37 protein-coding genes, 2 tRNA genes and 1 pseudogene (2 of these 40 cut by a window edge) are annotated in these 57,671 nt (G+C 22.5%); 28 read left to right on the forward strand and 12 right to left on the reverse strand.

Features of this window, described 5'->3' with window-relative positions; all coding sequences use genetic code 11:
* Positions 1–140, reverse strand: the start of a protein-coding gene (gene nfuA / locus ABNS14_RS00895; protein ID WP_348666495.1) for a Fe-S biogenesis protein NfuA. 442 nt of this gene lie to the left of the window's left edge; 140 of the gene's 582 nt are visible here — the first part of the coding sequence; it begins with the start codon at positions 138–140; its stop codon lies beyond the left edge, outside the window.
* A gap of 557 nt (positions 141–697) precedes the next feature.
* Here nfuA and bioH point away from each other — a divergent pair.
* The 6 genes from bioH (at position 698) to ABNS14_RS00925 (ending at position 9,520) form a co-directional block, all read left to right on the forward strand.
* Positions 698–1,483 carry a pimeloyl-ACP methyl ester esterase BioH gene (gene bioH / locus ABNS14_RS00900; protein ID WP_348666496.1) on the forward strand — a complete coding sequence of 262 codons (786 nt, stop codon included), beginning with the start codon at positions 698–700 and terminating at the stop codon, positions 1,481–1,483.
* 3,433 nt (positions 1,484–4,916) lie between these two features.
* The gene (locus ABNS14_RS00905) at positions 4,917–5,741 is read left to right on the forward strand and encodes a transporter substrate-binding domain-containing protein (RefSeq protein WP_348666497.1); all 825 of its coding nucleotides are present in this window, start codon (positions 4,917–4,919) and stop codon (positions 5,739–5,741) included.
* Between the two features lie 67 nt (positions 5,742–5,808).
* Positions 5,809–6,555: an amino acid ABC transporter permease gene (locus tag ABNS14_RS00910; protein ID WP_348666498.1), complete on the forward strand. Its 747-nt coding sequence runs from the start codon at positions 5,809–5,811 to the stop codon at positions 6,553–6,555.
* Positions 6,545–7,261: an amino acid ABC transporter permease gene (locus tag ABNS14_RS00915; RefSeq protein WP_348666499.1), complete on the forward strand. Its 717-nt coding sequence runs from the start codon at positions 6,545–6,547 to the stop codon at positions 7,259–7,261. Before ABNS14_RS00910 ends, ABNS14_RS00915 begins: the two co-directional genes overlap by 11 nt.
* A 566-nt stretch (positions 7,262–7,827) precedes the next feature.
* The gene (gene yfbR / locus ABNS14_RS00920) at positions 7,828–8,409 is read left to right on the forward strand and encodes a 5'-deoxynucleotidase (RefSeq protein ID WP_348666500.1); all 582 of its coding nucleotides are present in this window, start codon (positions 7,828–7,830) and stop codon (positions 8,407–8,409) included.
* 565 nt (positions 8,410–8,974) lie between these two features.
* Positions 8,975–9,520 carry a YfaZ family outer membrane protein gene (locus tag ABNS14_RS00925; RefSeq protein ID WP_348666501.1) on the forward strand — a complete coding sequence of 182 codons (546 nt, stop codon included), beginning with the start codon at positions 8,975–8,977 and terminating at the stop codon, positions 9,518–9,520.
* Between the two features lie 556 nt (positions 9,521–10,076).
* On the opposite strand, the gene yfaE is transcribed toward ABNS14_RS00925, so the two are convergent.
* The 4 genes from yfaE to ubiG all read right to left on the reverse strand — a co-directional run bounded on the left by yfaE (position 10,077) and on the right by ubiG (position 14,688).
* Positions 10,077–10,349 carry a class I ribonucleotide reductase maintenance protein YfaE gene (gene yfaE, locus ABNS14_RS00930; RefSeq protein WP_348666502.1) on the reverse strand — a complete coding sequence of 91 codons (273 nt, stop codon included), beginning with the start codon at positions 10,347–10,349 and terminating at the stop codon, positions 10,077–10,079.
* A gap of 5 nt (positions 10,350–10,354) precedes the next feature.
* A complete protein-coding gene (nrdB, locus tag ABNS14_RS00935; protein ID WP_348666652.1) occupies positions 10,355–11,434 on the reverse strand; it encodes a class Ia ribonucleoside-diphosphate reductase subunit beta in 1,080 nt (359 codons plus the stop codon).
* A gap of 69 nt (positions 11,435–11,503) precedes the next feature.
* A complete protein-coding gene (gene nrdA / locus ABNS14_RS00940; protein WP_348666503.1) occupies positions 11,504–13,795 on the reverse strand; it encodes a class 1a ribonucleoside-diphosphate reductase subunit alpha in 2,292 nt (763 codons plus the stop codon).
* A 167-nt stretch (positions 13,796–13,962) separates the two neighbouring features.
* Positions 13,963–14,688, reverse strand: a complete 726-nt coding sequence (ubiG, locus tag ABNS14_RS00945; protein ID WP_348666504.1) for a bifunctional 2-polyprenyl-6-hydroxyphenol methylase/3-demethylubiquinol 3-O-methyltransferase UbiG — start codon at positions 14,686–14,688, stop codon at positions 13,963–13,965.
* 158 nt (positions 14,689–14,846) lie between these two features.
* Here ubiG and gyrA point away from each other — a divergent pair, with 158 nt between their 5' ends.
* From gyrA to ABNS14_RS00965, 4 genes and pseudogenes are all read left to right on the forward strand, one after another.
* Positions 14,847–17,375 carry a DNA topoisomerase (ATP-hydrolyzing) subunit A gene (gene gyrA, locus ABNS14_RS00950; RefSeq protein WP_348666505.1) on the forward strand — a complete coding sequence of 843 codons (2,529 nt, stop codon included), beginning with the start codon at positions 14,847–14,849 and terminating at the stop codon, positions 17,373–17,375.
* 931 nt (positions 17,376–18,306) lie between these two features.
* Positions 18,307–18,382: transfer RNA gene (locus tag ABNS14_RS00955), tRNA-Thr, on the forward strand.
* Between the two features lie 3,525 nt (positions 18,383–21,907).
* A pseudogene (gene aspS, locus ABNS14_RS00960) lies at positions 21,908–23,685 on the forward strand (aspartate--tRNA ligase).
* Positions 23,686–24,383: 698 nt separating this feature from the next.
* Entirely contained in the window at positions 24,384–24,608 is a 225-nt protein-coding gene (locus tag ABNS14_RS00965; RefSeq protein ID WP_348666506.1) for a YebC/PmpR family DNA-binding transcriptional regulator, read from the forward strand.
* A 443-nt stretch (positions 24,609–25,051) separates the two neighbouring features.
* Here ABNS14_RS00965 and znuB read toward each other — a convergent pair whose 3' ends face one another.
* Both znuB and znuC read right to left on the reverse strand, forming a co-directional pair.
* Positions 25,052–25,837: a zinc ABC transporter permease subunit ZnuB gene (gene znuB / locus ABNS14_RS00970; protein ID WP_348666507.1), complete on the reverse strand. Its 786-nt coding sequence runs from the start codon at positions 25,835–25,837 to the stop codon at positions 25,052–25,054.
* On the reverse strand, positions 25,837–26,592 hold the full coding sequence (gene znuC / locus ABNS14_RS00975; RefSeq protein WP_348666508.1) for a zinc ABC transporter ATP-binding protein ZnuC: 756 nt from the start codon (positions 26,590–26,592) through the stop codon (positions 25,837–25,839). The genes znuB and znuC overlap by 1 nt, the downstream gene beginning before the upstream one ends.
* 74 nt (positions 26,593–26,666) lie before the next feature.
* Here znuC and znuA point away from each other — a divergent pair, with 74 nt between their 5' ends.
* The 4 genes from znuA (at position 26,667) to zwf (ending at position 32,674) form a co-directional block, all read left to right on the forward strand.
* On the forward strand, positions 26,667–27,629 hold the full coding sequence (gene znuA / locus ABNS14_RS00980; RefSeq protein WP_348666509.1) for a zinc ABC transporter substrate-binding protein ZnuA: 963 nt from the start codon (positions 26,667–26,669) through the stop codon (positions 27,627–27,629).
* Positions 27,630–27,652: 23 nt separating this feature from the next.
* Entirely contained in the window at positions 27,653–29,005 is a 1,353-nt protein-coding gene (gene mepM / locus ABNS14_RS00985; protein WP_348666510.1) for a murein DD-endopeptidase MepM, read from the forward strand.
* A gap of 154 nt (positions 29,006–29,159) precedes the next feature.
* A complete protein-coding gene (gene lpxM / locus ABNS14_RS00990; protein ID WP_348666511.1) occupies positions 29,160–30,134 on the forward strand; it encodes a lauroyl-Kdo(2)-lipid IV(A) myristoyltransferase in 975 nt (324 codons plus the stop codon).
* A gap of 1,055 nt (positions 30,135–31,189) precedes the next feature.
* Positions 31,190–32,674: a glucose-6-phosphate dehydrogenase gene (gene zwf, locus ABNS14_RS00995; protein WP_348666512.1), complete on the forward strand. Its 1,485-nt coding sequence runs from the start codon at positions 31,190–31,192 to the stop codon at positions 32,672–32,674.
* Between the two features lie 891 nt (positions 32,675–33,565).
* On the opposite strand, the gene ABNS14_RS01000 is transcribed toward zwf, so the two are convergent.
* Positions 33,566–33,640 (reverse strand) — tRNA-Arg (locus ABNS14_RS01000).
* 270 nt (positions 33,641–33,910) lie between these two features.
* Between ABNS14_RS01000 and ABNS14_RS01005 the strand changes: the two genes are divergently transcribed.
* From ABNS14_RS01005 to ABNS14_RS01030, 6 genes are all read left to right on the forward strand, one after another.
* Positions 33,911–34,687: an MlaA family lipoprotein gene (locus tag ABNS14_RS01005; RefSeq protein ID WP_348666513.1), complete on the forward strand. Its 777-nt coding sequence runs from the start codon at positions 33,911–33,913 to the stop codon at positions 34,685–34,687.
* 692 nt (positions 34,688–35,379) lie between these two features.
* The gene (msbA, locus tag ABNS14_RS01010) at positions 35,380–37,131 is read left to right on the forward strand and encodes a lipid A ABC transporter ATP-binding protein/permease MsbA (protein WP_348666514.1); all 1,752 of its coding nucleotides are present in this window, start codon (positions 35,380–35,382) and stop codon (positions 37,129–37,131) included.
* The gene (gene lpxK / locus ABNS14_RS01015) at positions 37,128–38,123 is read left to right on the forward strand and encodes a tetraacyldisaccharide 4'-kinase (RefSeq protein WP_348666515.1); all 996 of its coding nucleotides are present in this window, start codon (positions 37,128–37,130) and stop codon (positions 38,121–38,123) included. Before msbA ends, lpxK begins: the two co-directional genes overlap by 4 nt.
* 176 nt (positions 38,124–38,299) lie before the next feature.
* Positions 38,300–38,476: a Trm112 family protein gene (locus tag ABNS14_RS01020; RefSeq protein ID WP_348666516.1), complete on the forward strand. Its 177-nt coding sequence runs from the start codon at positions 38,300–38,302 to the stop codon at positions 38,474–38,476.
* Between the two features lie 4 nt (positions 38,477–38,480).
* Positions 38,481–39,230, forward strand: coding sequence for a 3-deoxy-manno-octulosonate cytidylyltransferase (gene kdsB / locus ABNS14_RS01025; RefSeq protein ID WP_348666517.1), 750 nt, complete (start codon positions 38,481–38,483; stop codon positions 39,228–39,230).
* Between the two features lie 714 nt (positions 39,231–39,944).
* Positions 39,945–40,787 (forward strand): mechanosensitive ion channel domain-containing protein, encoded by an 843-nt coding sequence (locus ABNS14_RS01030; protein WP_348666518.1) that lies wholly within the window; start codon positions 39,945–39,947, stop codon positions 40,785–40,787.
* A gap of 456 nt (positions 40,788–41,243) precedes the next feature.
* Here the strand turns inward: ABNS14_RS01030 and ABNS14_RS01035 are convergent, their stop codons facing one another.
* Entirely contained in the window at positions 41,244–42,152 is a 909-nt protein-coding gene (locus tag ABNS14_RS01035; protein WP_348666653.1) for a LysR family transcriptional regulator ArgP, read from the reverse strand.
* A gap of 134 nt (positions 42,153–42,286) precedes the next feature.
* Here ABNS14_RS01035 and rpiA point away from each other — a divergent pair, with 134 nt between their 5' ends.
* Positions 42,287–42,961, forward strand: a complete 675-nt coding sequence (rpiA, locus tag ABNS14_RS01040; protein ID WP_348666519.1) for a ribose-5-phosphate isomerase RpiA — start codon at positions 42,287–42,289, stop codon at positions 42,959–42,961.
* A 142-nt stretch (positions 42,962–43,103) separates the two neighbouring features.
* Here rpiA and ABNS14_RS01045 read toward each other — a convergent pair whose 3' ends face one another.
* The gene (locus ABNS14_RS01045) at positions 43,104–43,688 is read right to left on the reverse strand and encodes a 5-formyltetrahydrofolate cyclo-ligase (RefSeq protein WP_348666520.1); all 585 of its coding nucleotides are present in this window, start codon (positions 43,686–43,688) and stop codon (positions 43,104–43,106) included.
* Positions 43,689–44,076: 388 nt separating this feature from the next.
* Between ABNS14_RS01045 and ubiH the strand changes: the two genes are divergently transcribed.
* Positions 44,077–45,261, forward strand: coding sequence for a 2-octaprenyl-6-methoxyphenyl hydroxylase (ubiH, locus tag ABNS14_RS01050; protein ID WP_348666521.1), 1,185 nt, complete (start codon positions 44,077–44,079; stop codon positions 45,259–45,261).
* 1,222 nt (positions 45,262–46,483) lie between these two features.
* Here the strand turns inward: ubiH and ygfZ are convergent.
* Positions 46,484–47,440 carry a tRNA-modifying protein YgfZ gene (gene ygfZ, locus ABNS14_RS01055; RefSeq protein ID WP_348666522.1) on the reverse strand — a complete coding sequence of 319 codons (957 nt, stop codon included), beginning with the start codon at positions 47,438–47,440 and terminating at the stop codon, positions 46,484–46,486.
* A gap of 521 nt (positions 47,441–47,961) precedes the next feature.
* Between ygfZ and murI the strand changes: the two genes are divergently transcribed.
* Complete coding sequence (gene murI / locus ABNS14_RS01060) at positions 47,962–48,786, forward strand: glutamate racemase (protein ID WP_348666523.1); 825 nt, start codon at positions 47,962–47,964, stop codon at positions 48,784–48,786.
* A 557-nt stretch (positions 48,787–49,343) separates the two neighbouring features.
* Here the strand turns inward: murI and pssA are convergent.
* On the reverse strand, positions 49,344–50,699 hold the full coding sequence (pssA, locus tag ABNS14_RS01065) for a CDP-diacylglycerol--serine O-phosphatidyltransferase (protein WP_348666654.1): 1,356 nt from the start codon (positions 50,697–50,699) through the stop codon (positions 49,344–49,346).
* A 2,204-nt stretch (positions 50,700–52,903) separates the two neighbouring features.
* On the opposite strand from pssA, the gene rsmH reads away from it, so the two are divergent.
* The 5 genes in view from rsmH to murF are tightly spaced (at most 20 nt apart) and all read left to right on the forward strand, a layout consistent with a single transcriptional unit that may run on beyond the window.
* Positions 52,904–53,860, forward strand: a complete 957-nt coding sequence (gene rsmH, locus ABNS14_RS01070; protein WP_348666524.1) for a 16S rRNA (cytosine(1402)-N(4))-methyltransferase RsmH — start codon at positions 52,904–52,906, stop codon at positions 53,858–53,860.
* A gap of 5 nt (positions 53,861–53,865) precedes the next feature.
* Positions 53,866–54,183, forward strand: coding sequence for a cell division protein FtsL (ftsL, locus tag ABNS14_RS01075; protein ID WP_348666525.1), 318 nt, complete (start codon positions 53,866–53,868; stop codon positions 54,181–54,183).
* 20 nt (positions 54,184–54,203) lie between these two features.
* Positions 54,204–55,979, forward strand: coding sequence for a peptidoglycan glycosyltransferase FtsI (ftsI, locus tag ABNS14_RS01080; RefSeq protein WP_348666526.1), 1,776 nt, complete (start codon positions 54,204–54,206; stop codon positions 55,977–55,979).
* Complete coding sequence (gene murE, locus ABNS14_RS01085) at positions 55,966–57,450, forward strand: UDP-N-acetylmuramoyl-L-alanyl-D-glutamate--2,6-diaminopimelate ligase (protein WP_348666527.1); 1,485 nt, start codon at positions 55,966–55,968, stop codon at positions 57,448–57,450. Before ftsI ends, murE begins: the two co-directional genes overlap by 14 nt.
* 4 nt (positions 57,451–57,454) lie before the next feature.
* On the forward strand, positions 57,455–57,671 hold the beginning of the coding sequence (murF, locus tag ABNS14_RS01090; RefSeq protein WP_348666528.1) for a UDP-N-acetylmuramoyl-tripeptide--D-alanyl-D-alanine ligase. It continues 1,166 nt past the right edge of the window; 217 of the gene's 1,383 nt are visible here — the first part of the coding sequence; it begins with the start codon at positions 57,455–57,457; the stop codon falls past the right edge of the window.

Genomic DNA, 57,671 nt, shown 5'->3' on the forward strand with positions numbered 1-57,671 from the left:
TTTTTGGGATAATAAGAAACACCACATTCAGCAGTTGGAGTTCCAGGATTAATAACAAATATTCGAATTTGTGTACCAGGTTCTTTTTTTTCTAATAGTTGTCTGAAGTGTATTTGTGCTGCTTTTGTAATATTAATCATAATTTATATTTAATATTTAGTATTTTTTTATTATATCAATTATACGTTATTTTATTTTATTTTTACAAGTTTTTAATATTATTTAATATTTATCTGATGCAAAACATGACAAAAATATAGATTTGTTTTTTAATAAAACAATATTACAAAATGTAATTTTTGATGATTTTTTATGTATTATTCTTACATATTATAATTAGTATTGCTTATAGATAGATTTTATCAAAATATAACTATATAAATATTAAAAATATTGAACAATTTAAAATTAATAAATTGCTATATGAAATAAAAACTATTGAAAGTATTATGAATATTTATAATATTGATTTAAAATTATTTAGAAGTAATACATATTATATATATCATAATTATTATAAATAATTTCATATTTTTAAAAAGTGTAATAGATTATTTTTTGTTTTGAATACTGCATGAAGACAAAACAAGAATGATTTTTTTTAAAAAAATTAAAATGGTGTATATAAATTTTGAATATCCATAATTAGTGATTATAAAAAAGTAATTTATAATATTATATTTTAGAGAAAATAAAAATGAGTAATTTTTTTTGGGAAAAGGTTGGGACAGGAAAACAAAATGTTGTTTTATTGCACGGGTGGGGATTAAATTCAGAAGTTTGGAGAACTATTGTTAAAGTAGAATCTAGTGCTAATTTTTGTTTTCATTTTGTTGATTTGCCAGGATATGGTCGTAATTATATGTTTCCACCTCTTTCATTAGAAGAAATGACAGAAATTATTTGGGAACATGCACCGAAACAGTCTATTTGGTTAGGTTGGTCATTAGGTGGATTAATTGCTAGTGTGATTGCATTAAAGTATTCAACTGAAATAACTGGTTTAATAACAGTAGCTTCTTCTCCTTGTTTTATTCAAAAAGATAATTGGCCTGGTATTAAATCGATCATTCTTCAAAATTTCGAACAACAATTAAGACTTGATTTTAATAATACTATTGAAAGGTTTCTTGAATTACAAATATTAGATAGCAAAAAAGTAGATGAAGACATAAAATTATTGAAGTTATTGATCTTAAAACAACCATTACCTTCCTCAGCTGTTTTAAAAAAAGGTTTAAGAATTTTACAAAACACTGATTTAAGAGAATCTTTATTGACTTTTAAAAAACCTTTTTTACGTATTTATGGTGATTTAGATACTTTAGTACCTAGAAAAATATCATCAATTATAGATACATGGTTACCAAAATCTTTTTCTATTATAATGAAACATGCTGCGCATGCACCTTTTATTTCTCATCCATATAAATTTGTTAGATTATTAATAGATTTTTCTGATTCATTAAAATTATCAATATAACTGATGTATATAAAAATTTTATTTTTATAAAACTATTTTTGGTTTTTTATGTGTTTAAGATGGTCACTTTTTTAAAAGTATATCACTCAATGAATTTTTTAATAAAAAACACTAATAATATTGAATGTTTATGTAAACAAAAGTTAGATATTTTTAAAAAGAGAATTTAAATATTCTGTTTTTCTTATATTTTATTTAAAAAATTGCATCAATCATATTTTATTATTTTTTATATTTTTATTGTATAATTTTTAAATGTAAAATAAATAAAAATTATTTTTTATGTTTTTTTGCTAAAATTATTAACTGTAATTTTATAGACATTTAAGTTATTTTATTTATATCAAAAGTTTATTTGACTATTGTTATTTAATATAATAGTCGATTTAGTACAATGTCTAATATTTTTATTGGATTAAATTAAATATGATAATAGTATAAATTGTTGATGTTATATCTTTTTTAGATTATTTCTTTTAATAAAAAATATTATTAATAATAATGAGATTTTTAGTTTTATTTTTTGTAGATTTTTTAAAAAATTAATAATGAAATTGTTTTTGCTATGAAAAATTAATTATTTTGTATTTAGGAAATACTCTTTATTATATTTTCATAAAAAATATTTAAATAAAATTTAATAAACATACTTTATGTTATTTTGATATATTTTTCATTAAAAGATTGAGAAATAAATTTTTAATATTTCTAATTATAAAATTAAAAATTAAAATTATGTATTATATTAAAATGATACTTAAATAATAAGTACATACATAAGGTTTTGATTATTATAAAATATTTAAAATTTATTTTATGAAAAAATATTTATAAAAATTACTGTAAAATCTTAATTTTTAAAAAGATATTGCAGTTAAAAATATTTAAATATATTATAATATTTTAATTTTATTTAGATCATGATAACCGATTATATATTTTATTTTAATATTATTTAAATAAAAAATAGATTTTTAAGTAACTGTAATATATAAATACTTTTGATAAAATAGATTGTAATTCAAATTTTATAAATTATTTATTTTTTATTGTATTTGACTTCTGATGTCATTAAGTAAAGATGCTTTATATACTTATCGTATTTTTTAAGATATTTAAATAATTTTATTCTAATCTTTCTGATAAAAGAAAAAATAAAAAAGTAGGTTAAATTATTAGATTAAAAATTAATTTTGACGATTATATAATTTTAAAATTATATCCATGTAATGTGTTGATTATTAGATCGTCTTATAGCATAAGACATCAAACAAATTGCTAACAATATATCTGCTGTATAAGATAAAGAAGTTAATTATTTGTTTTACTAAATTCAAATTAAATTTAAATACATAAAAAATATTTCTAAATAATAAAATTTTTCTTATTTAAGAATTGATCAATTGACGAATTTAAAATTTTTGTTTTTTATCCACATGAATCTTTATTTTGATATAACATCAAGAATTTTATTCAAGGATTTTAGTATAAGTATACTATATATGCTATAATAATCTTTTTTTAGATGTTTATTTTTTGTTTACATCAGATTATTGAAACCCGGTTCATCTATCTGATATAGAAACAGTTAGGAGATTATTCTCTGTTTTGTAGCAGATGGAAGTTTGTAGCATATGGAAGTTCAGTATAAAAAATGTAGCATTAAAAAACATTTTATGAAATTTTTTATTTTTGATTAATTAATATACTATTCATTATGTTGTTTTATTTAATTTAATAAAAGATACTATTTTTATAAAAATTAAATATTATGAATAAAAATTTTATAGCATATGTCATTATTGAAATAATACAAAAAAGTTTCTTTAAGAAGACAAATATTATTTCATTAACATAGTTTTAAAAACTATATTAATGATGTTTTTGATTTTTGATTAATATTGCTTATATCTTATTTTTTGTATAATATTTTTGATGAAGGTATAAAGCAACAGATCAATAATTTTTATTTTAATATGATATTTTTATATGATTGTATATTTTTAAAGATAAAAAATATGTTTATATTAATTAATATTTAATCTTAATTGATACAATAATATTGATGTATTGTATTTTTGATTATTTATATAAATTATTTTATAAATGAAAAATATAGTATATACTATATTACATTTCTGTATAGAGGAGAATTTAATATATAAAAATATTGCTGAATGATATAATATTTATACTATATAAAATTTAAAAATAACATTTATGTTATTTTTGTATATATTTATGAGGTAATCATTAATATTTCTTAAATATATATTACCTATATATAAATTTTAAAAATTATTTTCTTTTCTGTAGTTATTTTTTATAATAATAATATATAATCTATGATTATTATTTTTTTATGATTTTTAAAATTATAAAAATTAATAATGTATTTTAAATTTTAAAATTATAAATTAATTATTATTTTAACAATGTTTAATTTTTTAAAAATGTTTACTTTTTATTGAAAAGTATCCCAGAAAAATTGTTATTTTTTTTGGCATAAGATATTTTTTATTTTAGTAAAGATATTAATCTTTTCTTTTTTTGTGTAAGAATAATGATCAAAATTTAAAATTTTATTAATTTTTTTTGAAAACATGAATTTATATTCAAAGTAATTTCAAAGCAATAATGTTAAATTATATTGAATAATAATTTTGCTATATTTTTCTTATAAAAATAATTTATTATTAAAGTAATAAAGATAATATACAATATTAACATGTTACTATTGCATAGTATTGTACGTATTTAAAAAAATATTATTATTTTTTGTAATAGTTTTTAAAAAAAAAGATTTAATTGAATATAATAATATATTTTTGATAAATTTTTTAACAAATGGATTTAAAATAAAGTATTCTTAAAAAGAAGTATTATTTATTGAATAAATTGATGAAATGAGAAATTTTTATATTTTCTTAAATATTTCTAAAATATGAAAATCTAAATTTTGTCTTAAAAATAATGATCTAAATATTGATAATTATTTAATGACTATGCTTTAGTTTGTTTATTTAATTTTAGTTGTTTAAAAAATAATTTGATATTTGTGTATGTTTTAGATTTTTTAAATTACTTTTTTGATAAAAAGTAATTTAAAATTATAAAATATTATTTATATAAGAGTGAGTTAAGAAAATATTTTCTAATAATAATTTTGAGATTTTTTTTATTTTTAATATGTTATTTTTTATTTTTTTTATAAAAAATAATATTTGAGAGATGTATAATAAAAAAGTTAATTAAATATCATTACTAAAATGATTATTTATAATATTGCAATATTTTTTTAATGATCAATATATTTATTACATTCTTTTTAAGAAATATAGAGTTTTGCATTATTGTGTATATAAATTAATATTTTAATGTATTTATATACAAATATTGTTTATGTTTTAACAATTAGAAGGTAATACTTAAAATGAGAAGTTATCTTATTATAATTGTGTTATCTGCAATATTAACTTTTTTTAGTAGTTTTTTAAAAGCAGATCGATTAGAAAGTATTAAAAAATTAGGTATCATTCGTATTGCTGTTTTTGATAGTAATCCTCCATTTGGTTTTATTGATCCTAAAACTAAAAAGATTGTTGGTTATGATGTTGATATTGCAGAAGCTATTGCTAAAGATTTTGGTGTAAAATTATTCTTACGTTCTACCAATCCAGCTAATAGAATAGCGTTATTAACATCTGGTAAAGTAGATTTGATTAGTGCTAATTTCACTATTACAAATGAACGTGCTAAACAAGTTGATTTTTCAATTCCTGATTTTAGAAGTCAACAAAAATTTATTGCACGTAAAGGTATATTAAAAGAAATTAATGATATTATTCCATTACGTATAGGTGCAGATAAAGGCACAGTACAAGAAATTACACTTCGTAAACTTTATCCAGAAACTAAAGTAATATCTTATGATGATACTCCTTTTGCTTTTGCTGCTTTGCGTAATGGCAATGTTCAGGCTATTACTCAAGATGATGCTAAATTAATTGGTTTATTAGGTACTTTACCAGAAATAATAAGAGCAGATTATGAAATATCATCTTTTAGCATTAAATGTGAATATCAAGCATTGGTAGCAGCTAAAGGTGAAAAAAAAATAATTCAAGCTGTAAATAATACTTTATTGAAGTTAGAAAATAGTGGTCAGGCAGATATAATTTATAATCGGTGGTTTGGTTTAAATACTAAAACACCGCTACCTCGTGGTAATTTTAAATTTACAGTATTGCATGAATAAATATTTTTTTTAATAATTCAAGTAAATTCATTTAATAATGAACAGGTAATAATGAACAGGTTGTAAAATGTTTGATTTTTTTTCTGCTAGTTTTTTAGGAATTGATTATATAAATTTAATTTTTCGGGGTTTGCTTGTTACTTTTTGGATATCATTTTTTACAATCATTATTTCAACTGTATTGGGTTTTTTCTTGGCTTTGATTAGAGAAAGTAAGCTATTTTTTTTTCGTTATGTAATAAATATTTATATTTCATTATTTCGTAATACACCTTTGTTAATACAGATTTTTTTCTGGTATTTTGCTGCTATAAATATGTTGCCTAAATTTATGATAGAATGGTTAAATACACCGCACCAAATTTCTATTATTGGAGTACAATTGGTGTGGCCATCATTTGAATTTTTAGCAGGGATGATTGGATTAATTCTTTATTCTACTCCTTTTATTGCTGAAGAATTAAAATCTGGTATTTATGCTGTTAAAATTGAACAGACATTTGCAGCATTAGCATTAGGTTTTTCTAATTTTCAAGTAATGCGTTATGTTATTTTTCCTCAAGCATTTAAAATTGCTATACCGCTTTTTTTTAATCAGTATATGAATATTATAAAAAATTCTTCATTAACGATGGCAATAGGTGTAGCTGAACTTTCGTATGTATCTCGTCAAATTGAGAATGAAAGTTTGCAAACATTTGCAGTTTTTGGAATTACAACAATTCTTTATCTCATTATCATTTTTATGGTAGAACTTTGTTCACAATTGTGTCAAAAGCATTTCTTAATAAAGAAATATTCATATGAATTTTGAAGTTATTGCAGATAATTGGCGTTATATTTTATTTGGAACATATCCTGATGGACCTTTAGAAGGTGCAGCATTAACTCTTTTGATAAGTTTATTGGCAGGAAGTATATCTATTATTTTAGGAATTTTTATTGGGATTTTGTTAACAATATTAAGAAGTGTATGGGTAAATTTATTAGCAGTTTTTTTATGTTTTTTAAAGTCTATACCTGTTATTCTTTTGATATTTTGGAGTTATTTTTTATTACCTACTTTATTAGGAACTGATATTCCTGAGTTGATAACTGTAATTGTTGTTTTAAGTTTGATTAGTGCAGCTTATTTAGCATATGTAGTAAAAGCAGGTATTGCAGCTATTAGTCAAGGGCAATGGCAAGCAGGTATGTCATTAGGATTTACAATGTTTGAAGTATTATGGAACATTATATTACCACAAGTATTACTTATGATGGTTCCATCATTTATTAATCAGTTGATTGCTTTAATTAAAGATACTTCTTTAGCATACATTGTTGGTTTAGCAGAGTTATCATTTTTAGCAGCTCAAGTAAATAATAGAGAAATGATTTATTCAATGGAAATTTTTTTGTTTGTTGCTTTTATTTATTTTGTAATGTGTTTTTCGCTTGAAATAATAGCAAATTACATTTTACGTAATTTTAAAAAAAATAGATTTTTCTTGGATGTATTATCTGTTCAATTAAATTAATAGTTATTTTATTTTTAAATCCGATTTTTTAATTTTTTAAAAATTTTTAATGAAATTAATAATTATCAAATTTAATCTTTTAGTATTATAGTATTTAGTAAATATATTTGTAATAAATTATTAATATGAATTGAATTATCAAAAGAATTATATATTTAAAAAATAAAGAATAAAAAAATAATATTTCTATTATTTGAGTAGATAGTTATTAAGATTGTTAAAAAAAACTAAAAAAATTATTATGAACAATACTTTCTTATTTCTTTAATCTTATTTCTTTAATATAAATTGATACAATATTTTTTTAATTTTTAATAATATGTGATAATTGATGATAATATAAATATAACGTACATTAAATTATTTTTTATGTTATTTAAAATAACTGAAATTAAATTTTTATATAATTTTTAGGTTTAATAATTAATAATGTTTTTTAATAAAAATCATATTTTTAAAATAAAATATATAAATAAATCTTATGTAAATATTTTGTATTTTAAATAAATATTAGTTACATGCATAAGTTCAATGTTCTTTTTATAATTTAGATACAAGGAAAATATATGAGTTATTTTTTTGCTTATCTTTCTCGCATGAAATTGATTAATCGATGGTCATTAATGCGTAATGTACGTACAGAAAATGTTTCAGAACATAGTTTACAAGTTGCTTTTGTTGCTCATGCACTAGCTTGTATTAAAAATCGTAAATTTAATGGAAATATAAATGCTGAACGTATTGCAGTGTTAGCTATGTATCATGATGCTAGTGAAGTTATTACTGGAGATTTACCAACTCCAATTAAATATCATAATACTAAAATTGCTAATGAATATAACAAAATTGAAAAATATGCAAAAAAAAAGCTTATTAAAATGTTACCAAAAGAATTACAAAAAGACTTTCTTGTTATTTTAGATGATGAATATTTTTCTGAAAAAGAATATACTATTGTTAAATATGCAGATGTGCTTTGTGCGTATTTAAAATGTTTAGAAGAATTATCTGCTGGAAATAGTGAATTCAATTTAGCTAAAAAACGACTTGAAAAAATTTTAACTGAATCTTACACTGATGAAATACAGTATTTTATGAAAAATTTTGTATCAGGATTTCAATTGTCTTTAGATGAAATCACTTCTTAACTTATTGTAGTAGTAGAATAAAATATTTTTTTGAAGTTTTTTATCTATTTATCATAAATATGAAAGATGTTAGATATATATATTTTAATATATTGATTTCTTTGTGACATAGTTTTTTCTGTTAATTGTGAAAAAATTATAAACAATGTATTATTATCAATAAATAATATAATTTTTTTGTATGATTATGTAATATTTAAATGCATTATATTTTAGTAGCATTTGTTTTTTGGATTTTAATAAAAAATATTTTTTATTAAAAATATTAAATTTTATTTTTATAGTTTATCTTTAAGGATTTTCTAATTAAAGATGCAAAGAATGCTCATTGAAATAATAATAAAAATGTAAAGTACGTTTTAAATATATATACTTAAATTTATCATAATTTTATTTTTTATTATAAATATTTTTGTTTTTATCAACATATCCCTCAAATTTATTAAATCTTTGAATAAAAATTATATGTTGTATTCAACATAATGCAAAAAAATAAAATGTATTATAAAATATTTTTTTATAAATTTTTGATTTGAAATCAATTATCTAAATAACAAGGCATCTAGTGATAAAAAAAATATTATTAATAATAGTTGGCTATTTTTTCTTTATAGATTTTTTACATGCAATTGTTGTTGGTGCTCAAATAGGAAAAGATTTTACTGAATTTTCTGCTGGTATTGGTAATAAAGGAGTTTATTTAGAAATAAATGGTAATTTAATGCGTAATGATAATGATAAGCAATTGATTAGTTTAGGGGGAACTTTTGGTGTTCCATTTGGACCGGTGAGTGCTTATTTTTCTGGAAAAACTTATTGTTTCTTATCACCAGAAGAACATCCTCTTACTTTTATTTTTACTACTGGTATGGGTGTTAATTTGTATTTTATGCCATTTTTTAGCATATATGGTGAAATTTATAGTTCACCTTATTCTTTTATTTCTGATCATTATTTGTATAAAGAAGCAAATATTGGTATAAAATATGAATTAATAAAATCATTCTTCATTAGTGCTGGTTATCGTTTTATTACAATTAAAGATAATAGTAATGATATTAAACATATTATTGTAGATAATTTTTATGTTGGTGCTGTATTTAATTTTTAATTATAAAAGAAAGTTTAATAAATTTCAGTATTTGTATTAAATTTTTTTATTTTTTATGGTAAATAATTAAAATAGTAGTTTTAGTTATAATTTCAATAATATATAAATATCAGAAATTTTAATGATTTTTTATCAGTTAGAGTTATAACTTTTTATTTATTTTTTATCGTAAATAAGATAATTTTTAAAATTCTTGATAAGAATAATAAAATTAATTATTTAGATATCATCAGTCAAATAATATTTTTATTAATAATTTTTAAATGGTGGTATATTTCGCTTTTTTGATAATGTTATTCATGTTTTTTTGTTTTATAGTTTTATGAAATAAATAATAAAATATTGATATATCAATGAAATAGTAAAAATATATAATCAAGAGAAGTATAATAAAAATATTTTCCGTATTTTATATATAAACAAATTTTGTAATATCAAATTCATAATTATGATCATTTATTTTTTATTGATATTGTTTTTGAAAATTTTATATAGGTATTTTTTAGAGATATAACATAAAAATAATTTATTTTATAATTATGAATTGAATATTTTTTTATATGATAATAAAAATATCAGTTATTGGTTGACAACTACAAGGTAGTATTTCATTATTTTTAATAAATGCAATAGGTTGATTATGGTATTTTATTTTTCCTTGTTTAAGATAAATTCGACAGATACCACAAAATCCTTTTCTACATTGAAAATCAATCTGAATGTTGTTTTTTTCAAGTGTATCAAGAATGCTAGTATGATGTTTATCGTGAAATATAATTTTTGTTTGTTTTTGTTCTTTTTTATGAAACAAAATTTTATTTTTTTTCATAATCTTTATAATTCAAAATTTTGTAATTCATTAATATCTATTTGAGAATCAATTTGTCCCACTAAATAAGAGGTTATTTCTACTTCTTGTGGTGCTACTTGTACATTATCTGAGATCAACCAGGTGTTGATCCATGGAATAGGATTAGAACGTTTCTGAAATGGTAATTTTAGTCCAACTACTTGCATTCTAATATTGGTGATATATTCAATGTATTGACATAAGATATCTTTATTAAGGCCAATCATAGACCCACCAGAAAATAAATAGTCTGCCCATGCTTTTTCTTGTTGTGCTGTTTGGAAAAATAATTCATAACATTCGTTTTCACATTCTTTTGCAATATCAAACATTTCAGGGTCATCTTGACCAGAACGCATAAGATTTAAAATATGTTGAGTACCAGTAAGATGTAATGCTTCATCACGGGCAATTAATTTTATAATTTTTGCATTACCTTCCATTAATTCACGTTCAGCAAAAGCAAATGAACATGCGAAGCTTACATAAAAACGAATAGCTTCTAATGCATTTGCACTCATTAAACATAAATAAAGTTGTTTTTTTAAATCATGCAAAGAAATAAAAATTTTTTTACCATTAATAGTATGATGATTTTCACCTAACATATGATAATAACTGGTCATTTTAATTAAATTATCATAATAGGCAGAAATATCTTTTGCCCGTTTTAAAATTTCATTATTAGATATTATATCATCAAAAATGTTTGATGGATCATTGACAATATTACGAATAATATGGGTATATGAGCGAGAATGAATAGTTTCTGAAAATGACCATGTTTCTATCCATGTCTCTAATTCTGGAATAGAAATAAGTGGCAATAATGCAACATTAGGACTTCTTCCTTGAATAGAATCTAATAATGTTTGGTATTTTAAATTACTAATAAAAATATGTTTCTCATGTTCAGGAAGTGATTGATAATCAATTCGATCACGAGAAACATCTATTTCTTCTGGACGCCAAAAGAAGGATAATTGTTTTTCAATTAATTGTTCAAAAATTGGATATTTTTGTTGGTCATATCGTATAATATTAACAGGTTGACCAAAAAACATGGGTTCTTTTAATTGATTATTTTTTTTTTGTGAAAATGTTGTATATTTATATTTCACGTTATTCCCCTTTTATATTTTACAAGAGCCACTATTACAATCGTTTTCAGGAAATTCAATTGTCTTTTTAAGACCTCCCTGAAAGTCTGCTGAACCATCACGTGTGTTATGATAATAAAGTGTTTTGATACCATATTTATAAGCCATTAATAAATCTTTTATTAATTGGTGCATGGGAACTTTCTTATTAGGAAAACGAGTCGGATCGTAATTAGTATTTGCAGAAATAGATTGGTCAATGAATTTTTGCATAATACCTACAAGTTGTAAATAACCAACATTATTAGGGATTTGCCATAATAATTCATAATGATTTTTCAAATTGTCATATTCTGGAACTACTTGACGTAAGATTCCATCTTTAGATGCTTTAATACTAATATAACCTCTTGGTGGTTCAATTCCATTAGTGGAATTTGATATTTGTGAAGAAGTTTCTGATGGCATTAATGCAGAAAGTGTAGAATTACGTAAGCCATATTTCTTAATATTAATTCTTAAAGTTTCCCAATCATAGTGTAGTGGTTCTGATGTTAATTCATCTAATGTTTTTTTATAAGTATCAATAGGTAAGATACCTTTTGCATAATTTGTATCATGAAATAACGGACAATGTCCTTGTTCTTTTGCGAGTTCATTAGATGCTTTCAACAAATAATATTGTATAGCTTCAAAAGTTTTATGAGTTAAATTATTGGCGCTACCATCAGAATAACGTACTTTATTCTTTGCTAAATAATAAGCGTAATTAATGACACCTATACCTAAAGTACGACGGTTCATGGAAGCTTTTTTAGCGGCAAGAATAGGATAATTTTGATAATCTAGTACTGCATCTAATGCACGTACTATTAATACTGATAATTTTTCAATTTCATTTAATGATGTAATCATACCTAAATTAAAAGCGGACAGAGTACAGAGTGCAATTTCACCTTTTGTATCTTTAATATCATTTAATGGGTGGGTTGGTAAAAGAATTTCCATACAAAGATTAGATTGACGAATAGGTGCAACTTTAGGATTAAATGCACTATGTGTATTACAGTGATCGACATTTTGGATATAGATTCGGCCTGTTGATGCGCGTTCTTGCAACATACAGGAAAATAAATTAATAGCTTTGATATGTTTTTTTCGTATTTTTGAATTTGCTTCATATTTTAAGTATAAACGTTCAAATTCACTTTGATCATTAAAAAATGCTTGATATAAACCAGGGACATCAGATGGGCTAAATAATGTAATTTCTTTATCTTTTATAAGTCTTTCGTACATTAATTTGTTTATTTGTACAGCATAATCAAGATAACGTACACGATTATTTTCAATCCCACGATTATTTTTCAGTACAAGTAAGCTTTCAATTTCTAAATGCCAAATTGGATAAAATAATGTAGCAGCCCCACCGCGTACTCCACCTTGAGAGCATGATTTGACGGCACTTTGAAAATGTTTATAGAAAGGTATACAACCTGTATGAAAGGCTTCTCCATTACGAATAGGACTTCCTAATGCGCGAATATTTCCTGCATTAATGCCGATTCCTGCACGTTGAGATACGTATTTAATAATAGAGCTTGTTGTTGCATTAATAGAATCAAGTGTATCATCGCATTCAATTAATATACAAGAACTAAATTGTCTGGTAGGAGTACGTACTCCTGCCATAATAGGAGTTGGTAATGAAATTTTGAAAGTTGAAATAGCATCATAAAAAAGATGAATATAATTTAACCGTATTTTTTTTGGATATCGCGCAAAAAGACAAGCAGCAATAAGAATATACATGAATTGTGGACTTTCATAAATTTGTCCACTAACTCGATTTTGTAATAAATATTTTTTTTCTAATTGTTTAACTGCTGCATAGGAAAAATTCATATCACGCCAATGATCTAGAAAATTGTCAAGTTTGTTAAATTCTTTTTCTGAATAATCTACTAACAAATGTTTATCATATTTTCCTATTTTTACCATTTTTTTTACATGTTGATATAATTTTGGGGGTTCAAATTTTCCATAAGCTTTTTTACGTAAATGAAAAATTGCTAATCTAGCTGCAAGGTATTGGTAATCAGGTGTATTAGAAGAAATAAGATCTGCTGCTGCTTTAATTATTGTTTCATGAATATCAGCAGTTTTTATTCCACTATAAAATTGAATTTGTGAATGTAATTCTACTTGTGAAACAGATACATCTTGTAAATTTTCAGCAGCCCAAGTGATAACTTTGTGAATTTTATCTAGATTAATGAGTTCTTTATGACCATTACGTTTTGTTACTAAAAGACTTTCTCGCATATAGTAGATATACCTATAAAGTTAGGATTTATGGATTTATAAAAATAATATTTTTAAATTCATAGAATAAATTCATAGAAAGTACAATATATAGTATTTTTTATTTTTTAAATTACAATATAATGTAATATTGTTTTTTTAGCAAGTTATAAAAAATATAATATTTTTTACATATTTCTGCGTGATACATGCAATATATAATTTATATCAACGTTTTCTCCTAAATAAAATTTATTACTAAAAAGATTATAATGCAATCCTATGATGTGTTTTTCTTCTAAAGAGGTTTGATCAATCCAACTAAGTAATTCAGAAGGTTGAATAAATTTTTTTATTGTATGTGTTCCTTTAGGAACAATATTTAAAATATATTCAGCAGCAATAATAGCAAATAACCAGGATTTGTTGTTGCGATTAATAGTAGAAAAAAATACATGTCCACCAGGTTTTACTAATTTTTCACAAGCTTGAATTATTGATTTAGGATAAGGGACATGTTCTAATATTTCCATGCAAGTGATTATATCATAATTGTTTGGTTTTTTTTTGGCGTGTTTTTCAGCTGTCTCTTTTATGTATTGAATTTTAATTTTGTTTTTTAATGCATGTAGTTTAGCACTTTTAATCATTTGAGGTGTTATATCAATTCCTGTGACGATCCCTCCTTCTTTATACATACTTTCTGATAAAATACCTCCACCGCAGCCTATATCGAGTATTTTTTTTCCAAAAATACCATTTGCATTTTTTAGTATATAGTTTAAACGCAATGGATTAATTTTGTGCAAAAATGATTTTTTTTGATTCCACCATTGGGATGCTATGGAATTAAATTTTTTAATTTCATTGTAATCAATGTTTTTTTTTATGTCTGAATATTTTTTATTTTTCATAATATATATATTTTGTTTTGATAAATTAATTATTTGTTTTTTGTAATTTTTAAAAGTTTCTATTAATAGATTATTATATATTTTTGATTTTATGAATTCATGATTTTATAGTATAATTTTATTTCTAAATAAATAAGAAAATAAAGGATATTGGATCCATGAGTGAGATAGTGAGAGAAATTATACCAATTAATCTTGAAAAAGAGCTTAAAGATTCTTATTTAGATTATGCAATGTCTGTAATTATTGGTCGCGCTCTTCCAGATGTAAGAGATGGATTAAAACCAGTACATCGTCGTGTATTATATGCAATGCATGTTTTAGGTAATAATTGGAATAAACCTTATAAAAAATCAGCTCGTATAGTTGGTGATGTTATTGGTAAATATCATCCTCATGGAGACAGTGCTGTTTATGATGCTATAGTTCGTCTTGCACAACCATTTTCTATGCGTTATATGCTAGTTGATGGACAAGGAAATTTTGGATCTGTTGACGGAGATTCTCCTGCTGCAATGCGTTATACTGAAGTGCGTATGGCAAAAATTGTGCATGAATTGTTAGAAGATTTAGATAAAGAAACAGTAAATTTTGTACCTAATTATGATGGTACAGAAGAAATTCCGGATGTAATGCCTACTCGTATTCCTAATTTATTAATTAATGGTTCTTCAGGTATTGCAGTTGGAATGGCCACTAATATTCCCCCGCATAATCTTAGTGAAGTGATTGATGGTTGTTTAGCATATATTAATGATGAAAACATTAGTATTGAAAAGTTATTAAAATATATACCTGGTCCTGATTTTCCTACTGCTGGAATTATCAATGGGTATTGCGGTATTATAGATGCATATAAAACAGGTCGCGGGACGATTTGTATACGTGGTCGTGCTAATATTGAGATTAATTCAAATGGACGTAGTACTATTATTGTTAAGGAGATTCCCTATCAAGTCAATAAATCTCGTTTGATTGAAAAAATTGCTGAATTAATTAAAAATAAACGTATTGATGGAATTAGCGCATTGCGTGATGAATCTGATAAAGATGGTATGCGTATTGTTATTGAAATAAAACATGATGCGGTAGCAGAAATTATATTAAATAATTTATATTCTCTTACACAACTTCAAGTTTCATTTGGAATTAATATGGTTGCCCTATGTGATTCCCAACCTAAGCTTTTGAATTTAAAAGAAATTATTGGATTTTTTATTCGGCATCGTAGAGAAGTAGTTACTAGACGGACAATATTTGAATTACGTAAAGCACGTGAACGTGCTCATATATTAGAAGCGTTATCAGTAGCTTTAGTTAATATTAATTCAATGATTCCGCTTATTCAAGAAGCATTGAATTCCCATAATGCAAAATTAGTATTGATGAACACTCCATGGCAGTTAGGTGATCTTGCTTCTATGTTAGCAAACATAAATACTGAGATTGAAAAACCAACATTGGTGGATACTAAATATGGTATAAAATATAGTCAATATTATTTAACTGAATTACAAGCACAAGCTATTCTTGATTTGCGTTTACAAAAACTAACCAGTTTAGAATATAAAAAAATATTAAATGAGTATAATAATTTACTGAAACAGATTGAATTACTTTTGGATATACTGAAATCTCCACAGAGATTAATAGAAATTATAAAACAAGAATTATTAGCCGTTAAGTCACAATATCCTGATATAAGACGTACAGAAATTAATAAAAATAGCATTAATCTAAATATTGAAGATTTAATTAATCGGGAAGATGTTATGGTTACATTAACATATCAAGGATATATAAAATATCAACCATTATCTTCTTATGAGGCTCAAAGACGGGGGGGTAGGGGTAAATCAGCAGCTAGAATTAAAGAAGAAGATTTTATTCAATCTTTATTGATTGCTAATACTCATAATACGATTTTATGCTTTTCTAGTCGTGGTCGTCTTTATTGGATAAAATTATATCAGTTGCCAGAAGCACATCGTGGAGCTCGAGGTAGACCTATTATTAATTTATTACCATTAGAGAAAAATGAACGTATTACAGCAATTTTACCAGTGTATGCATTTGATGAAAATCATTATGTATTAATGGTTACAGCAAGTGGGATAGTAAAAAAAACTTCATTAAAAAATTTTAGTCATCCAAGAAATTCAGGAATTATTGCAATTAATTTAAATGAAGGAGATGAACTTATTGGTGTAAATCTAACAACAGGTGAAAATGAAGTTATGCTTTTTTCTGCTTCTGGTAAAGTTGTTCGATTTAAAGAAAATGCTGTTCGTCCTATGGGGCGCACAGCAGCTGGTGTTTTAGGTATTAAATTACAATCTGGAGATAGAGTCGTTTCATTAATTATTCCTCGTGGTAAGGGTGATATTTTGACTATTACAAAAAATGGTTATGGTAAACGTACTGAACAAATTGCATATCCGATAAAATCACGTGCTACTCAAGGTGTTATTTCTATTAAAGTAAGCAAACGTAATGGTTATGTCGTTGGAGCAATTGAAGTTGACAAAAAAGATCAAGTTATGATTATTACTGATACTGGGCGTTTAGTTCGAATCCGTGTTCTAGAAGTAAGTATTGTTGGAAGAAATACACATGGTGTTACTTTAATACATACTAGTAAAAATGAAAAGGTAGTTGGTATACAACGTGTTCTTGAATCTATATAAATTACAATAACAAGTGATTATTAGAAATATCAATATATGATAAAATCAAGATTGATTAATATATATTTTGTAAAAATTTTTTTATAAGTATTGTATTTCATAAGAAAGATCATTTTATTATTTTAGAGTATCTATATTTTTTTGATTTTATACAAATTTTTTGTTTTTTATCGAATAGTTATTTGAATTAAATGTCTTTTATAAAAATATAAATTGATATTTAATAATAAAATTTTATTCATCGTATAATTTTTTAATAAATAAAATTGGGTGATGTTTTTATTTTTATATACTTATACAGTATATATTATCTTTTTTTGTATTAATTTTCAATTAAAATTGAATTAATCTATTTTTAAGAGGAAATATTGTTCTTTTTGTGATAGTTTGCATATGATTTTTTTCGTTTGCTTTGTCATATAAAAAATATATTGAGATTTTTATATGTTATGAAAAGTTATTCAAAATATTATAAATTTGATAATATATAAAATATTTTTTTAAATATTTTTTATTATTATATCTATGATAAATTGTATGTTTATTTTTTTTTAAAAAAAATGTACGTATTCTTATTTTTTTAAAAAAACTTAATTTTATTTAAAATTCAATATCATATAAAAATAATAATAAAAATATTAATGATATATTTTAACTCTTTTATATAATACAGATATATTTTTACACATATTAAATCATAATTAAAAATAAGTATAAACATATATTTTTATATAATATTTTGATTATTTAATAATTTAAAGGTTAATTTTTCATTTTATATATGTATAGATATTTTTTAAAAAATATTTAGATTTTAAAATAATTTGATGTTATATTATTAACGATTTTATATAACGTATATTTTTTATGTATTTTTTATAATGAATTGGTAAAAATAATTATCATATTTGATTTTAATTTTATAAGTTTTGCCGGCTTAGCTCAGTTGGTAGAGCAACTGACTTGTAATCAGTAGGTGACCAGTTCGACTCCGGTAGCCGGCACCAAATTGTTTTTTGTAGTTTCATTTCTAAATATTGATATTTTAAAAAAGAAATATATTTTTTAAGATTAATTATTATTTTTAACTATTTTTATTTTTTGAAAAAATTAATATACTTATGTATGTTAATTTAATTTTTATTAATCAATAAATTGTTAATAAATATATTATAATATTTTGTTTTTTTGAATATATATATGTGTATTAATTGTAAAATATATTTTTTATATAAATATTAAAATTTTTCTATAATGTAATAAATGTTTAATAGCATAAAAGTATTTTTTATTAAAATTTTATTTTTATAGATTCACTTTATAGATTAATATAAAATGTTATTCATTGATTATTATTATGAATATACACTAAATATAAATATATTTTGATTTACATAAAGTATATAAAATAAAATTAAAGGTTTTCATATTTTTCATATGATTAAATATAATTTTTATTTTGTTTATATTTTAAAAATATCTTTGTGTATAGTACGTATTTTTATTAATATTAATAAGTTTTCAGAAAAATATGAAGAATATCCATTTCCATTTTTTTTCTTCAAATAATTAAATCATTCATTGATAAATTTTTTATTTTTTAGTTTTATTAAAATTAATGAATAAGATAAATATAATATAAAAAGAAACATATAATTTTATAAAATAAATAGAGTTATGAACTTATTTTATTATTTTTTTAAAAGAGTAGAGTAAACAATCTATAGAATCAAAGTATACTAAAAAAAATATAGTTCTAACTATAAAAAAAATTGTATGAATGATATGAAATAATTATTTAAAATAAAAGTTATTGAATTAAAAGTACCATATTAATACCTTCTAAAATAAATAGCAATACTAAAAATTATATAGGTAAAATCTAAATTAAATATTTCAGTAAAAACCAATCAAATTCTTATAATAAATTGTAAAGTTAAAATTAAATTTAATATTTTTCATGAACTGAAAATATGAAGGTAATGAGTATTAAGTATTATAAATAAAAATAAAAAAATAATTTTTAAACTAAAATAATATTTGGGATTTTATGGTAAAATACCATTCGATTCAATGTAAAAAACAGAGCTGTATTTAAAACAGAAAATAATATAGCAAATGAAACTTTGTTATTATTAAACTTTGTTATTAATTATATTTGTTATTAATGATATAATAAAATACTCGTTTATTTTTATACTTTTATACAATGAAATAAATTATTGTATCATATTACATATATTAAGATCTTATTTTTTATTTTTAGATAAAATTTCTTTAATAAAAAATAATCTATAAAGTTTTAATATTACCTTTTAAAAAAATAACAATAAAAATTGCATGCCAGAAAGATTAAAACATAATCATAAAATTTAAAATTAGTTTTAATAATAACGTTATTACAAATAAAAAGATATATTATATGAAAACTTATCTTTATTAAAAATATCTCTTATTTACTAAAAATATCTCTTATTTACTAAAAATATCTCTTATTTACTAAAAATATCTCTTATTAGAGCATTAATTATAACACTTTTTTGTTATTGATAATCCATGTAAAAAATAAATAATAAATTGATTAATATTATTGATTAAAAAAAAATAGTTGATGTGTTTTAAAAAAGATATTATACCAATTAATATCATTATTTTTCTACCTATCGTATTTTCTATTGAATAATAAAAAGGTAACTTATTGAAAATCAAGAAATGTAACTCTTTAAATTCCTTCTTACTTAACCTATATTAATATTAAAAATTTTTATAATGAATAATAAACTAGGTCAATAAATATCAATACCTAATAGCATCAAAAAAAAACTAAAATAAAAATTAATTTAAAATAATCATAAGGATAGTTTTGCATTTTTGATCTACAAAAAATACATTTTTTCTGTGTAACTTTTAATAAAAAATTACCAATTTTTTAGAATAAATTTTATCAGTTAATTATATGTTTATAAAATACTTTTAGGTTTTTAATTATTAATGCTTTGCATTAATAAAAAGACTAATTTTTCGATGTAGATTTAAGAAAAATATTTCTGTAAAATTTTAATTAAAAAATTTATTTGATTTTTTTGATTATTATGATTATTAGAGGGTGTAATTTTTTTAAAAATATTTTATGCAAGATTTTTTGATAATTTATTTTTTTAAATAAGCAAAATTAAATTATATAAAAATATTATACTGAGATATATAAAAATATTTTTCATAAGTTTCGACATTGAAAAGATATTAATTTATATGAATTAAAATTTTTAAGTAAAATAATGAGTTTGATTATATTTTTTTTGTGAAATTTTTATTTTTATTGAATGTATTATTGAATCTATTTTAATTGTGTATTAATTACTTATAATAATGTATTTATTATAAGTAGTTAATATTTGAAATATATATATTTTAAATACTTGTATAAATTCTTTATAAAAGAAAATTTTTGTAAAAAAATATATAATTTATGAATATTTTTAATTTTTTTTAAATTTCTAACATTTATTTTTATTACTAAAATTTAGTAAATTTTAACTTATAAACATAAGTTTTGAGTTTTCATATTTTGTATATTATTATATTTTTGTTTTAAAAATATAATAAATATTAAATTTTAAATAAAATATTTCATAATATATTTTATATAATCATATATGTTTGAATATTAAATTAAATTTTTGGTATTGATGTTTTTTGTTTTATGAAATTTTTGATATTTTTCTGTTATTTTATTATTTTTTTGATATATCAATTAATAAATTTAATAAATTAAAACCCTAAATTTTGTTTAAAAATAGAATAGGTTACAAAATTTTTTAAAAAATTAGAATTTTCTCTTACTTATTTTAAAAATAACATATAGTACTTTTTTGTTATGATAATTTTTATAAATTTTTTGTTTAGATTTTGATCTTTAATATTATAAATATTCTAAATATTTAATATTGATATTTAAATTTTATGATAATAATTTTTATAAAAAAAGATTAATATTTATATAAATAATACTTATTTCACCATTTTTTTTGTTAAAAAAAATAAAAAATATGAATTTATTTTTATAAGATTTTTTTAAAGAATCATTATACAAAATTTTTATTTGATATAATATTATATTAAATATTATATATGTTATTACTTATACGAGTAATAAGTACTATTTATATCTAAATCAAAATTTTCTTTATAAGAAAATCTATTATATGATGATTTACAATCTTTTTTATTAGTTAAAATATTAAAGATTCAATTAAATTATTTTTTATAATTTCATAAAATGTTATATTTTTTAGCAAAAATTCTAAAAAAATATTTTGTTTTTGATAAATTTTGTTAAATATTTTGATAATATTTTTTTGTTAGATAAAATATAAATATTTTATAAATAATTTATTACTTTGAATAAAATGTATTTGTTTTTATCGAAAGTAATTTGTATATAAAAATTGATATGTTTTAATAAATAAATATTTATTATTTATTAAATTTTGATGATAAAATAATAATTGTAAAGAAAAGGTATATATTATATGCGTACAGATTATTGTGGTGAATTAACTATTTCTCAAATTGGAAAAAAAGTAATTCTTTGTGGGTGGGTAAATTGTCAACGTAATTTAGGAAAATTAATTTTTGTTGATATGAGAGATCGTGAAGGTTTAGTGCAAATTGTTTTTTTGAAAAAAAAAATTTAAAACTTTTTATTCAAGCATCAAAATTACGTAACGAATTTTGTATTCAAATAACAGGTGTAGTTCATAAGCGTTTTCAAAGTAATAAAGAAATATCAACTGGTGATATTGAAATTATTGCTGAAAAATTGACGATTATTAATCCTTCGAAACCTTTACCAATAGATAACAAACAAGAGAATTCAGAAGAAAGTAGATTAGTATATCGTTATATCGATTTGCGTCGTCCAGAAATAGCAAAACGATTAATAGAAAGAGCAAAAATTACTAGTTTTGTGCGTCGTTTTATGGACAAGGAAGGTTTTTTAGATATTGAAACTCCTATGCTTACAAAAACAACTCCAGAAGGAGCACGGGATTATCTTGTGCCCAGTCGTATTAAAAAAGGTGAATTTTATTCATTACCACAGTCTCCTCAACTCTTTAAGCAATTACTTATGATTTCTGGTTTTGATCGCTATTATCAAATAGTTAAGTGTTTTCGTGATGAAGATTTACGTGCAGATCGTCAACCTGAATTCACTCAAATTGATATAGAAACTTCTTTCATGAGTGCAGAACAAATTCGTGAAATCATGGAACGTTTAATTCGTAATTTGTGGAAAGAAAATAAAGGTATTGAATTAGATAATTTTCCAGTAATAACTTTTTCTGATGCTATACGACGTTATGGTACAGATAAACCAGATTTACGCAATCCGCTAGAATTAATTGATATTGCTGATTTAATTAATTTGCTAGAATGTAATCAACTATTTAATGAAGTTATTAATAGTGAAGTGGTAAATGAACGTTATGGACGTATTGTTGCATTATGTATACCTATGGGTACAAAATTAACATTTTTACAATTAGAAGAATATAATCAATTTGTTTCTATTTATGGACTTAAAAAATTAATTTGGATAAAAGTAAATGCATGTGTTAATAATATAATAAAAATTGAAAGTTCAATAAGTAATGTTTTTTCTCAAGAAGTAATTCATAATTTATTAATACGAACAAAGGCTAAAGTTGGTGATATTTTATTATTAGGTTCAGGTAAACAAAGTATTGTAAATCGTGCTATGGGTGCTTTGAGGTTAAAGGTAGGATATGATTTTTTGAAAATTATAAAAAATGATATTTGGAAACCTCTATGGGTCATTGATTTTCCTATGTTTAAAGAAGATTCAAATGGTAAACTTCATTCGATGCATCATCCTTTTACTGCACCAAAAAATTGTACTCCGGAACAATTAAAAGTGAATCCTTTAGATATTATTGCTAATGCTTATGATATGGTTATTAATGGTTATGAAGTTAGTGGTGGTTCTGTGCGTATTCATAATAATAAAATGCAACAAACTGTTTTTGAAATTCTTGATATTGGAAAAGAAGATCAAGAAAAGAAATTTGGTTTTTTTCTTGATGCTTTAAATTATGGTACTCCACCTCATGCAGGTTTAGCATTTGGTTTAGATAGGTTAGTTATGTTATTAACAGAAACAGAGAATATTCGTGATGTTATTGCATTTCCAAAAACAACGGCAGCAGCTTGTTTAATGACTGGTGCACCAAGTGCAGTTAGTTCTTGTTTATTAGATGAATTATCAATTAATTTTATTAATAAATAATATTTTTCAATAAACAATCAATTTGGCATTAATAATGTTTTTGATTTATGGTATTATTGTAATTAATTTTCTTATAAATAATAACTATCTTTTTTTTAATAAAGTTTCTTATATGTAATAGTACAAAAATAATATGATTACACATAATATATTGATTTATTTTTTTAAAAAAATAATTCTCTTACAAAAATAACAAATAATTGATAATTATTTGAAGATTAATAAAAAAATATTTTACAAATAAATAGTGTTAAAAATTATAAAAAATTTATTTTTATTCTATAATATTGAAGAACAGATTATTTTATTTTAATAAATATTTGATTAACATTGATGCTACATTATATAAATAATTATAAACAATATTTGTATTTTTTTCTAAAATTATTTTATAGAGATTATAAAGAAAAGGTCGCAGTAAATGGGTTAATATAAAATACAAAAAAATTGCAAAAATACAAAGTGTAATAAATCTTTTACTAAAATTATTTGTGAAGTAATAATAGCAACTCAGTTAGGTGCTGCGTCTGATGTTTCATGAAATTTGTGATTGTTTTATTGTTGATAAAGCATTATTTAATAATATGATATGAAATACTATTAATTGTGTCATAGAAAGTAGTGTAGTAAATATTAACATTAATAATATAAATTATATTATTTATTAAGGTCATGTGTGGTTCAAATAATACTGTTTTATGATAGATTGTTTAACTGATAATCGTAATAGAACTATATCTAATATACGTATTTTTTTTACTAAATATTTTAGTATTTTGCTTATTAAAAGAGATATAAGTTATTTATTTATCAAACGTGGTATTCTTAGTTATGCATTTTTTATTGATAAAAATAGTTTTATGGAAGTAATATTAAATATTAGCGTAGAAGATATTAAATATTATGATGGTATAATATACTAAATCAGATTTTTTTTAGAGTAAAAAATTAAATTTAGCTGGTTTCAAACTTGTAATAGATGAAGTGATTATGATTTAATTAAAAAATAAATATTAAAAACATATAAATTATTGTGTTTGATGAATATATTAAAAAGTTTTAATGATGTGAAAGTAATAAATCATAATTTCGATTTTAAAGATTATTTTTTTTGGTATATCGTTAGAGTTTTTATATTTTTAAAATTCACTCATATACTTTTTTGCATATTTTTTTATTTTTGATGTTAATTATAAATAATTATGATACATTGATTTAATATTTTTTATTATAAATACATTTTATGATAATATATAAAATTTTAGAGAAAAGATATAAATATTTGTTTTTTATAAAAATTTTGTTTAGAAAAATAAATTAGAAATTTTATTGGAAATTTATCTGTATTTATAAAATGACATCCAAATTAATGTTTTGTTTTAAACAATAAACTTAAAATAAATAAAGTGCTTGCACAAATGACAACTGATGGTCCTGTTGGTGTATCATAATATGCAGATATTAAAAGTCCACCAGTTACAGAAAACATAGCAATAACTATAGAAATAATGGCCATTTGTTCCGGTGTCTTTGCAAATTGTCTTCCAGTAGCTGCAGGAATAATAAATAATGAAGTAATGATTAAAGCACCAACAAATTTTATTGCAATTCCTATTGTAATTGCCATGACGAGCATTAACAATGTTTTTAGGTTTTGTATTTTTATGCCATCTATAAAAGCTAAATCTTGATTAATAGTTATTGAAATTAAATTACGCCATTTCCATATAAGAATGATACAAACAATACTAATACCTGCAGCAATTAAAAAAATATCTTCATTGGTTACTGACAATAGATCACCAAATAAGTAAGTTATCAAATCCATACGTATATTCTCTATTAAGCTAATAATAACTAATCCTATCGAAAGAGTACTGTGTGCCATTATACCTAATAGAGTATCTATGGAAAGTTGAGGATATTTTTCTAACCAAGTTAATAATATTGCTACAATAATCGTGATAATGATTACAGAATAAAATAGATTTATCTGAAATAATAGTCCAAAAGCAATACCGACTAGTGAAGCATGAGCAAGAGTATCACCAAAATAAGACATACGTCGCCAAATAATGAATGAGCCTAATAATCCTGATACAATAGCTAATAGCATACCAGCTAACCATCCAGGAAATAATAATTTGATCATTATGATATCATTTTCCTATTAAATATCTTATTAATGTCATGATTAAAATCATAGTGTTTTTTTTTGTGATTATGCATATGAGTTTTTTCTGCATGATGATGACCAAACATAGCAATAAATTTTGGATCTAAGGCTACATTTTTAGGTTTTCCAGAACAGAAAATATTTTTATTGATACATAGTATTTTATCACTTATGCTCATAATTAGATGCAGATCATGTGAAATCATGAAAATAGCACAATGGAATTCTGTACGAATATTATGAATCATGTTATATAAAATGATTTGCCCATTGATATCTACACCTTGAGTTGGTTCATCTAAGACAAGTAATTGTGGTTGATGAAGTAATGCACGGGCAAGTAGGACACGTTGTGTTTCACCTCCTGATAATTTTTGCATTTCTTGGTGGAGAAGATGATCAGCACCAACACGTTTTAAAGTATGGATGACATCATTAATTTTTACTTTAGGTTTTAATGTCATGAAACGTTTAACTGTTAGAGGAATTATTAATTCTAAAGATAATTTCTGTGGTACATAACCAATACGTAATTTATTTGGATAAATAATTTTTCCTTTATTTGGTAATACCAGTCCCAAAAGTATTTTTGCAAGTGTTGATTTACCTGCACCATTTGGTCCGATTAATGTCAATATTTCAAGTGAATGTAAATCAAAAGAGATATTTTCAATTATTTTATGAGAATTGAAATTAACAGTAATATTTTTCAAACTTAATATGGTGTGCATTGTAAATAATTTTGCCGAATGATTAAAATGTTATGATATAAAATTAATAAAATTAATCTATGGAAAGTATCTTTATGATATATAAAAGAATCAAAATTCCTAAAAGGATTATAACAAAATTTATTTTTCTTGTATTCTTACTAAGCATTTTTTTTAATATAGAAGCAAATGTTATTACCTCAATTCGTCCATTGGGTTTTATTGCTTCTGCTATTACTCATAATATAACTGATGTAGAAATATTATTGCCTGATACTGTTTCACCTCATCATTATTTTTTGAAACCTTCTGATCTAAAAAAAATTAAGAAAGCTGATCTTTTTATTTGGATTGGTCCTGATATGGAATCTTTTTTAAGAAAGCTATTAGTAAATTTTCCCAATGAAAAAAAAATTACTTTAATGGAAGAGTCAGCTATTAAAAAATTTTTGTTAAAAAGTAATAATATTGCATTGCTAAAAAATAAAAGTGTTTATAATAATGGTAATTTTTACTTTTCTGAAGATAATATACATAGTACATATAATGTACATATTTGGTTATCACCTGATATTGCAAGGATTACAGCTAAAATTATCTATGATCGTTTAATAATCTTGTATCCTACATATCAAAATCAATTAGATTTAAATCTTAATAAATTTTATTCGGAGTTGACACAAACTGATAAATATATTGCTAAAATGTTAAAATCAGTAGTTGATAAAGAATATTTTGTATTTCATGATGCTTATAATTATTTTGAAAAACATTATCATTTATCTTCATTAGGTTATTTTACAATTAATCCTATTATTCAACCTGGTGCTAAAAAATTATATAAAATAAGAAGAATATTGACTCAAAAAAATGCAATGTGTATTTTTATTGAACCACAATTTAAGGCAAATGTTATTACTACTGCTATAAAAGGTATAGATATAAAAATGGGTATTTTAGATCCATTAGGAAGCAGTATTGCTTTAAATAAGAATAGTTATGTAGAATTTTTAAAGGTTTTATCTCATCAATTTAAAAACTGTCTAGATAAAAATTAGAAGGAATTTAATACGTGCAGCAGATGGTGAAAACTATCGTTCAGGTATATGGTAATTTACCTAAACCACATAAAATTATTTTAGGTACATTGACTTTAGTAACAGTAGTTGTTGGTATTTGGAAACCTGTTGTCATTCATCCTGATGATATGAATATAAATACCTTAAAGAAAGAATTATCAATAAAAAAAGGAATTATGTTGGATAATTTTCATAATAATTCAATAGATATAAGTCAAAGTGCTAATTTAAATAACAATATTATAATTGATAATGATAATAATGAATCATTGTCAGATGAAGGGATTCTTAATGACAACAGAGCTGTTACTGATGAGCATATTGTTTCAAATGGTGATAATTTAACAAGTATTTTGACTCAGTATAATTTAGATGTTAGTGATATTGCTATATTATCTAATCAATACAAAGTGTTACGTAATTTAAAAATTGGACAAACTTTAAATTGGGAATTAAATAAAAATGGTGAATTACAGATATTAACATGGATTGTTTCTGAAAGAGAAATGAGAGTGTATACTCGACAAGGTAACTCTAATATTTTTCATGAAGAAAAAAAAATTCGTACAGGTGTTTGGATTGAAAAAGTTATAAAAGGTACAATCATTAATAATTTGATTAATAGTGTTATGCATGCAGGTTTAACTTATAAAGAAGCTTGTGAAGTCTCTAAAGTATTAAAATTGCAAATTGATTTGCGAAAATTAAAATATGGTGATAAGTTTTCAATATTATTAAGTCGTGAAATGTTTCTTGATATTCATAGTAAACAAAGTCGTTTATTAGGTATTCATTTATTGAGTAATGGTAAAAATTATTATGTTTTTCGAGCGGATAATGGTCATTATTATGATAGTGAAGCTAATGGTTTAGAATTAGATTTTTTACGTTATCCCACAGGAAAACCTTTTAGAGTATCTTCACATTTTAGTTTGCGTCGTGTAAACCCAGTAACAGGACGTTTAGCTCCTCATCAGGGCGTTGATTTTTCGATGCCAATAGGAACGCCTATATTAGCAGTTAGTGATGGTGATATTATTGCAGCTAAATATTCTGGAGCAGCTGGAAATTTTATTGCGATCCGTCATGGTCGTCAATATACAACTCGTTATATGCATTTACGTAAATTATTAGTTAAACCAGGACAGAAAATAAAAAAAGGTGAATGCATTGGGTTATCAGGAAATACTGGACGTACTACAGGTCCACATCTTCATTATGAACTATGGTTTAATAAGAGAGCAGTCAATCCATTAACTGTTAATTTACCTGATTCAGGTAAATTAACAGGTAAAGAACGTCAACTTTATTTAGAAAAAGTAAAAGATAATACACTAAAATTAAAAATTGATTAAAAATAGCATGATTATGAATATTTATATTATTTATTAAAAAGATAATATAGTATTTATAAAGTTATTTTTTTAAAAAATTTTTTATTTATGCAAAATTATCATATTAAAATATGATCTATGATAGATTTTTTGATTTTTTTATTTGAGTGTATTGATGAAAAAAGAACAGAATAAAAATAATAAACTTGGTTATATTCCTACTTTCCATTTTATGTATCTACATCCAAAATATTGGATGATGTGGATTGGTATTTTATTGTTAGTAAGTACAGTATATTTACCTATTACAGTACGCGATTTATTTTTAGCGAAAATAGGAAAATTAATTGGTAAATTAGCAAAGAATACCCGTAGAAGGGCAAAAATTAATTTGCTGTATTGTTTTCCTGAATTTACTGAAGAAGAAAGAGAAAAATATATTGATAAAATGTTTTCAGTTGCACCTCAATCGTTTGCAATACTAACAGAGTTAGCATTAAGAGGAGCAAAAAAAATATTAGTTCGAACACGTTGGTATAATTTTGAAATTATTGAAAAATTAAAAAAACAAGGACGTAATATTATTTTTATGGTACCACATTGTTGGGCTGTTGACATTCCAGCAATGTTATTAGCTGAAAGAGGAGAAAAAATGGCTGCTATGTTTCATCATCAAAAAAATGCTCTTGCTGATTATTTATGGAATAAAGCGAGGTGTTCTTTTGGTGGTCGTTTACATTCTCGTAAAGCTGGTATTAGACCATTTATTGCTAGTGTTAAGGAAGGATTTTGGGGATTTTATTTGCCTGATCAAGATCATGGTAAAAAAAATAGTGAATTCGTGGATTTTTTTGGTACCTATAAAGCTACTTTACCTGCTATAGGAAGATTAATGAAAGCATGTAATGCAGAAATAGTACCATTATTTCCTGCATATGATTATAAAACTCATCAATTATATATTTATATTCGTAAACCAATGAGAGATATCATTGGAAAAAATGATCGGTATATTGCACGTAGAATTAATGAAGAAGTAGAATGTTTAGTAAAACCTTATTTGGAACAATATACATGGGTATTAAAATTGTTAAAAACTAGAAAATTAGGTGAGATAGAACCTTATCTTCGTGATGATCTTTATCAATAAAAATTATTTATTAATATCTTATTGGTTTAATATTTTTCTTATCTTATTATTTTTTGATTTTTTATTTTTTATTTGCATAATAAATATTAATTTTATAGTATGTATGCAGTATATTTTTATAAATTATTATTTTTGTTTAGTTATTAACTTTACAGTACAAATATATTTTATAGTTTTAAATAAAAAATATAGTTAGTTATTTTATTGCATAATTATATTAAACAAATTTGTATTTATGTTCTTATATTTTTTTATTATTTTGTTTTTAAGATTATGTATTAATCGACTTAATAATTTTATATATTTATATATGTATAAAATATTTTATTTTATGTTTTGATTTTTATTTTTTATTATTTTGTAATATTATTTTTATTTAAATAATTGATAATCTTTATTTATAATTTTTATAAAAAATTTACAATAAAGTAATTTTTTTATAATTAAGAGATATTCTACTAAATTTTTATTATATTTAATTATATATTATATTAGTATAATATATTTTTCATGTGTATAAAAAATAAATGATATATAAGTTCAAAAATATATTAATATTTTTATAATATTTATAAAATTAAAAATATATTTTTTATTTAAATATTTAGGTTATCATGAAAAATAATATATTTTAGTATATAAATTTTAAATTTACGAATTTAATTTTCTTTTATTACTATAATTAAAATTAATTAAAATGATTTATTTTTTATATTTTTTTGATCTTGTAAAGCATAAATAGAAAATTTTATTTTTTAATATAATTTTTTATATTTTTTTGATCTTGTAAAGCATAAATAGAAAATTTTATTTTTTAATATAATTATAAATATACTTATTTGTTTTTTTAAAAAATACTTTTTTATTAATATCATTAATAATTAGAAATATATTATTAATAATCGTTGTTTTTTTGTATAAGTATTTATATTTAATCATGTAATTAATTTACAAATCTTCTTTGTTTTTTGTATTAAATCTTCAATAAAACGTGCATTTGGATTTTTTCAATTGTACAGTATTATAGATTTATATTTTTAGGAGTATCCCATATAATGCTGATTAATAAAATTATGCATCAATGTAATTGTAATTTAGTTATTTTTGGTGCAACAGGAGATTTAAGTCGTCGTAAATTATTACCATCTCTCTATCAACTAGAAAAAATGGGTTATATTCATCCAGATACACGAATTATAGGGGTAGGTAGATCTCAATGGAATACTATTCATTATATTAAAGTAGTAAGAGAAGCATTAAATTTTTTTTTGAATGAAACAATTGAACCTTTTTTGTGGGAAACATTCAGTAAAAGACTGGATTTTTTACATTTAGACGTTAATGATATTAATAAATTTCATTTGTTAGCAAAACATCTTTCAAATGATGATAAACCAAGCATATATTATATAGCTATGCCACCAAAGACTTTTAGTGTTATTTGTCATGGTTTAGGGCACGTTGGTTTAAATAAGAATCCTCATAATCGTGTTGTTATGGAAAAACCATTGGGTAATAATCTTATTTCTTCTCAAACTATAAATAATTTGCTTTCTCAATATTTTAAAGAAAATCAAATTTACCGTGTAGATCATTATTTAGGAAAAGAAACAGTATTGAATTTGTTAGCATTACGTTTTTCTAATTCTCTGTTTATTAATAATTGGGATTATCGAACTATTGATCATGTACAAATTACAGTTGCTGAAAAAATTGGGATAGAAGGTCGTTGGAATTACTTTGATCAAACAGGGCAAATGCGTGATATGTTTCAGAATCATTTATTACAAATTTTAACTATGATTACGATGTCACCACCTGCAGATTTGAGTGCTGATCGAATACGTGATGAGAAAGTTAAAGTTTTGCGTTCTTTGCGCCGTATTGATTATACTAATTTTCATGAAAAAACAGTTCGAGGTCAATATACATCAGGTTCTATTCAAGGAGAAAAAGTAGTAGGATATCTTGAAGAAAAAGGAGCTAACAAGTTAAGCAAAACAGAAACTTTTGTGGCAATTCGGGTTGATATTGATAATTGGCGGTGGGCTGGAGTTCCATTTTATTTAAGAACAGGTAAGCGGTTACCAGAAAAGTATTCTGAGGTTGTTATATATTTTAAAAAGCCAATATTAAATATTTTTACTGGTTTTTATCATAATTTGCCACAAAATAAATTAACAATTCGTTTACAACCTGATGAAGGTATTGATATTGAAATTTCAAATAAAGTTCCTGGTCTTGAAGATAAACAGTATTTAAAAACAACAAAATTAGATTTCACTTTTTCTAAAACATTTCATAAAATTCATTTGTCTGATGCTTATGAACGTTTATTGCTAGAAGTGATGCGTGGTATTCAAGCACTATTTGTGCGTCGAGATGAAATAGAAGAAGCATGGAGATGGGTAGATTCTATTATAGATGCTTGGGCTATGGATAATGAACCGCCAAAACCTTATCAAGCAGGGACATGGGGGCCAATGGCATCAATTGCGATGATTAACAGGGATAGTCGTTCATGGAGTAAATTTAAATAATTTTTATAATTTATGAAATTACTAAACAATATAATGATCTTAATTTTATATTGCTTACAACAAATATGGTAAGTTTATTTTTATGAAAATCTTTGTTTTTTATAAAATTCATATTTGTATTATCAATTATATTTTTTATATTACTTGCATATAATTAATTATTTTATTTTCAATAAACTATGTAAATAAATTGAAAAGTAATAATATACATTCTTAAATTTATATTATTTTATGCCAACTCTTAATAAATAAATTAGATATAAAAGAGATTACAAATAAAACATATGGAGTACTTATTTAGTTTATAAGATAAAAAAATATTATTTGCAGTCAATATAAAAATTTATACAGTTTTGGAATATAGTAGATTTTGTATGTGACTTTATTTGAAATAAAAATATTCCAAATAAATATAAAATTTTATAATAAATTTCTTAAATTTGTTAATGTGTAATATCATTTATAAAATATTAAATCAGAAATTTCTAAAATAATAATATTTGAGAAAAATCTTTTTATAAGATTTTAGATAGTATACTTTTTAAAAGTAAATAACATAAAAAATGTTTTCTTTATATAAAAATTTAATAAAATTTTCTTTTTTTTGCTAAAATTAAAAAGTAATGATTAAAATAAAATATTGTTTATTAAATAATTGTAATACTGATTATTATATATGTTAACTTATAACATATGATTTTTCTAAAAAAATTTATCGTATGTATATTAATGAGTAATGAAATGATTACATTTATTGATGTTTTTTTTAAAAAATATAAAAAATTCAATTCAGAGAATGAATGATTTTTTTATAATTTATTAAAAATTTGATTTAAAAAAATAAATGACATTTTATTTAAAATCAATAATTTATGAGTAAAAAAAATATTTTGGTGTCCTCTGAAGGAATCGAACCTACAATTAGCTCTTAGGAGGAGCTTGTTATATCCATTTAACTAAGAGGACAAAATTTATAATGTAAAAATATTTTGTTTTTTATGTTTTGTATGATTATTTTGACATTTATTAAAATATTGATTGTTTTTGCTATATTATAGTTAATGAATATCTATAGTATCTTTTTATTGTTATTTTATATAATAGATGTTTCTTATTTTAAATAATATTTTATTTTTAACGTATAGTATTTTTTATAAAAATTATAATCATTTATTTTTTTAAAAATAAATAGTAAGATTCTATCAATGTGTATATATTAATATAATTTCATAAAAAATGTTTTTAAATAAAAAAGTCAACTCTTTAATATATCGATTATTTGGAATAATTTCTGTAGTAGTGTTAATTTCAAGTTGTTCAAATGCAGTTATTGATAAATCAAAATCTTTTCATTCATTAGAAAATTTTAATCGGACTATGTTTTATTTTAATTACAATGTTCTTGATTATCATTTGATTCGTCCTATTGCAATAACTTGGCGTAATTATATGCCCATGCCAATAAGAAATGGACTGATAAATTTTTTTAGTAATATAGAAGAAAGTAGTAGTATGGTAAATAATTTTTTATGTGGGAATGTTCATCAAGGAATGAAAAATTTTAACCGTTTTTTTTTAAACAGTATTTTTGGTATGGGAGGATTTATTGATGTTGCTTCAATGGCAAACTCTAATCTATCTAAAAAAAAATCATATCGTTTTGGTAGTACTTTAGGATATTACCAAATTGGTTATGGTCCGTATATTGTTTTACCAGGATATGGAAATTTTACATTACGTGAAGATTTTGGTGATTTAGTTGATACAGTTTATCCAATGTTAAGTTATCTTACTTTTTGGACATCAATACTAAAATGGATATTAGAAGGAATAGAGAAACGTGCACTTTTCTTAGATTTTGATGGAATATTACAAAATTCATTAGATCCTTATTTAATGATGAAAGAAGCGTATTTTCAATATAAACAATTTAGTTTAAAAGAAAATGAAATTCGATCATCCTTAAATCTTTATCCTGATTTTATAGAAAAAGAACTTGATTCTATTGATTGATAATATTTTAAAAAAAATTATATAGATATTAAGTATATTGCAAAATATTCATATGCTTTATTTATAATATATCTGATATTATATATCAGATTTTATTGTGATTTATAATTTTATAAAATATTAAGAATCATAGTTTATGATTATATATTTTAAGTATCGTAATAAAATATTTTTTGATCGATTATTAAAATATTTGTTTGTGATATTATTAACTCTTTTTTTTTAATACAATGAATATAAATTCATATGAGCATATTATAAAAATATCTATTTTTTATGATAAAAATGATTCATGGTAAGCATTTTATGATTTTATTAAAATAAAATTTTTAATATTTTTTTATAAAAATTATTTTACAAATCATACATTGTAATGTTCATTAAATTTTATTGACATAATCATAACAACGTATTTTGAGCGCAATGAAGTAATATATTTTTCTATTTTTTAAATGTTATTTTTTAAGTGTTATTTAATGTTATGTTAAAATATTAGTAGAGAATATTTAAAAATATAAGTTTTAAACAAACTTAAAAATAGTTCATTATAAGATAAAAAATAATCATACTAGATATTAAATTATATTATTGTTTATTTGTTATTATTTATATTATTGATAAATAAATATGTGTTTTTTAAAACTTTTAAAAAATAAAATAACAGGTTTATTTTATAGGTATTTGATAAAAAAATGATAATAAAAGAAAAAAAAAATTCTATATGGCACACTTTTCGTCGATTATTTCCCATGATTCTACCATTTAAAGTTGGATTAACTGTAGCAGTTATAGCATTAATAATTAATGCTATAGGTGATGCATCTATGATTGCTTTGTTAAAACCCTTGCTTGATGAAGGATTTGGGAATGCTGATCATACTATGTTAAAATGGTTATCAATTGCTATACTGGGATTAATGTTAATAAGAGGCATCTCAAGTTTTATTTCTAATTATTGTATGGCATGGGTTTCTGGTAAAGTAGTTATGAATATGCGTAGGTGTTTATTTATACATATGATGGGTATGCCTATAGCTTTTTTTGATAAACAATCCACAGGAACTTTGCTTTCTCGTATTACTTATGATTCTGAACAAGTGGCTTCTTCATCTTCTGGTACATTAATTACTATTGTTCGAGAAAGTAGTTATATTATTGGTTTGTTTTGGTTAATGTTTTATCATAGTTGGCAACTTTCATTAATATTAATTGTTATTAGTCCTATTGTTGCCTTTATTATTCGTTCAATTTCTAAACATTTTAGAAATATTAGTAAAAACATGCAAACTGATATGGGGCAAATAACTGTTAGTACAGAACAAATGTTAAAAGGTCATAAAGAAGTTTTGATTTTTGGTGGACAGAAAGTTGAAATAGAACGTTTTAGAAAAGTAAGTAATCACATGCGTCATCAAACGATGAAAATGGTAACAATATCTTCAATTTTTGATCCTATTATACAATTTATAGCATCTTTAGCATTAGCATTTACGTTGTATGTATCAAGTTTTCCTGAAATAATGCAAACATTAACAGCAGGAGATGTCGGTGTTGTATTTTCATCAATGTTTGCGTTAATGCGTCCATTGAAATCTCTAACAAATGTTAATGTACAATTTCAACGTGGAATGGTTGCATGTCAAACATTGTTTACTATTTTAGATATGGAAAAAGAAAAAGATGATGGTAAATTAATATTAAAACAACCAAAAAATAAAATTGAATTTAAAAATGTTACTTTTAGATATTCTTCTAAAGAAAATCCTGCATTATATAATATTTCTTTTGCAATTTCTGTCGGTAAATCTATTGCTTTAGTTGGAAGATCAGGTGCAGGAAAATCGACTATTGCAAATTTAATTACCCGTTTTTATGATGTTAATAAAGGACAAATATTACTTGATAATCGTGATTTACGTGAATATACTTTACGTTCTTTGCGTAGTCAAATTGCACTAGTTTCACAGGATGTTTATCTTTTTAATGATACTATTGCAAATAATATTGCTTATGCAACAGATGGAATTTATAGCAGAAAAGCTATTGAAAAAGCAGCAAAAATGGCTTATGCAATGGATTTTATTCAAAATTTAGAACATGGATTAGATACTATTATTGGAGAAAATGGTGTCATGCTTTCTGGTGGACAGAAACAGAGAATTGCTATTGGACGTGCTTTGTTACATGACTCATCTATATTAATTTTTGATGAAGCTACTTCTGCACTTGATACTGAATCAGAAAAAGCAATTCAAGTAGCATTACATGAATTACAGAAAAATAAAACTTTTATTATTATTGCTCATCGTCTTTCAACAATAGAACATGTAGATGAAATTTTAGTGATGCAAGAAGGTAAAATTATTGAACAAGGTAATCATCACACTTTGCTTAAATGTGATGGAGTATACTCTCATCTATATGGTATGCAATTTAAATTATGATTGAAAAAATATGGTCAGGTAATTCTTGGTTGTATATTTTGTTAATACCATTTTCAATATTATATGGAATAATTATAAAATTACGAAATATTAGTTATAATATTGGTATTTCCAATACTTGGAAAGCTCCAATACCAATTGTAGTTGTTGGTAATTTAACTGTTGGGGGTAATGGTAAAACACCTTTTGTGATTTGGTTAGTAAAAAAACTTTCATCAAAAGGTTATCATGTTGGTGTTGTATCTCGTGGATATTCTGGAAAGGCAAAGTTTTATCCAATATTAGTAAATAAAAATTTTTCAGTAAAAGAAATTGGAGATGAACCAGCATTAATTTATTTAAAAACTGGGGTACCAGTTTCAGTTTCACCAAAACGTGTTAAAGCAGTTAAAATTTTATTAAAGCGATATCCAAAATTAGATCTTATCATTTCTGATGATGGTCTTCAACATTATGCTTTAAAACGTGATTATGAAATAGTAATTATAGATGGCATGCGTTATTTCGGTAATGGTTGGTTGTTACCTGCTGGTCCTTTAAGAGAGTGTCAATATCGTTTAAATACTGTAAATTCTATTATTATTAATGGCAGTATTTCTCAATATGGTGCAATTAATATGGAATTAATAGGTAATATTGCTATTAATCTTTTATCAGGAGAAAAAAAACATGTCTTAGAATTAAAAGAAGTAGTTGTAATTGCAGGTATTGGTAATCCCTTACGTTTTTTTTCTAGTTTAAAAGAAAAAGGTGTTAAATTAATAAAAACCCATTCTTTTTCTGATCATAAAAATTATAAATTATCTCAATTAAAAAAAATAGCTACTAATTCTCAGATATTATTGATGACTGAAAAAGATGCAGTAAAATGTTTTAATTTTGCTCAATTAAATTGGTGGTATCTTCCAGTAAATGTTAAAATCTCAAAATTTGATGTTAATAAAATTCTTTCAGACATGCATGATTTAATAAATTTAAATAAAAATGTTTAATATTATATTATTTTTTGATAAATGCCATTATAATATATATAAACTCTAGAATTATAAACATGATTAAATTATACTATGTGTAATATATTTTGTAATCTTTGATTGATTAATAAAATTTTATGTAAATAAATTTTATCTAATAGTTTTGTTTTGAATTATATCTTTATAAGGAATTTATGGATTATCGGTTGCTCAATATCATTGCTTGTCCGATTTGTCATGGACAGCTAATTTATGATAAAAAAAAATATCTTATTTGTAAGATTGATCATCTTGCTTATCCTATAAGAGACAATATTCCTGTTTTATTAAGAGAAAAGGCAAAAAAATTATCTTTTTTAGATGAAGAATAAAACTATGTTTACTGTTATTATACCTGCACGGTTAGCCTCTACTCGTTTGTTTAAAAAACCATTAATTGATATACATGGTAAAGCAATGGTTTTAAGAGTGATGGAAAAAGCATTAATGTCATCTGCAAAACGTGTTATTGTTGCCACTGATTCAGAAGTAGTATTTGATGTTGTGAAAGCTGTTGATGGTGAAGTTTGTATGACTAATTTACAGCATCAATCTGGAATAGAAAGATTAGGTGAAGTTATTAATGATTATCATTTTCCTGATCAAGAAATTATAGTAAATCTTCAATGTGATGAACCTTTAATCCCCCCAGAATTAATCAATCAATTAGCTAAAAATATTATGTTTAATAATGTTGGTATGGCAACATTAGCAACTCCTATAAAAAATAAAGATGAAATCTTTGATTCTACTATTGTAAAAGTTGTGATTGATAAATACAGTAATGCATTATATTTTTCTAGAGCTTCAATCCCATGGAATCGTGATTCTTCTATTGTTTATGAAAAAACAATAAAACAAAATTATTTACGTCATATTGGTATTTATGCTTACCGAGCAGGTTTTATTCGTCGTTATGTTAAATGGGATATCAGTCCATTAGAAAAAATAGAAATGCTTGAACAGTTACGTGTATTATGGTACGGTGAAAAAATTCATGTTGCGATGGCTATTAAAATACCAATAGTAGGAGTTAATAATCGGAAAGAATTAGATATTGTCAGAAAAGCATTTCTTAATAGTTAATTGTGTAATGTTATTTATTATGAAGATTTTTGTTCTTCTTCTTTTAGAAGAAGAAGAATTGATTAAAGATTTTATTAATTTTTGTATTTGATAAATTAATAACAAAAAAATAAAAAAATTTTTTTAATTTATATTTTTTTAAATAAACTTAGATATTATTTTTTGTATATTATGTTTTTGATTTACAAAAAATATTAATGAATATGAAATAATATTGCATTTTTAATTCATTTTTAATTAGAATTTTTAAAAAACTTTATATTCTTAATTAATTTTATCTAAATTATTTATTTTAAAAATATTATGTTGTTAAATGGTTTGTTTTTATTGCAAGTAAAACCATCAATAATTTTATATTATAAGATAATTTTTTAGTAAAATATAAATTATTCTTTAAAAGATTTTTGTAATATTATAAAACTTATTATATTAAATTTATGTATAGCTATTATGTGAAAAATATTTTTATTTTATACACATTTTGTTATTTTTTATATTCTTTTAATAATATATTTTTTATTTTTTTATAAAGTCAATGATTTTCATATTAATGCATGATTAAAAATGGTACTTTCATAATAAAATATGATTTTCTTTTATATAATGAAATTATTGTATATTTTAAAAAAAAATTTAAAACATGTTATAAAAAATATAATAAATATTAATAACAAAATTTATAAATAAATTTTGTTATATAACAAGTAATGAAAAATGGAACAACATAGTATTTTAGAAATAATCAACCAATTTAAAAATTGGGTTATAAACCTACAGGATTATTTAATACATTACAGTATTAATGTTTTTTCTGCATTATTTATTGCATTTTTTGGTTTTATAGCTGCAAAATTAGCGAATAGTATTCTGACGAAGTTAATGTTATTGAAAAATATTGATAAGACAGTGAGAGATTTTTTGTTAGCAATTGCTCGTTATAGTATTATTGGATTAACTATACTTTTAATATTAAACAAGTTAGAGGTCCAGACTACTTCTGTAATTGCTGTTTTAGGGGGGTTAGGTTTAGCTATTGTGTTAGCTTTGCAAGGTTCTTTATCTAACTTTGCTGCTGGGGTTTTATTAGTTATTTTAAGACCATTACGCGTTGGAGAATATGTTATTTTAGGTACTGCTGAAGGGCATGTCGAAAATGTACAAATTTTTTCAACTTCATTACGTACGAATGATGATCGCATTATTATAATACCTAATAGTCATGTTATCAACAATAACATTATTAATGTATCTCGTAAACCTAATCGTCGTATACAAATTATAGTTAGTATTTCTTATAATACTGACATTGATATTGTCAAACAAGTATTAGGTCGTGTTATTGATTTAGATCAACGTATTCAACATTGTAAAGGTGTTACTATTCGATTACATGAAATGGCTCCTTCTTCATTAAATTTTATTGTGCGTGTTTGGACTACTAATTTTGATGCTTGGAATGTTTATTGGGATTTAATGGAAAATTTTAAAAAGCAGTTAGATGTTCATAATATTGCTATTCCATTTCAACAAATAGATATACATTTATCGCATAAATGATAATCTTGCATTAAAAATATATTGTCATAAAACTATTTAAAATATATTCATATTATAATGTTTTCTTAAATAAGTTTTTAAAAGATACAATATTTTTTATAAATTTGATTAAGAATATTTTAAAAAATTTTTCAAAAAAAAGATATTCATTTAATAAATAAAAATATTATAAAATATTATAAAATATTAAAAATTATAAAAATGAGTATTTTATCTGTAATAAAACGTTATTACATAAAAATTTTTTGTAAGTAAAATAGTTTTATATGTTTATTGAGGTATTGATTAGCAAAAATATAACTTGAAATTAATAGAAATCTATAAAAATGATGATTTTTGTTTTTTGAAATAAAAATTTTACAAATTAATATATATTATAAAAATTTATATTTTTATACGGAAATTATCAAATTTATTGCAATATAATAGAAATGTTTAAAGATACAAAATATGATTTTATTTTTTATCATAATTCTCTTGTTTTAAGATTTTTTTTGCTGTTTTTATAAGAGCATCACTTATTTTTTTAGTTATTTTCATTTCTGGTGAAAATCTATGCCAATATAACATTCTTCTTTGATATATACCAGGGGTAAGATTAATTAATTCACCTGAATTTAATTCTTTAATAATTTGTAAATGTGGGATCATGCAACAAGTTGATCCTTGTTTAGCTAATTGTACAAAGGCTTCTGATGTACTTACGATATGGCATGGAACACTGCCAGGAGATAACTTAAAATTTTCTTGGATAAAAGATTGATGTATATCATCTAAATGATCAAAAGCAACAGCTGGTGCTTTTAAGAGTGAAGTTTTTGTAACACCACTTGGAAAATAACGTTTAGCAAATGTTGGTGCAGCAACAAATAAATAATCAAGTGCTCCTAGTTGATTTATTAAACAACCAGGTAAAGATTCTGATTGAATACTAATGGCACCAATTACTTCTCCTTTTCGTAAACACTCATGAGTTTTTGTTTCATCTTCTATTTTAATATTTAATCTAATAGAATTATCATGTAGTACAGAATGGAGAGCAGGTAGAAACCAGGTTGCTAAACTATCAGCATTGATTGCAACTGAAAGTAATAAAGGTTTATTAATATTATTTGCATCATCTAACCATTCTTTTTCTAATAATTGTACTTGGTGTAAAAGTCCCAATAATTTTTGTCCTTCTATTGTTGGTTTAGGAGGAATAGTTCTTAGTAATAATGGTTGACCAAATAAGTTTTCTAGTTGTTTAATTCTTTGTGAAACGGCAGATTGAGTGATACATAATTTTTTGGCTGCACGTTCAAAACCACGTTCATGGATTACCGTATCTAATGCTTGTAATGCTCGATAGTCAGGATGTTTAATCACGAAAAAATCTCTTTAAAATTTAGTTTTGATATTATTTTATATCTTATTATGTAATATATTTTTAATTTTATCTTTAAAAATTATAATTTTGATAAATTTTGATATCTTACAATAACAAGGAAATTAATTATATGAAACAGAATGTATTAAAAAAAATAGTTGGATGTGCTGTTTTAGAATATATAAAACCATATATGGTAGTTGGTGTTGGGACAGGTTCTACTGTTTCGTATTTTATTGATAGTTTAGTTACACTAAAGGATTCAATTAAAGGTGCGGTCTCTAGTTCTATAGCTTCTAGTGATAAATTGAGATATTTGTCTATTCCAATACTTGATAGTAATCACGTGGATAGTATTGATGTTTATGTAGATGGTACTGATGAATTTAATTCAGATTTAATGATGATTAAAGGTGGAGGAGGAGCTTTAACTCAAGAAAAAGTACTTGCGGCAATGTCAAAAAAATTTATTGTTATTGCAGATCAATCTAAAAAAGTTGATATTTTAGGTAAATTCCCATTACCTATTGAGGTTATTCCTATGGCAAAAGCTTATGTTACTCGTGAATTAATGAAATTAGGAGGACTACCAGAATATCGTAAAAATATTCTTACTGATAATGGAAATATTATACTTGATATCCATAATTTAAATATTATGGATCCAGTTGCTTTTGAAAATAAAATTAATTCTATTGTTGGTGTTGTGACAGTTGGTTTATTTGCTAATCGTGCAGCAGATATGATTTTGATGGCAACGTTAAATGGTGTGGTAAAAAAATTTATTTCTAAAAACTATATTTAAAATATTTTTAATAGATTATTAAAGTTGTGTTTATTTTTATCAAATTCAATTATTTTTCTTGAAAAGAAATGTAAAATTTTTTAACTATTTTTTATTAAAATTTTATGATAGGTTATTAATTTTTAAAATTAAATTTTATAAATTACCACTTCCATATTTTTGATTCTGTGATAATTTCTGGTAGTGATATATCCCATGGTTCTATAGGAATTTTATGCACTAATTGAAAGTCATAAGCTAATCCAATTGGATGTGTGTTTTTTTTTAAATTTTTTAGTAATTTGTCATAATATCCTCCTCCCATACCTAACCTATTTCCTTTTTTATCAAAAGCTACTAATGGTACAAAGATAATATCTATATTTTTTATTGGTATAATATGTTTAGTATTTGCTAAAGGTTCATAAATATTAAAGCAGTTTTTTTTTAAAAGTGTATTTGAAGAATATTTGATAAACATTATTTCTTGATTACAAAAGTTTAAAAATGGGAGATAAATTTTTTTTTTATATTTCCATAGATTTTTGATTAAAAAATTGGTGTTAATTTCTCCATCAAATGAAAGGAACAATCCTATATGATCTGCAGATAATACTTTTTTTTGGTTTAATATTAATTTAGTAATTGCATATGCAGCATTATTTTGTTCTAGATGTGTTAATTCCTGACGTTTTTTTCTTAATTTTTTTCGGATTATATTTTTTTTGTATTTGTTTTTTTTGTGCATATCATACAAATAATGTTTATATGATTAATATAATAAATATTTTTTATTTTATAATTTTTGGTGATAGTGAACAATTTTTATTGATGATATTTTTAATATATTTTTATTAATTTTCATATTTTTATTTTTTTTGCTTTATTAATTTTTTCTAAAAATTTAAATTTTTCTTTTGTTTTACTAAAATATTTACATTAAAATCAATATTTGAGATTAATAATAGAGTATTTTATTTTGATAATTAGCACGTGTCTAATATTTTTTAAATTTTTAAAATTTTAATTTAGTAATGATTAATAAAATTTTTTAATAATTCATTATTGTTATTTTTTTAGATGCCATTAAGAAAAAATATTTTAACTGATAATTTATGGAGGAGAGTATTTAGAAAATGAAAGCAATTGTTGTTGGTGGTGGTGTTGTAGGTGCATCATTGGCTCTTGCTATTACAAAATTTAGTAAAGGTAATATTCAAGTTTCATTAATTGCAGCAGTTTTACCTAATAATAAGGTATATAACAGTTTTCATAATAAAACTCTTGCATTAACTTATGGAACGTATCAGAAATTTTTGGAGATTGGTATTTGGTCTGCATTAAAAAAATATATTACACCAATTATTGAAATTTATATTTCTGAATATATACATTCTTGGGTTTTAAATATAAAATCTAAAGATTATTCTCTTCCTGCTTTTGGTTATGTAGTTTCATTAACTGATATAGAAAATTATTTATTTGAAGAATTAAGAAAAGCTCCTGGAATTAAATTATACTGTCCTGATGAAGTGGTTACTTTTAAAAGAAAAGCCGATTTTGTATTAGTTAAATTAAGAAGTGGTAAAATTTTAAAAGGACAACTATTACTTGGTGCTGATGGTAGTGATTCCTTAATAAGAAAAATTAGTCAAATTGAATTTAAAAAAAAATCTTATCAACAATGTGCAGTTATTGCTAATATTTTTACTAGTGAATTATTACATGGACGGGCATTTGAACGTTTTACGCAAAATGGCTCGTTAGCAATTTTGCCATTATCTCAAAATAAAAGTTCATTGATTTGGTGTCATCCATTAGAAGAAAAAAAAAATATTATGAAATGGTGTGATAATAAATTTATCGTAGAATTACAGAAATTTTTTGGTTGGCAATTAGGTGAAATTCAATTAGTAACGGAGCGTTCTTTTTTTTCATTGTGGTTTTCCCAAGCAAAAAAAAATATTAGTCATAGGATTGTTTTAGTTGGTAATGCAGCACAAACTATACATCCTGTAGCTGCTCAAGGTTTTAATCTTGGTATGCGTGATATAATGATTTTGGCTAAAATGATTAGTAGAGTAGCTGATTCTGGTGGTGATATTGGTAATTATTCTGTTTTAATGAATTATCAAATTCAACGTGATTATGATCGACAAAGGATAATAAAATTAACAGATAATTTAATTTTTTTATTTGCAAATAATAATAGATTTTTTAGTATGAGTCGTGGTATTGTATTTATGCTTATGCAAAAATTGCCATTTGTACGTGATGTTTTTATTAAAAAAATATTTGGAACAAAATCTTTTTACTATTAATTTTTTTTAGAAAAATTATTCTTTAATGATTTGTAATAGAATTTTTTATATAATATTTTTTAAGTTTTTGACTAGGGATTTTTTTAAAATTATAGTATCATACATGTATTATTTAAAATATTAACTACTAAAGTTAATAATCAATAAGTTATTGTGTGTTTTATTTTTTTAGAAGAAAAATTAATTTTATAGTTTTTTTAATGTATTAAAAAATACCAATACTTTTAGATATAATTCATTTTAAATTAAAATTACATTAATATTAAGTATTGTTAATTTTTGCTAATAAAATAAAAGAAAAATTAGCAGTTGTAAAGAATAATGCAAAATAATAATTGCTATAAAAAAATATTATATTTATTTTATATTATTTATTTTAATAAAATAGTAATATGATTAAATTTTGTGCAAGCCATAAGTTTATCATTTACGTGTATCGTTTTTTAAAAAAATAATATTTTTTATTATAATAATTATTATTAACTAAATTTTTCTTCTGCTGAATAAATATAGAGAAAAGTAAATATTTGTATTTAAAATATATTCGTGATGTAAAAAATATTAATTATATATTTAAAATATATTTTAAAATTTTTGTTATTTTTTAATGAACATGAATTTGCTAATTAAAGTATTTTAATATCATTAAATAGTATATAAAAAATTAATTTTTTGTTTGCTATCTCCTATAAGTCTCCTATAAGTCTTCTATAAGTAAACTTGTTCAGTAGCATATTGAATTATTGTATTTTTTATTGCAAATATTAGTAGTTATATATTAATAATTTTATTAATAATGTTTATTTAATTAAAAGTTTTTATAATATTTTAGTATAATTAATTTGTCATTTTTAGGATATTTAGTTAATTTTTTTAAATCGTGAAGTATCATTATATAATATGTATCTTTTCTGAATCAAAATTATAAAAATATTCAATATACCAAAAAATATCGTTAATAATATTACATTATTAATTTTTCTTTAATATTTTAAAGAAATTTTTAAAATAAAGATACTTTTTTCGATAATGTTTATTCATAAAAATAATTTTTATAAATAAGAATTTCATGTATTAATGAAATTATAATATTTCTTAATATACGCAATATAACAATATTTGTTTTATTATTTTTAAATGATCACATGAAGTTTTCGAAAGATTTTTGTATAATTTTTAAAAATTTTTTTAAAAATTAATAATTTTTATGTGTTATTCTGTATTATTCTGATGAATAAGGCAAAGGAAAAATTTTTAGTTGACTATTTTCTTCTGTTATTAAACGAAAAATACTATTTTTTGGAATCTCATGATTCATGATTATTTGTATACTAATAATGTTATCATTTAATTTTACAGCTGCTAAAATTTTTCCAACATGTCTCCAGTGATTATTACATTGCCATTCAACTCCTTCACCTATTTTCGGAGTCGTTTTTGCTTTTCCTTTCAAATAAAACATTCTCTGTTTATTAGAACCTCTATACTTTGTAAGTGCAATTATTTCTTGTCCCAGGTAACACCCTTTCTTGAAACTGATACTATCAGGTAATGCTTCTAAATTAGCAGATTGAGGTATAAATTTTTGGCTATTTTCAATATCAATGTTAGCAATCCCCGCGGAAATATTTAAAGCTAACCATTGGTGGCTATCGGCATGTCTTCTGAAAGATTTGATTAATTTATTAGCAATTATTTTATTTGTAGCAATTAAAAAACGTTCTATTGGTAAATTAAAGTGTAGTAAAACTGTTTCTTCAAACGAAATAACTGATTGTTCTTGATTTGGTAATTGAGGAAAAAATAATTTTAGTTTTTTTTTTGCATTTTGACCTACTATACCTAATAATATTATATCAGGTTTTTTTTGGATTATAATTTTTGAAAATATAGCATATTTCTTTAATTCATTTATTTGTTGTCTTGCTACACTTTTACGTAAAATATAAGCAAAGCCTTTTTGATAATGAAAAAGATGTAATGTGCTATGCATTTTTCCTTTTGGATTACAGTGGGCAGTAAAGAGATATTTGTTTTTTTGTAAAGATGTGATATCTGCAGTAAATTGACTTTGTAGATATTTTGTTAGATCAATACCTGTAGTTGTAATAAAATCCCAATCATTTAAGAATATTAGTGTTAATGGTAATTGGTTTGTTAATGTATTTGATTTTGTCATATTTTTTTTTGATTTTGTGAGATTGCTATAAATATTGATTGTAATTTTAAAATTATAATTTAATAAAACCAAGAATATGATTTAGATTGTAGTAAGTCAATATTGAAAAATATTTTTATATTATTTTAGAAAATATAAGCTTTTTAATTTAATAAAAAATGTAATATATTTCTGTATTTTAAAAAATATGTTATTAATAAGTAAATATTTTTTAATGATTATTTTTGTTTTAGAACACTGTATTTTTTGTTGTATAAAAACCTTTTTAAATTTGGTATAAATGAAATTGTATAATGTTGTTATAATATAACATTATAAATAATTAGTGATAATCTTTTTTGTATTTATGTTTTTAATTTTTTATTTTTTCTTAAAATTAAAATTTGATAAATAAAAATATTATTTTAAATTTTTATGATTATTATAAATTATAATTTTGATGTGTATAAAATAATTGTTTAAATTTTATTTTTGATGTATATTTAAAAAAATTTTTATCAAATATAAAATAATTAAATAAATTGAATATCATTTCACCTACTATTTTAATTCTTGATTCTGGTGTTGGCGGATTATCTGTTTATTATAAAGTAAGAGAGTTATTACCAGATATAAATTATATTTATGTTTTAGATAATGAAGTATTTCCTTACGGAAATAAAAGAATGGAATTTATTACTGCACGTTTAAGTGTTTTGCTTAATAAGATTCAGAAAAAAAATTTTTTTTCAATAGCAATACTTGCTTGCAATACTGCAAGTACAGTCAGTTTACTTGTTTTGAGAAATTCTTTTTCATTTCCAATTATAGGTGTTGTTCCTGCAATAAAACCTGCTATTCAATTAACTCGTAATGGCATTATCGGATTATTAGCGACAAAATTAACTGTGAGGGGGGTTTATACTAAAAATCTTATTAAAAAATTTGCTAAAGATGTTAATGTTAATATGATTGCTTCATCAAAATTAGTACAATTAGCAGAAAAAAAAATTCATGGAGAAAAGATTTCAAAAAAAAGAATAATGATTATATTAAAACCATGGTTAAAAATGAAAAAACCACCTGATACAATTATATTAGGTTGCACACATTTCCCGTTCTTATTACAAGAATTTAAAAAAATATTTTTGGAAGGGACTGTAATAATTGATTCTAATGCTGCAATTGCAAGAAGAGCTTTTTTTTTAATGAATAATCAAAAAGAGTTTATTAAAAATAAGAAAAAAGTTATGTTAGTAAAAAATAAAAATATTGTTTATTGTACTAAAATTGATAGTAAAGCTGAAAAGCTTTTGCCAATACTTTGGAAAGTAGGTTTTCATAAATTTCAAAAAATTATTGTTTAGTTGAGTAATTATGATATTATTTTGTTAGTATTTTAAATGCAAAAATTTGCTGTTAGTATACGCCTATTTATTAAAATAAAACTTATATATTTAAATAATATTTTTGATTTTATGATTACGATATTTTTTATTTTTAAAATGTATTTGTTTAATTTTTTTTATAAAAAACATTTTAAAAAATTAATAATAACAAACATAAATAATGATTTTCTTTTGAAGATTTTTTATATAAAACAATTACTGAAAATTTTTTATAGTATAAATAGCCATTAAAAAATATTTTTTATTTTTATGGAAGAAATATATATATAAAAATATACTTAAAATTAGTAGATAGTTTACTAAACTAGTTTTTTTATTTTAAAAATATTATAATTTTTAAAAATGTAGTCCTATAAAATATAATCCTATAAATTTAATATAAAATGATTTTTTTTTGAAAAAAAATCCTATTCAAATCATTTTAAATGAATATTGTAATTATTGTTAAATGAATTTCACATATAAGAAATAATTATTTTAACAATACAATCGTTAGTTACAGGCTATATATATTATTATACTATATGTCGGATTAATTTATCAATATGCACTCTTCGTAAATGTAAAAGTAATGTTTTAATTTTTTTTGGATAATTTTGGATATTTTCAATATCCTCATAATGTTGTATAATGTTAGTGTGGAGTCTTATACATTTTAATTCTTTGTTTTTTTGTTTTGTTAAAGTTTTTTTTGGATCATGAATTAAAATGGCATTTTCCAAATCTAATCCCCATGCACGTGGATTTAAATTATTACCGGTAAGTAACTGCCAATTGTCATCTACCCAAATTCCTTTTAAATGATAACTATTGGTACCATTTTTCCATAATCTAATTATTAATTTTTTCTTATTTATAAAATATTGCAATCGATAAATGAATTTACGTAAATTTATTTCATATAAATAAGGTAATGCTCCAATAATTTTAAAAGGTTTATCTGGTGGAAAATAGAAATCATTTGCAGTTTTATCTCCTACAATAATTTCAATTTCTTTTTCATTTTTTAATAATTTTATAATTATACGAGTTAAAATAGTTGGTAAATTAAAATAAGGTGTGCAAATTATTATATTTTTTTGTGTACTATACATTAAATTTGTGATGGTTTTATTTAATTTATTTTTTTTTCCTAAACCAATTAAAGGAGTGATTCCTAATTCTTTGTTTGTTGCACTGTTTTGAAATTGATAATGAGCACTTTTTAAATTATGACGAAGTTTTTTTACTAAACTTTTGATATTAGCATTCTTAGGAAGATTGGGTTGATCTAAGCGTTGAATAGCAGGTGAAGATAATAAATTTTTATCTATGAAAGTTTTCATGGTTGTAGCTAATTGTATATTTTTAAATATATGATATCGATCATAACGATAATATTGATGTTGATGTAAATATACATTATTAATACTAGCTCCAGTATAAATAACTATATCATCTAATATAAATCCTTTTAGATGTAAAACACCTAATGCTTCACGTGTATTGATTGGAATACCAAAAATAGGAATATTTATTTCTGGAGATATAAGTGAGTTTTGATAATACCAATTAGCATTAGTTATGTTATTCTTGGTACCAATACGAGTGCGTTGAGCACGATGCCAATCTACCATGATTTTTATATCTAATTGTGGACATGCTATTTTTGACTGATAAAGAGCATTTAATATTTCTTTTCCTGCGTCATCGTTTTCTAGATATAGTGTAGTAATATATATATAATTTTGAGAATTAATGATTTTATCTAAGAGTATTTTTCGAAAAGATTTTGCATCATAAAGAGTAATTATTTCTTTTGGAAATTGGGATAATTTTGTTAAATTATCAAGATATTCTTGATGATTTTTTTTTTTGAATTTTGATAATATCACAGTATAAAATTTCTCTTTTTTAAAAAATATGTACAAAAAATATATTTTTATAGTAAATAAATATATATATTATCATTTCTTAAAGTTTTTGTATGTATTCTCTTAGAGATGTTGATATATTTTTTATAAAAAAAATAATTAGCTATGTTTTTTATGAAAAATTAAAATACAAATTTTGTTTTTAATGAATATTTTCAATTAATCAATATAAGTGTAAAGTTTTATTTAAAATTATAAAAAATAGTATTGATATTTATAGTAATTGATACTAAATTAACATTTAATATTTTTAAGTACTTTAACTAAAAAGTAATTTGATTTTTTGTGAAAATGACAAGAGTTTTGTAAAAAAAGATATAATATAGAAAAAATAATTTTTTATCTGTTGAAAATTATAAATAAAAGATTTAGTTTGAAATAAGTGAGTAGTAAAAATTAGCAATTTTTTTTAATTAATAAAAATATAATTTTATAGATGATAAGAAATATTTTTTTATAAAAATTAATGGTATTATTTTTTTTGTTTAAATATTTAAAATTTTAAAAAATTAGGATCTATTAAAGTAATTAATAATTTTTAATTATTCTATGCAGTTCACGTTATTTTGTTTTAATATTTGGTATAAATTTGAGTCTATTAAACAAATATAGAAAGCCTTATTTGGATAAAAATTTAATACATGTATTATGAAAAAGAATCCAGAAAACGTATGATTTTTAAAAAAATATTATTATATTTTTTGTATTTTTAATTTTAAATGCCATTTTTCGAATAAAAATAGTTTAATTTCTTATAAAATTAGTATTTTTTCTTTTAAAAGAAAAAATGATTGATATAATTTTTTTGATGTTTTTTTTGTTATAGGTATTAATATTTTTTGAAAAAATATTTTTGTTTTTGTATGTTTGTTTTTTGTTAATAATATTTATGTAATATGTATTTGCGTAATATGTAAGATAAATTATATTTTAATTGCTAAAATATTAGTTTAATTGCTAAAATATTAGTTAATTTTACTATATTTTATTTTTAAATTTCATCATCATAAAAAATAAAAATTGATACTTAAATTAAAGGAATATGTTTTTGAAATATTAATTTGTTATTTATAATTTTTATGTATATCATAAAGAAAAATTATATTTTTTTGTAAAAATGATTTTTAAATCTTTTTTTTTGTTAACATTATTAAAATATTATTAAAATAATATCTGTATAAAAAATAATGTGTTAAATTTTTAAAATTAATATTTAATAAAATTATGATATTCTTATCATAAAGAAGTTAATATGTAATATAAAAATATTGAATTTTTTTATTTTTTGTATTTTATTTTTTATATATTATTATTTTGTATAAAATTTTTCATAGTTTTTTTTAGAGTATTATAAAAAAATTTTTTATTTTTATAAAATTTTATTTTAATTTTAAAGAAAAATTTAATAAATATTTGTTTATTCTTTCATTTTGAATGTATCGTTTAATTTTTGTATGTTTTGAATATTTATTGCAATTTATAAGAATAGTTTTTGTTCTATATGATATATATAAATATGTCATGTGATTTTTGATTATTTTTTGAAAAAATAAACACTTTTTAAGAAAAAATTTTATATAAGAAGATATTATATTAAGAAGATATTAATATTAAATTAATGAATTAAATAAAAATTTTTTTAATGCTAAAATAATTTTATTAGAAGGTTTATTGATCTTTTTGTTAGTATATACTTATAGTATATGCTTAACAAAGTATTTTTTGAAAAAAATCATTAAGTAATTTAAAAAATTTGATTTTATTTATCATTTTAAATGATTGCATAGTTGAGATATTTTATCTTCAATAAATATTCATATTATTTAAAAGGTCAATACATTTTGTGATTAAGTTTATTTTTTGAAATTCATAATTTTTGTCTATATTTTTATAAAGTTTTTTCTTATTTCGTAAATATAAGAATATAAAAAAATATAATTTTTTAATAATATTATTAATATTAATTTATAGATATGTGAATATAAATATAGAAAAAATATTTTTTTAAATGCTTAAGATGAAATTTAAAAAATAAATTTTTTAAAATATTTTTATATGTACAAATATCAATTTATTAAATTTTGAATTATAAAAAGATCATATTCATATGTTTCAACAGTTTTTTAAAAAAATTGTATACTGTTAGTTTTTCGATACAACTTATGATAAATTATGAATTTTTACATATTACTGTTCTTCTAGAAGAGGCAGTTAATGTATTACAGTTAAAAAAAAATGGAATTTATGTAGATGCTACTTTTGGTCGAGGAGGACATTCAAAATTAATTCTTTCTAGATTAGGAAAGAAAGGACGTTTATTAGCAATAGATCGTGATCCTAAAGCAGTTATGGTTGCTAAAAATATGATTACTGATTTTAGATTTTCTATTAAGCATGCTAATTTCTCTCAATTAGAATCATTAATCAAAAAAGAAGGATTAATAGGTAAGATTGATGGATTGCTTTTAGATTTAGGTATTTCATCACATCAATTAGATGATGCAAAAAGAGGATTTTCTTTTTTGCATAATGGCCCATTAGATATGCGCATGAATCCTGAAAAAGGTCAGTCTGCAGCTTCATGGTTAATGCAAGCTTCAGAATCAGATATTGCCTGGGTATTAAAAACATATGGTGAAGAACGATTTTCAAAAAAAATTGCTAAAGCGATTTTTTTTCGTAATCACTATTCAAAAAAAACAGTGTTAAGTCATACAAAACAATTATCAGAATTAATAGTAAAAATTATTCCATTTAAAAAAAATTACAAACATCCAGCAACTAGAACATTTCAAGCTATTCGTATTTATATTAATAATGAATTAGAGGAAATAAAAATAGTATTGGAAAATGCTTTAAATATATTAGCACCTAAAGGACGATTATCCATTATTAGTTTTAATTCATTAGAAGATAGATTAGTAAAACGTTTTATGAAAAAACATAGTATGGGGTCACAATTTCCTTCAAAATTACCATTAACTGATATAGAATTAAAAATGATAAGTGCTAATCCAATTTTAAAAATATTAGGCAAAATAAAACCGACTCAAGAAGAAGTTCTCAAAAATCCAAGAGCAAGAAGTTCTATTTTACGGTATGCTGAAATTTTGGAATAAATTTAATGGTATTAAAAACAGATAATTTGATTAAAATTATTAGCGATGATATTTTCCAGTATGGAAGTATTCAATTAATTTTGTTAATAATTATTATGATATCAGCAATTTTGGTAATTACTGTTAGTCATAAAACGCGGTTATTAACAATGTATAAAAATATTATCATAAAAGAAAAAGAATCTTTAGATATAGAATGGCGTAATTTAATTTTAGAAGAAAATGTACTAGGAAATCATAGTCGTATTGAACGCATTTCTAAAGAAAAATTACAAATGATACATGTAGATCCAATACAAGAAAATATTGTAATTGAAAAATAATTTTCATTGAATGCTATAATATGAAACCATTACATTCATTGAGTTATAAAAGATCATACAAAAAAAAAGTTGTTAAATATGTTAAATGGCGATTTTTTTTACTGTATATCTGTATAGGGTTTGTATTAATTGGATTAATTATACGTATTACTTATTTACAAATTATTAATCCAGCAGAATTAGTAAAAGAAAGTGATATGCGTTCTCTTAGAATCCAAAAGGTAAATGCTGTACGTAGTATGATTAATGATCGTCAGGGTCGTAAATTAGCAGTCAGTGTTCCAGTATATGCTATTTGGGTTGATCCAAAAATAATTTTTGAAAATGGTGGTCTGACCAATGATACACGTTGGAAAGCGTTAGCAAAGGAACTGAAACTGTCACTTGCATATATTCATTATAAAATTCGCTTTAATTCTAAAAATCGTTTTGTTTATTTAGCTCGTCAAGTAAATCCGTCTGTAGCTGAATATATTGAAAAATTAAAAATAGTAGGTATTTATTTACGCAAAGAATCTCGTCGTTATTATCCATTCGGTTCAGTAATAGCTCATTTAATTGGTATCACTAATATTGATGGTCAAGGAATTGAAGGCATTGAAAAAAGCTTTAATGATTTATTAACTGGATTACCAGGAGAAAGAAGAATACGTAAAGATCGTGATGGACGAGTAATAGAAAATATTTCATTTATTAATAGTAAAGTAGCACATGATTTAATATTAAGTATTGATATACGTATACAATCTTTAATGTATCGTGAATTAACACGTAGTTTACAAAAAAATCAAGCAGAGTCTGCAACTGGTATTTTAATTGATATCAATACTGGTGAAATACTAGCCATGGCGAATAGCCCATCTTATAATCCTAATAATCTTATTGATACTCCAATTGAAGTTATGAGAAATCGTGCAATCACTGATTTATTTGAACCTGGTTCTACAGTTAAACCGATGGTTATTTTGTGTGCCTTAAATAAGGGAATTATTAAAGAAAATACTATATTAAATACTAAAAATTACATGATTAACGGTCATATAATTAAAGATGTTGTAAATTATGACAGATTATCAATTGCTGGTATTTTACAAAAGTCAAGTAATGTAGGTGTTTCAAAATTAGCATTATCAATGCCTATAAAAGAATTAATAAATGTTTATTCTCGTTTTGGATTAGGTAAACCAACTAATTTAGGATTGATTGGAGAAAATAGTGGTATCTTTCCTGATAAAAAAATTCGATGGTCTGAACTTGAAAGAGCTACCTTTTCTTTTGGGTATGGATTAATGGTGACACCATTACAGTTAGCTCGTGTTTATGCAACTATTGGTAGTTTTGGTATTTATCGTCCTTTATCAATCATTAAAGTTGATTCATCGATGGTATCAAAAGGTATCCGTATTTTTCCTGAAGAAATGATGCGAACAATAGTACGGATGATGGAAACTGTTTCATTACCTGGTGGAGGGGGGGTTCGAGCTGCAGTTAAAGGTTATCGAATAGCTATAAAAACAGGTACTACAAAAAAAGTTGGTAATCACGGTCACTATGTAAATAAATATATTGCTTATGCTGCTGGAGTTGCACCTGCTAGTAATCCCCGATATGCACTTGTTGTTATTGTTAATGCACCTACTGCTGGAAAATATTATGGTGGTGCAGTTTCAGCACCAGTTTTTGGAAGTATTATGAATAGTGTTTTGCGTTTAATGAATGTAGAGCCTGATGCATTAAATAAAAATAATGAATTAATAATTTACAATCAAAAAGAAGATGAAATTGATAAATCGTAATTTACAAGATTTATTGTCTCCGCTTGGTTTTAAAGTACCAAATAAGATATTAAAAGGAATAACTCTTGATAGTCGTAAAGTAAAAACTGGATATTTATTTTTAGCTGTTAAGGGACATAAAACAGATGGAAGAAAATATATTTCTGAGGCAATAGAAAAAGGTGTATCTACAGTTATTGCTGAAGGAGAAAAAAATAAAAAATCTAAAATTATTCAATATATAAATGATGTTCCAATAATTTATATTCATGATTTGAATAATCATTTATCATTTTTAGCTGGAAAATTTTATAATAATCCAGCTAAAAAACTTCGAATAATTGGTATAACTGGTACAAATGGTAAAACAACTATTAGTTACTTAATAGCACAATTAGCTAAAGGATTAGGTGAAATTAGTGCAGTTATGGGTACGATTGGGAATGGAATATTAAATCAAATTGTACCAAAAAATCATACGACAGGTTCAGCAATTGATATACAGTCTGATTTGCAATTATTAGTTGATAAAAAAGCTACTTTTGTTTCAATGGAAGTATCATCTCATGGTTTAATACAAAGTCGTGTTGCCTCTATCCCTTTTAAAGCTACATTGTTTAGTAATTTAAGTCATGATCATCTTGATTACCATGGTAATATAAAAAATTATGAGGCCGCGAAATGGTTATTATTTTCTACTCATCAATCTGATAAAAAAATTATTAATGTAGATGATGAGATTGGTTTGAAGTGGTTAAAAAAACTCCCTAAAGCATGCGCAGTTTCAATAAAAAATAAAATACCTAAAGATTGGAGTGGGGTTTGGGTATCAGTAGAAAAAGTTTATTATCATGATGATGGGAGTATTATCTGTTTTGATTCCAGTTGGGGAAAAAACATATTTAAAAGTCCATTGATTGGTATTTTTAATGTTAATAATATTATGTTAGCTATAGCAACATTTTTGATGTTGGGGTATCCATTAAATATGATTATTGAATCTTTAAATTTTTTGCAACCTATTTATGGTCGTATGGAAGTTTTTAGATCTCCAAAATATCCTATTGTTATCGTAGATTATGCTCATACACCTGATGCATTAAAAAAAGCATTAATTGGAGCTCGTTTACATTGTATTGGCATGTTGTGGTGTGTATTTGGGTGTGGTGGTGATCGTGATAAAACTAAACGTGCATTAATGGGAAGTATAGCTGAAAAATATGCTGATTTTGTAATATTAACAGATGATAATCCACGTACTGAAAAATCACAAGCAATTATAAATGATATTTTTCTTGGTTTTAATGATACTAAAAGAGTCAAAAAAATTGTAGGGAGAGTAAAAGCTATTGCTAGTGTAATTATGGAGGCGAATATTAATGATGTAATATTAATTGCAGGTAAAGGTCATGAAGATTACCAAATTATTGGTAACCGTCGTATACACTATTCTGATCGGTTGACTGTATCACGATTATTAGGAGTAATTTAATGCAATGATCTCAATTTCATTAAAAACGGTAGCTATTCTTACAGAAGGTATTTTATATCATATTCATGATAATGAAGCAGATAAATTTTTGTTTAATTCAGTTACAATTGATAGTCGTACTTGTTCTTTAAATTCTTTATTTATTGCATTGAAAGGTATACGTTATGATGGTCATGATTTTGCAAACAATGTTAAAAGAAAAGGTGCAGTTGGGTTATTAG

Source organism: Arsenophonus symbiont of Ornithomya chloropus, from assembly GCF_964026495.1.
Taxonomy (GTDB): Bacteria; Pseudomonadota; Gammaproteobacteria; order Enterobacterales; family Enterobacteriaceae; genus Arsenophonus.

What these genes read in the sequence shown, in the direction of transcription:
- znuB (WP_348666507.1), bottom strand. Translation starts at nt 25,837, where the DNA reads ATGATCAAATTATTATTTCCTGGATGGTTAGCTGGTATGCTATTAGCT.
- ubiG (WP_348666504.1), bottom strand. Translation starts at nt 14,688, where the DNA reads ATGAAAAATAAAAAATATTCAGACATAAAAAAAAACATTGATTACAAT.
- ABNS14_RS00965 (WP_348666506.1), top strand. Translation starts at nt 24,384, where the DNA reads ATGATAGATTGTTTAACTGATAATCGTAATAGAACTATATCTAATATA.
- rpiA (WP_348666519.1), top strand. Translation starts at nt 42,287, where the DNA reads ATGAAACAGAATGTATTAAAAAAAATAGTTGGATGTGCTGTTTTAGAA.
- ABNS14_RS00915 (WP_348666499.1), top strand. Translation starts at nt 6,545, where the DNA reads ATGAATTTTGAAGTTATTGCAGATAATTGGCGTTATATTTTATTTGGA.
- lpxM (WP_348666511.1), top strand. Translation starts at nt 29,160, where the DNA reads ATGAAAAAAGAACAGAATAAAAATAATAAACTTGGTTATATTCCTACT.
- ABNS14_RS01020 (WP_348666516.1), top strand. Translation starts at nt 38,300, where the DNA reads ATGGATTATCGGTTGCTCAATATCATTGCTTGTCCGATTTGTCATGGA.
- zwf (WP_348666512.1), top strand. Translation starts at nt 31,190, where the DNA reads ATGCTGATTAATAAAATTATGCATCAATGTAATTGTAATTTAGTTATT.
- ftsI (WP_348666526.1), top strand. Translation starts at nt 54,204, where the DNA reads ATGAAACCATTACATTCATTGAGTTATAAAAGATCATACAAAAAAAAA.
- ubiH (WP_348666521.1), top strand. Translation starts at nt 44,077, where the DNA reads ATGAAAGCAATTGTTGTTGGTGGTGGTGTTGTAGGTGCATCATTGGCT.
- msbA (WP_348666514.1), top strand. Translation starts at nt 35,380, where the DNA reads ATGATAATAAAAGAAAAAAAAAATTCTATATGGCACACTTTTCGTCGA.
- lpxK (WP_348666515.1), top strand. Translation starts at nt 37,128, where the DNA reads ATGATTGAAAAAATATGGTCAGGTAATTCTTGGTTGTATATTTTGTTA.
- ftsL (WP_348666525.1), top strand. Translation starts at nt 53,866, where the DNA reads ATGGTATTAAAAACAGATAATTTGATTAAAATTATTAGCGATGATATT.
- nrdA (WP_348666503.1), bottom strand. Translation starts at nt 13,795, where the DNA reads ATGCGAGAAAGTCTTTTAGTAACAAAACGTAATGGTCATAAAGAACTC.
- ABNS14_RS01005 (WP_348666513.1), top strand. Translation starts at nt 33,911, where the DNA reads ATGTTTTTAAATAAAAAAGTCAACTCTTTAATATATCGATTATTTGGA.
- ygfZ (WP_348666522.1), bottom strand. Translation starts at nt 47,440, where the DNA reads ATGACAAAATCAAATACATTAACAAACCAATTACCATTAACACTAATA.
- nrdB (WP_348666652.1), bottom strand. Translation starts at nt 11,434, where the DNA reads ATGTTTTTTGGTCAACCTGTTAATATTATACGATATGACCAACAAAAA.
- yfaE (WP_348666502.1), bottom strand. Translation starts at nt 10,349, where the DNA reads ATGAAAAAAAATAAAATTTTGTTTCATAAAAAAGAACAAAAACAAACA.
- bioH (WP_348666496.1), top strand. Translation starts at nt 698, where the DNA reads ATGAGTAATTTTTTTTGGGAAAAGGTTGGGACAGGAAAACAAAATGTT.
- ABNS14_RS00905 (WP_348666497.1), top strand. Translation starts at nt 4,917, where the DNA reads ATGAGAAGTTATCTTATTATAATTGTGTTATCTGCAATATTAACTTTT.
- znuC (WP_348666508.1), bottom strand. Translation starts at nt 26,592, where the DNA reads ATGCACACCATATTAAGTTTGAAAAATATTACTGTTAATTTCAATTCT.
- ABNS14_RS01030 (WP_348666518.1), top strand. Translation starts at nt 39,945, where the DNA reads ATGGAACAACATAGTATTTTAGAAATAATCAACCAATTTAAAAATTGG.
- gyrA (WP_348666505.1), top strand. Translation starts at nt 14,847, where the DNA reads ATGAGTGAGATAGTGAGAGAAATTATACCAATTAATCTTGAAAAAGAG.
- ABNS14_RS01045 (WP_348666520.1), bottom strand. Translation starts at nt 43,688, where the DNA reads ATGCACAAAAAAAACAAATACAAAAAAAATATAATCCGAAAAAAATTA.
- ABNS14_RS00910 (WP_348666498.1), top strand. Translation starts at nt 5,809, where the DNA reads ATGTTTGATTTTTTTTCTGCTAGTTTTTTAGGAATTGATTATATAAAT.
- kdsB (WP_348666517.1), top strand. Translation starts at nt 38,481, where the DNA reads ATGTTTACTGTTATTATACCTGCACGGTTAGCCTCTACTCGTTTGTTT.
- rsmH (WP_348666524.1), top strand. Translation starts at nt 52,904, where the DNA reads ATGATAAATTATGAATTTTTACATATTACTGTTCTTCTAGAAGAGGCA.
- yfbR (WP_348666500.1), top strand. Translation starts at nt 7,828, where the DNA reads ATGAGTTATTTTTTTGCTTATCTTTCTCGCATGAAATTGATTAATCGA.
- znuA (WP_348666509.1), top strand. Translation starts at nt 26,667, where the DNA reads ATGATATATAAAAGAATCAAAATTCCTAAAAGGATTATAACAAAATTT.
- mepM (WP_348666510.1), top strand. Translation starts at nt 27,653, where the DNA reads ATGGTGAAAACTATCGTTCAGGTATATGGTAATTTACCTAAACCACAT.